The 42,733-nt window shown below is 69.6% G+C and carries 39 protein-coding genes, 1 tRNA gene and 6 pseudogenes (1 of these 46 running past the window's edge); 27 read left to right on the forward strand and 19 right to left on the reverse strand.

The genetic code is table 11. The features are described from left to right. Nucleotides 1-1,079, forward strand: partial view of a winged helix DNA-binding domain-containing protein gene (locus tag ABZ725_RS48945; protein ID WP_358808865.1) — the 3' portion only. The gene continues 61 nt to the left of window position 1, outside the view; only the last 1,079 of its 1,140 coding nucleotides appear in the window; the start codon falls outside the window, past its left edge; it ends in the stop codon at nt 1,077-1,079. 13 nt (nt 1,080-1,092) lie between these two features. On the opposite strand, the gene ABZ725_RS48950 is transcribed toward ABZ725_RS48945, so the two are convergent. After that, a complete protein-coding gene (locus ABZ725_RS48950) occupies nt 1,093-1,485 on the reverse strand; it encodes a hypothetical protein (protein ID WP_358808866.1) in 393 nt (130 codons plus the stop codon). A 29-nt stretch (nt 1,486-1,514) separates the two neighbouring features. Here ABZ725_RS48950 and ABZ725_RS48955 point away from each other — a divergent pair, with 29 nt between their 5' ends. Further along, nucleotides 1,515-1,658 (forward strand): hypothetical protein, encoded by a 144-nt coding sequence (locus ABZ725_RS48955; protein ID WP_358808867.1) that lies wholly within the window; start codon nt 1,515-1,517, stop codon nt 1,656-1,658. Between the two features lie 1,072 nt (nt 1,659-2,730). Here ABZ725_RS48955 and ABZ725_RS48960 read toward each other — a convergent pair. The 4 genes from ABZ725_RS48960 to ABZ725_RS48975 all read right to left on the reverse strand — a co-directional run bounded on the left by ABZ725_RS48960 (nt 2,731) and on the right by ABZ725_RS48975 (nt 5,807). After that, nucleotides 2,731-3,051 carry a DUF6191 domain-containing protein gene (locus ABZ725_RS48960; RefSeq protein ID WP_358808868.1) on the reverse strand — a complete coding sequence of 107 codons (321 nt, stop codon included), beginning with the start codon at nt 3,049-3,051 and terminating at the stop codon, nt 2,731-2,733. 369 nt (nt 3,052-3,420) lie between these two features. Then, a complete protein-coding gene (locus ABZ725_RS48965) occupies nt 3,421-4,212 on the reverse strand; it encodes a MerR family transcriptional regulator (protein ID WP_358808869.1) in 792 nt (263 codons plus the stop codon). 15 nt (nt 4,213-4,227) lie between these two features. Continuing rightward, entirely contained in the window at nt 4,228-4,989 is a 762-nt protein-coding gene (locus tag ABZ725_RS48970) for an ABC transporter permease (protein WP_358808870.1), read from the reverse strand. Beyond that, the gene (locus ABZ725_RS48975) at nt 4,986-5,807 is read right to left on the reverse strand and encodes an ATP-binding cassette domain-containing protein (RefSeq protein ID WP_358808871.1); all 822 of its coding nucleotides are present in this window, start codon (nt 5,805-5,807) and stop codon (nt 4,986-4,988) included. Before ABZ725_RS48975 ends, ABZ725_RS48970 begins: the two co-directional genes overlap by 4 nt. Before the next feature lie 116 nt (nt 5,808-5,923). On the opposite strand from ABZ725_RS48975, the pseudogene ABZ725_RS48980 reads away from it, so the two are divergent. After that, nucleotides 5,924-6,589: pseudogene (locus ABZ725_RS48980) on the forward strand (transposase); the annotation flags it as partial. 87 nt (nt 6,590-6,676) lie between these two features. On the opposite strand, the gene ABZ725_RS48985 reads toward ABZ725_RS48980, so the two are convergent. Both ABZ725_RS48985 and ABZ725_RS48990 read right to left on the reverse strand, forming a co-directional pair. Then, nucleotides 6,677-6,946: a hypothetical protein gene (locus ABZ725_RS48985; RefSeq protein WP_358808872.1), complete on the reverse strand. Its 270-nt coding sequence runs from the start codon at nt 6,944-6,946 to the stop codon at nt 6,677-6,679. Nucleotides 6,947-7,001: 55 nt separating this feature from the next. After that, nucleotides 7,002-7,829, reverse strand: coding sequence for a hypothetical protein (locus ABZ725_RS48990; RefSeq protein ID WP_358808900.1), 828 nt, complete (start codon nt 7,827-7,829; stop codon nt 7,002-7,004). Nucleotides 7,830-8,863: 1,034 nt separating this feature from the next. Between ABZ725_RS48990 and ABZ725_RS48995 the strand changes: the two genes are divergently transcribed. From ABZ725_RS48995 to ABZ725_RS49015, 5 genes and pseudogenes are all read left to right on the forward strand, one after another. After that, nucleotides 8,864-9,775 carry a hypothetical protein gene (locus ABZ725_RS48995; protein WP_358808873.1) on the forward strand — a complete coding sequence of 304 codons (912 nt, stop codon included), beginning with the start codon at nt 8,864-8,866 and terminating at the stop codon, nt 9,773-9,775. Between the two features lie 498 nt (nt 9,776-10,273). Further along, entirely contained in the window at nt 10,274-10,573 is a 300-nt protein-coding gene (locus ABZ725_RS49000) for a hypothetical protein (protein WP_358808874.1), read from the forward strand. A 114-nt stretch (nt 10,574-10,687) separates the two neighbouring features. Next, entirely contained in the window at nt 10,688-11,485 is a 798-nt protein-coding gene (locus tag ABZ725_RS49005) for a histidine phosphatase family protein (RefSeq protein ID WP_358808875.1), read from the forward strand. A gap of 27 nt (nt 11,486-11,512) precedes the next feature. Further along, the gene (locus ABZ725_RS49010; protein ID WP_358808876.1) at nt 11,513-11,782 is read left to right on the forward strand and encodes a hypothetical protein; all 270 of its coding nucleotides are present in this window, start codon (nt 11,513-11,515) and stop codon (nt 11,780-11,782) included. Between the two features lie 5 nt (nt 11,783-11,787). Beyond that, nucleotides 11,788-11,994, forward strand: a pseudogene (locus ABZ725_RS49015) (zeta toxin family protein); the annotation flags it as partial. Nucleotides 11,995-12,094: 100 nt separating this feature from the next. On the opposite strand, the gene ABZ725_RS49020 reads toward ABZ725_RS49015, so the two are convergent. Beyond that, nucleotides 12,095-12,640: a hypothetical protein gene (locus tag ABZ725_RS49020; protein WP_358808901.1), complete on the reverse strand. Its 546-nt coding sequence runs from the start codon at nt 12,638-12,640 to the stop codon at nt 12,095-12,097. A 202-nt stretch (nt 12,641-12,842) separates the two neighbouring features. Between ABZ725_RS49020 and ABZ725_RS49025 the strand changes: the two genes are divergently transcribed. Then, nucleotides 12,843-13,220 (forward strand): DUF6000 family protein, encoded by a 378-nt coding sequence (locus tag ABZ725_RS49025; protein WP_358808877.1) that lies wholly within the window; start codon nt 12,843-12,845, stop codon nt 13,218-13,220. A gap of 449 nt (nt 13,221-13,669) precedes the next feature. Here ABZ725_RS49025 and ABZ725_RS49030 read toward each other — a convergent pair. The 4 genes and pseudogenes from ABZ725_RS49030 to ABZ725_RS49045 form a co-directional block, all read right to left on the reverse strand. Beyond that, nucleotides 13,670-14,124: pseudogene (locus ABZ725_RS49030) on the reverse strand (transposase); the annotation flags it as partial. A gap of 52 nt (nt 14,125-14,176) precedes the next feature. After that, nucleotides 14,177-17,119, reverse strand: a complete 2,943-nt coding sequence (locus ABZ725_RS49035) for an AAA family ATPase (protein WP_358808878.1) — start codon at nt 17,117-17,119, stop codon at nt 14,177-14,179. A 120-nt stretch (nt 17,120-17,239) separates the two neighbouring features. After that, nucleotides 17,240-17,443: a hypothetical protein gene (locus tag ABZ725_RS49040; RefSeq protein ID WP_358808879.1), complete on the reverse strand. Its 204-nt coding sequence runs from the start codon at nt 17,441-17,443 to the stop codon at nt 17,240-17,242. 51 nt (nt 17,444-17,494) lie between these two features. Then, the gene (locus ABZ725_RS49045; RefSeq protein WP_358808880.1) at nt 17,495-20,377 is read right to left on the reverse strand and encodes a type 2 lanthipeptide synthetase LanM family protein; all 2,883 of its coding nucleotides are present in this window, start codon (nt 20,375-20,377) and stop codon (nt 17,495-17,497) included. A gap of 836 nt (nt 20,378-21,213) precedes the next feature. Between ABZ725_RS49045 and lanKC the strand changes: the two genes are divergently transcribed. The 4 genes and pseudogenes from lanKC to ABZ725_RS49065 form a co-directional block, all read left to right on the forward strand. Next, nucleotides 21,214-23,793, forward strand: a complete 2,580-nt coding sequence (gene lanKC, locus ABZ725_RS49050) for a class III lanthionine synthetase LanKC (protein ID WP_358808881.1) — start codon at nt 21,214-21,216, stop codon at nt 23,791-23,793. Beyond that, nucleotides 23,786-24,346, forward strand: a complete 561-nt coding sequence (locus ABZ725_RS49055; RefSeq protein WP_358808882.1) for a flavoprotein — start codon at nt 23,786-23,788, stop codon at nt 24,344-24,346. Before lanKC ends, ABZ725_RS49055 begins: the two co-directional genes overlap by 8 nt. Continuing rightward, complete coding sequence (locus ABZ725_RS49060) at nt 24,339-25,580, forward strand: MFS transporter (protein WP_358808883.1); 1,242 nt, start codon at nt 24,339-24,341, stop codon at nt 25,578-25,580. Before ABZ725_RS49055 ends, ABZ725_RS49060 begins: the two co-directional genes overlap by 8 nt. A gap of 124 nt (nt 25,581-25,704) precedes the next feature. Next, nucleotides 25,705-25,977: pseudogene (locus tag ABZ725_RS49065) on the forward strand (methyltransferase type 11); the annotation flags it as partial. 72 nt (nt 25,978-26,049) lie between these two features. Here ABZ725_RS49065 and ABZ725_RS49070 read toward each other — a convergent pair. Together ABZ725_RS49070 and ABZ725_RS49075 are read right to left on the reverse strand one after the other, a co-directional pair. After that, entirely contained in the window at nt 26,050-26,406 is a 357-nt protein-coding gene (locus ABZ725_RS49070) for a hypothetical protein (RefSeq protein ID WP_358808884.1), read from the reverse strand. Nucleotides 26,407-26,616: 210 nt separating this feature from the next. Next, the gene (locus ABZ725_RS49075; protein WP_358808902.1) at nt 26,617-27,450 is read right to left on the reverse strand and encodes a transposase; all 834 of its coding nucleotides are present in this window, start codon (nt 27,448-27,450) and stop codon (nt 26,617-26,619) included. Nucleotides 27,451-27,509: 59 nt separating this feature from the next. Here ABZ725_RS49075 and ABZ725_RS49080 point away from each other — a divergent pair. After that, nucleotides 27,510-27,815, forward strand: a pseudogene (locus ABZ725_RS49080) (transposase family protein); the annotation flags it as partial. Nucleotides 27,816-27,954: 139 nt separating this feature from the next. On the opposite strand, the gene ABZ725_RS49085 reads toward ABZ725_RS49080, so the two are convergent. Further along, nucleotides 27,955-28,944 carry a WYL domain-containing protein gene (locus ABZ725_RS49085; protein ID WP_358808885.1) on the reverse strand — a complete coding sequence of 330 codons (990 nt, stop codon included), beginning with the start codon at nt 28,942-28,944 and terminating at the stop codon, nt 27,955-27,957. 93 nt (nt 28,945-29,037) lie between these two features. Between ABZ725_RS49085 and ABZ725_RS49090 the strand changes: the two genes are divergently transcribed. From ABZ725_RS49090 to ABZ725_RS49115, 6 genes are all read left to right on the forward strand, one after another. Further along, the gene (locus tag ABZ725_RS49090; protein ID WP_358808886.1) at nt 29,038-29,436 is read left to right on the forward strand and encodes a VOC family protein; all 399 of its coding nucleotides are present in this window, start codon (nt 29,038-29,040) and stop codon (nt 29,434-29,436) included. 129 nt (nt 29,437-29,565) lie between these two features. Further along, a protein-coding gene (locus ABZ725_RS49095; protein ID WP_358808887.1) for an IS5 family transposase occupies nt 29,566-30,398 on the forward strand; the annotation gives its coding sequence in 2 pieces (ribosomal slippage) (nt 29,566-30,070 and nt 30,070-30,398; 834 coding nt in all). 179 nt (nt 30,399-30,577) lie between these two features. Then, entirely contained in the window at nt 30,578-31,489 is a 912-nt protein-coding gene (locus ABZ725_RS49100) for a MerR family transcriptional regulator (RefSeq protein WP_358808888.1), read from the forward strand. Nucleotides 31,490-31,941: 452 nt separating this feature from the next. Beyond that, a complete protein-coding gene (lexA, locus tag ABZ725_RS49105) occupies nt 31,942-32,613 on the forward strand; it encodes a transcriptional repressor LexA (protein WP_358808889.1) in 672 nt (223 codons plus the stop codon). Between the two features lie 53 nt (nt 32,614-32,666). Beyond that, a tRNA-Trp gene (locus ABZ725_RS49110) sits at nt 32,667-32,743 on the forward strand. A 647-nt stretch (nt 32,744-33,390) separates the two neighbouring features. After that, nucleotides 33,391-33,687, forward strand: a complete 297-nt coding sequence (locus tag ABZ725_RS49115; protein ID WP_358808890.1) for a hypothetical protein — start codon at nt 33,391-33,393, stop codon at nt 33,685-33,687. Between the two features lie 135 nt (nt 33,688-33,822). Here ABZ725_RS49115 and ABZ725_RS49120 read toward each other — a convergent pair whose 3' ends face one another. Next, entirely contained in the window at nt 33,823-34,011 is a 189-nt protein-coding gene (locus ABZ725_RS49120; protein ID WP_358808891.1) for a DUF6207 family protein, read from the reverse strand. A gap of 163 nt (nt 34,012-34,174) precedes the next feature. Here ABZ725_RS49120 and ABZ725_RS49125 point away from each other — a divergent pair, with 163 nt between their 5' ends. Together ABZ725_RS49125 and ABZ725_RS49130 are read left to right on the forward strand one after the other, a co-directional pair. After that, nucleotides 34,175-35,149 carry an ADP-ribosylglycohydrolase family protein gene (locus tag ABZ725_RS49125; RefSeq protein WP_358808892.1) on the forward strand — a complete coding sequence of 325 codons (975 nt, stop codon included), beginning with the start codon at nt 34,175-34,177 and terminating at the stop codon, nt 35,147-35,149. A gap of 114 nt (nt 35,150-35,263) precedes the next feature. After that, nucleotides 35,264-35,446 carry a hypothetical protein gene (locus tag ABZ725_RS49130; protein WP_358808893.1) on the forward strand — a complete coding sequence of 61 codons (183 nt, stop codon included), beginning with the start codon at nt 35,264-35,266 and terminating at the stop codon, nt 35,444-35,446. A 153-nt stretch (nt 35,447-35,599) separates the two neighbouring features. On the opposite strand, the pseudogene ABZ725_RS49135 reads toward ABZ725_RS49130, so the two are convergent. Beyond that, a pseudogene (locus ABZ725_RS49135) lies at nt 35,600-36,070 on the reverse strand (ISAs1 family transposase); the annotation flags it as partial. 446 nt (nt 36,071-36,516) lie between these two features. Next, complete coding sequence (locus ABZ725_RS49140; RefSeq protein ID WP_351912782.1) at nt 36,517-36,987, reverse strand: Lrp/AsnC family transcriptional regulator; 471 nt, start codon at nt 36,985-36,987, stop codon at nt 36,517-36,519. 95 nt (nt 36,988-37,082) lie between these two features. Here ABZ725_RS49140 and ABZ725_RS49145 point away from each other — a divergent pair, with 95 nt between their 5' ends. The 5 genes from ABZ725_RS49145 (at nt 37,083) to ABZ725_RS49165 (ending at nt 41,188) form a co-directional block, all read left to right on the forward strand. Continuing rightward, nucleotides 37,083-37,958 (forward strand): TIGR03619 family F420-dependent LLM class oxidoreductase, encoded by an 876-nt coding sequence (locus ABZ725_RS49145; RefSeq protein ID WP_358808894.1) that lies wholly within the window; start codon nt 37,083-37,085, stop codon nt 37,956-37,958. Beyond that, nucleotides 37,955-38,383 (forward strand): nucleoside deaminase, encoded by a 429-nt coding sequence (locus ABZ725_RS49150; RefSeq protein WP_358808895.1) that lies wholly within the window; start codon nt 37,955-37,957, stop codon nt 38,381-38,383. The genes ABZ725_RS49145 and ABZ725_RS49150 overlap by 4 nt, the downstream gene beginning before the upstream one ends. Before the next feature lie 338 nt (nt 38,384-38,721). Continuing rightward, a complete protein-coding gene (locus tag ABZ725_RS49155; RefSeq protein ID WP_358808896.1) occupies nt 38,722-39,081 on the forward strand; it encodes a hypothetical protein in 360 nt (119 codons plus the stop codon). 412 nt (nt 39,082-39,493) lie between these two features. Then, nucleotides 39,494-39,760, forward strand: a complete 267-nt coding sequence (locus ABZ725_RS49160) for a hypothetical protein (RefSeq protein ID WP_358808897.1) — start codon at nt 39,494-39,496, stop codon at nt 39,758-39,760. 105 nt (nt 39,761-39,865) lie between these two features. Continuing rightward, nucleotides 39,866-41,188 (forward strand): UDP-glucose/GDP-mannose dehydrogenase family protein, encoded by a 1,323-nt coding sequence (locus ABZ725_RS49165; RefSeq protein ID WP_358808898.1) that lies wholly within the window; start codon nt 39,866-39,868, stop codon nt 41,186-41,188. A gap of 128 nt (nt 41,189-41,316) precedes the next feature. Here ABZ725_RS49165 and ABZ725_RS49170 read toward each other — a convergent pair whose 3' ends face one another. After that, entirely contained in the window at nt 41,317-42,348 is a 1,032-nt protein-coding gene (locus ABZ725_RS49170; RefSeq protein ID WP_358808899.1) for a hypothetical protein, read from the reverse strand. Between the last annotated feature and the right edge of the window lie 385 nt (nt 42,349-42,733).

Genomic DNA, 42,733 nt, shown 5'->3' on the forward strand with positions numbered 1-42,733 from the left:
GCCGGCGCCTCGATGTGGCGGAGGCGGTCCGCCGTGTCTGCGCTCTGCAGGCGCAGACACCGGCGTCGCCGTACCTGGCGCTGTGGAACCGCGTGCAGGATTTCGCGCCCGAGGATCTCGACGCCGCATTCGCGGACCGCCGGATCGTGAAGGCGACCCTCATGCGGATCACGCTGCACGCCGTCCACGCCGAGGACTACGCGCCGTACCACGCCGCCATGCTGAGCACCTTGCGGGCGTCGCGGGTGTACGACCGCCGCTTCACCTCGACAGAACTGACCCACGCCGACGCGGACGCACTGCTCCCGAAGCTTGAGGAGTTCCTGGCGCAACCCCGCACCGGCGCCGAGGTGGAGGAGGAGGTCACGGGGCGGTTCGGCGAACACGCGCACCGTGTGTGGTGGGCGCTGCGGACGTACGCGCCGATACATCATGTGCCGACCAGCGGCCCGTGGTCGTTCACCCAGCCGCACGCCTACCTCGCCTCCCCGACGGCCTTCGGAGCCGCGCCGGGGGAAGCGGCAGCCGGGGTGCAGTGGCTGTTGCTCGCCTACCTACGGGCGTTCGGGCCGGCGTCGGCCCAGGACTTCGCCCGGTTCACCTTGCTGGGGCGCTCAGTGATCACCCAGGCGCTGCACGCGCTCGGAGACCAGGTGGTGCGGGTGGCAGGTCCGGGGCGCGCCGCCCTGTTCGACCTGGCAGGCGCTGCCGTGCCCGCTGAGGACACCCCGGCGCCGCCGAGGCTGCTGCCGATGTGGGACAGCACTCTGCTGGCCCATGCCGTCCCCGGGCGGGTTCTGCCCCCGGAGTACCGACCGCTGGTCGTCCGGCGCAACGGGGACATGCTGCCCTGTCTGCTCGTCGACGGGCAGGTCGCTGGAGTGTGGCGCGCGGTCGACGGCGGACTGGAACTGACCGCCTTCCGCAAGCTCGGCAAGCGTGTATGGCAGGGGCTGACCGAGGAGGCGGAGAAACTGTCGGCTCTGCTCGCCGACCGCGATCCGGCCGTCTACCGCCGCTACGGACACTGGTGGGACAAGGGGTTTCCCGGTGTCGAGAGCACGATCGTCAAGGGCTGACCGCGCCGTCACGTCACGTAGGGGACGGGTGTTGCGTGACTGTGTCGGCGAGCCGCGTGGGCGGGTTGAAGGCGACGCTGTTCCCCAGCTCGCTGGGGGTAAGCCCGTCGGGAGCGGGAGCGGGAGTGTCGGCGAGGCGTTCGACGAGTGCGGTGACAGCTTCGCAGTCGCCTTCGAGGGCTGCGCGTTCCTCGTCGGTGAGGGCGAGTTGTTCGAGCATCTGGTCGATGCCGTCCTTGACGGCCAGGAGCTGGCCGCCGCCGGAGTCCTTGGGGACGAGGCGTGGCTGCCCCTGGCCCGGCGCAGCGCCGAGCACACCCCGGGCCGGCAGAGCGCCGACGCCGTCGCCGAACGCGCCGCCGGCCGCCCACGCAGCCCCGATGCCCCGCTGCTCCTGGCCGCGCACCTGCTCACCCGCCCCGCGCCCCCGGCCCCTTGTACGACGCCGACGTCTGTCGGCACGCCCGGACCCTGCTCCAGGCCGCCGCAGCCCTGCCCGCGACCGAGCGCCCGGCCGAGGCGGAGCAGCCGCGCCGGGCGCTGATCGACGCCGGCGAGATCCAGGTCGCCCGTATGTGACGGAACCGGACCGTGGCCCGGCCCGCCGCCGAGCTGACGGGGGACGCCTCACCCGTCCGGCGGCGCTCGCCGGCTCCGGTGGTGGGGGCGCGCGGGCCGCAGGACGGAGCGGGGAGCCGGGCAGCGGGTGGCGAGCAGCAGCCGACCCTGGATGACCGGTGCGCCGGGAGTACCGGCCGGCCGGAAGGGGCACGGATCTGCGGCATCGCCCACGCGGCTGCCGCCCGCCCCCGCCCGCGGTCAGCAGCCTCGGGCGGCCTGAGCGGGCCGAGACGGAGGCGGAGGGACCTGGGCGCCTGGCAGCGCCGGGTGCGGCCCGGGCCGGTCCCTGGGGGTGCGCCGGTTCGATCCGCTGCCTGGATTTCCCGACGTGCTGGGCGTCGTGTCAAAGGCAGCGCAGCGCAGCGAGGTCAGGGGCAGGCCGCCGTCACCGGCGGCCGCGCGTTCCTTGTCCCGGTGCTCGAGGCGACCGGTGGTGCGTGTAGGGCGTCATGGAGTACACGGGTCGTGGGCCGGTCCGGCGAGCACAGCGCCCGAGCCCAGCCTGACGTCGCGCAGCGTGACGGTGCGCGGTGCGCCCTTGGTCTGCGTGCTGGGGTGCGGCGCCCGCCTCCGATTCGTAGACGTCAGGCCGCGGAGACGTCTGTGATCTGCAGGCGGGGGATCGCTCGGCCCGTGTACTGCGTTGACGGCGCTGCTGTGCGACGTGGGCTTGTAGCGGGGATCAGCCGGCAGGGCCGACCGGGCGGCGACGCCTGCGGCCGGTCCCGATGTGGGCTGACCGTCGACATCCGCCTTGTCTGTGACGGCGACTGGCTGTGACGTTGTTCAGCGGTCCCGGCATGACGGCTTCGAGCGGCCCCGGTTGGTGACGGCTCTGTGGCTTCCTGACGGTCTGGAGCGGTGCCGGGGATCGGCTTGCGCCGGGACCACTGGGGGCGTTGTGTCGGTGACTGGGTGCCTCAGCCGGCCGTTGAGTGTTGCAGTTGGTCATTCCGGCACTCGGCGATGGTCGCGTTCAGCCGGACTCTGCATGGCCCTTCGGCAGTTGAGCGTTGCCGTCAGAGGTTCGCTACTGGCCGGCTCCCGGCATCCGGACGACTGCGGTCCCGCGCTCCAGGTCCACCGTTGTCCGGTTCGGTGGCGCTCCGTCCTGTTCGTCGTCCCGCATCAGCAGGGCCGACTGCCGCTCCTTGAGTTCGTTCTGCTTCCCTGGCGAAAAGCTCGCATGCAGCTGCTCGAACCCGGTCGCGGATATCTGGCCCTGCCGGACGCTGTTGCGCCAGGGCAGCAGTCCGGCCCGCCCGGCCCGCAGAAGCAGCTGGTCTGCGAAGGCCACGATGGTCAGCACGATGACCAGTCCGGGCAGGGTCATGAAGACGGCGAATCCCATGCCCCCCTTTCCGGTGTCAGCGACCAGTTGGATCAGAACCATTTCTGCTGGCCGCCGCCGTGGTCGGCTGGTGTTCGGGGCTGGGTGGCCGCGCGGGTGGTGTGGGGGATGGCTGGTTGGGGTGTGGGTGTGGTGGCGGGTCTGTGGCATGGGGCGGGTGTCGGTGTTTTCGTCGAGGCCGGGGGAGTTGGCTTGGCGGGGGCGTCCGGGGGCTGCGGTTCGTGGTCGGTGCGGGGCGGCGTCACGGGTTCGAGTGCCTGGGGGACGGCGGCTGTTGCTCGCGCTGGATTTCCCGGGGGTGTCGGATGTGCGTCCCGAGCAGTACGGACGCCCCCGGACGAGGTCGCTCCCGCCTGGTGGCCTGCCGCTTCAGGTTGGCGGCGGTTCGGTGTCGAGTCTGTCGGCGGGCACTCGCTCGATGCGGGTCCAGCCGCTCCAGCCACGCTCCTTGAGAATCGCCAGCACCAGTTCGGCGCCGGGTGCGGACTCGAGCATGGTGGAGTCCATCAGGGCGACGAACTGATCGTCGAAGCCGTCGGCGCCCGTCTCGCCGGCCTCCACGGCGCGGATCATCAGGCGCTCCAGGATGTCGGCGATCTCGACGATCCGTGGATCGCCGGCCGGCCAGTCGGGCTCCCCGGTGAAGAAGCTGTAGAGCCTCACCATGTCGGGGTCGTCCAGCTCCTCGTGCTTCTTGGCGATCACGGAGTCGATCAGGTGCGGCACCTGCGCGGCGATCATGATCCAGGCATCCCGCTCCAGCTCGATGTACCGCTCCCCGACGTCGAGACCGCGAAGCCGGTCGAGGTAGTCCACGACGCTCTGCGGGAGCGCCAGGTGCTCTCCGGCGGCGAGGCGGGCGAGTCGGCTGCGGGTGTCCTGCAGCCGACGGATCTCGGCGCGCAGGTCTTTGTCGATCTCCTGGACGCCGCCGGCGAACTCCTGCGGGCCGGCGTCGAGGAGTTCCTGCACCCTGGCCAGCGGCACGCCGGCGTCGGCCAGGGTGTGGATCCGGATCAGTCGCACGACCGCGGCGGCATCGTAGGTCCGGTACCCGGACCGGTCGCGCTCCGGCTCGGGCAGCAGCCCGATCTTGTGGTAGTGGCGTACCGCCCGTACGGTCACCCCGGAGTACGCCGCCAGCTGGCTGATCGTGAGCATGGGTCTCAGCCTGCCTCAGGCGATCTTCCGGCGATAGGCGGTCATCGCGAAGACGTACGCCGCGACGAGGATGCCCACACACCACGCGAGCGCGATCCAGATGTCGTCGCCGACCGGCTGCCCTGTGAACAGAGCACGGATCGTGTTGACGATCGACGTCACCGGCTGGTGCTCGGCGAACCAGCGCACCGGGCCGGGCATCGTCTTCGTGGGCACGAACGCCGAGCTGACGAACGGCAGGAAGATGAGCGGGTAGGCGAACGCGCCCGCTCCCTCGACCGACGACGCGGAGAGCCCGGGGATCACGGCGAGCCAGGTCAGCGCCAGGGTGAACAAGAGCAGGATGCCGGCGACCGCGAGCCATGCCGACACGCCTGCCCCGGAGCGGAAGCCCATGAGCACGGCGACGCCCACGACGAGCACGAGCGCGATCAGGTTGGCGACCACAGAGGTGACGACATGGGCCCACAGCACACCTGACCGCGCGATCGGCATGGACTGGAATCGCTCGAAGATCCCGCTCTTCACATCGGTGAACAGCCGGTACGCGGTGTAGGAGACGCCCGATGCGATGGTCATGAGCAGGATGCCGGGCAGCATGTAGTTCACGTACGAAACCGATCCGGTGTCAATGGCGCCGCCGAACACGTAGACGAACATCAGCATCATGGCGACCGGCGTGATGACGGTCGTGATGATGGTGTCCATGCTGCGTGTGACATGGCGCAGGGTCCGCCCGGTGAGCGCGGCGGTGTCGCTGAAGAAGTACGTGGTCATCGTTGTCCCCCAGTTGTCGTGCCAGTGGCGTCGCTCTTGTCGCGGCTCTTGTCTCCGCCGCCGATGACCGCGAGGAAGATCTCCTCCAGAGTCGGCTGCTTCTCGACGTACTCGATCGTGGCGGGCGGGAAGAGCTGCTTGAGCTCGGCGAGGGTGCCGTTCACGATGATCCGACCCTGGTGGAGGATCGCGATCCGGTCGGCCAACTGCTCGGCCTCGTCCAGATGCTGTGTGGTGAGCAGCACCGTCGTTCCGTGGCCGGCGAGCTCCTTGACCGCATGCCACACCTCGATGCGCGCCTCGGGGTCGAGTCCGGCCGTCGGCTCGTCCAGGAAGATCACCGGCGAATTCCCGATGAGGCTCATCGCGATGTCCAGCCGGCGGCGCATCCCACCCGAGTACGTGGACACTCGGCGCGCGCCCGCCTCGCTCAGCGAGAAACGTCTCAGCAGGTCGTCCGCGATCGCGCCCGGGTCCTTGAGGTGGCGCAGCCTGGCGACGAGGGCGAGGTTCTCCCGACCGCTGAGGATCTCGTCGACGGCCGCGAACTGCCCGGTGAGACTGATGGACTCCCGCACGTTCGCCGGTTGCGTGGCGACGTCGAAGCCGTTGACGCTCGCCGTTCCCGCGTCGGCCTTCAGGAGTGTGGCGAGGATCCTCACGGTCGTGGTCTTGCCCGCCCCGTTGGAGCCGAGCAGGGCGAAGATGCTGCCCGGCGCCACGTCGAAGTCCACGCCGCGCAGCACTTCGAGCTTCCCGTACGACTTCTCCAGACCCTGCACGCGCATCGCCGGACCGGCGATCGTTTTGGCCGTCATGGTCATCTGCCTCCTTTGCGGGGCTGTTCCACGCGTCTGCGAGGACGCCCCTGCCGGAAGGATGGAGGGTTGACCCAGCGTCAAGGTCAAGCCGGCTCCGACCGCGGCATCCAGATCTTGTGGGGTTCGACGGCGGCCTCGCCGCCGAGGCGACCCGCGTGTCCGACCGTCTGCGGGGCCTGTTCACGCAGAACCACCCACATCTGGAACGGGTTCTGGGCCCGCGCATGCAGCACCCGGCCGTGCTCGGGCTGCTGGACCGGTTCGGCTCGCCGACCCTGATCCGCAAGGCCGGACGCCGACGGCTCATCACCTTGATCCGTCCCACGGCACCCAGGATGGCCGAGCGGCTGATCGACGACATGTCGCAAGCTGGCGGCCCACCAGATCGAGGAGTTGCTGGAGGACCACCCTCTTTCCCCGGTTCTGATGTCCATGCCCGGCATCGCCATCAGGACCGGCGACTCACCCGCCGCATCCTCATCGTTGTCGGTGACGGCGCCGCGTTCCCGTCGGCCGTCCGCCTGGCCGCCTACGCCGGCCTCGCCCCGGCGACCCGGAGCTCCGGGCCCTCCATCCGCGGCGAACAGCCTTCGCGGAGAGGGAACAAGCGGCTCGGGCGGGCCTTTTCCGTCTCGGCGTTCGCCGCGCCGGCCGACCCGGCCACCCGCACCTGCTTCGACAGGAAGATCGCCCAGGGCAGGCACCGCACCCAGGCGGCCCTGCTCTGCCTCGCCCGCCGCCGGGCCGACGCCCTGTTCGCCGTGCTCGGAGACGGCACCGTTTCACGAACTTCAGACATCCGGAGCGGGGTGAAGGCAACCGTTCCTGTCTGCGAACCAGGATCGTGCAGCGTCATGACGGAACCCCTACATCTTGTGAACCTCCACGGAGAACCCTTCTGCAAGGACGGAGTTCAGGTGCTCCGCATGCGCGCCGAGCCATTGGCGTGTGTCGGCGGACTGCGCCGTCAGTTCGACGAGCACGTACTCCTCAGAGCCATCGGTGGACCCACCACAGATGCAGCACCGCAGGCGCTGGCTCACCGCGCCCGTCCACTCCGGTCCGTTCCCGCCCACTGCCACCGTCTGATCATCGACATGCACGGGCACATCGTTCCAGACGCCCTGAAGCAGCACCCATCCACCTTGCCCCAAGAGATGGGGACACCCCCCCCGTGTGGCCCGAGTGGGTCTACTGAGCGCCGGGGGCGGACGCAGGGGGATAGTTCGGGTGCAGGGAGGACGGCAGGGGAGCCAGCGACTCGCACAGCTCGGTCGGGAAGTCCGGCTCCCTGCGCTGCACTTGACGGCAGCCGCCCGCCGAGCCCTCCAGGATCGGCTCCCACCCCTCCTTCGTTGCCCGGAAGTACCAGCGGTCGCCCAACCGCGAAGTGCAGGCTGGGTCGGTGGTGTCGCCGCACGCCGGTCCCGTGCGCCACGAGAAGTCCATGACGAGCCACTCCCCGGCGCATTTCTCCGAGTCCCGGTAGGTGTGCTGGGGCGCGCCGACCGCCTTCAACGCCTGTTCGTACGAGGCCGGGGTGCAACCGGTGGCAGGCGGTGTGCAGCCCAGTTCCCCGCACAACCGCAAGGCGGGCGGCTTGGCGCCGTCGCGGGTGAAGTGGGTGTAGTTGTCGACGATCACGTCCTGGTCGCCCAGAGGCGCGGGCAGGGTGACCTTAGCCGTGGCCGGGGTCTCCTTCGTGCATCCCGAAGCCCGGTCCCCGGACGGTGAGGCGAAGGTGATCTGCACCCGCACGGTGTTCTTCACGGGGTCGGTGAGGGCGGCCTTGAGCTCACGCACGCACGCGCATGCGCCACTGGGCACCTGCATGTCGATCAGCAGGGTGCGACCGTCCTCGCCGAGCCGGACGCCGGTGACGGTGGAGGGCTGCATGGTGGTCCATGGGAGCGGCTCACTCGCCGACGCCGACGGCACCCCGTCGTCCCCCTCACCGGCCACCTGCGTCCCACAGGCGCCGAGCCCCAGCACGGCGACAGCACCGAACCACGCGGCCACTGTCACGCGACACGCTCTACGTGAGCCCACCAGCTCTCGCCCCCCCCGCAGTCATAAGGATGTTGTCCGAGGCCACTTTAGGTCGGGGGCGGGCGGGCGCAGGGGCCCGCTGCCTCCGTGCCGCACATCGGGCGTCGTGAGCCGCGTCGGCGAGGCAGAACGTGCATGGGCGGTCACGTCGGAGTGCAGCCATGCGTCGTCTGGTCCCGTTCGGCCGAGTCCCGGCTCCTGGCCGATTCCGTCCGAGCGGTCATCCTGCGCGAGGACCGCGACTGGCCCTGGAGAGCGTTCCCGTGACTGGCCGCTGACTGGATGGTTCGCCGGCATGGTGACAGCTGTCCTGTCGTCGGCATTCGGGCAGCCGCGTGGCCTCCCGTGGGGAGCCGGGAGGCGCGGCGGGCCCCACCGCTCACGGGAGGGCAGGGCCCGGCCAGGGGGTTCTCCGCCTGAGGGGGGAGGCTCACCTGTCTGCACAGCATGCGGCACAAACCAGCCACAGCGATAGATACCGGCCTCCGCTTTGATCCGCGCGACAGCACGACGCCACGAACAGGTGGCACTCCTCCCCGGGCGTCAGTTGAGGGTTTGGAGTTCTCCGATCCGGACCCGCATCGTGCTCTGGAGTCCGTAGGTGGTCGGGCTGTGGTTGACCCGCGTCCGCGTCGGCGTCCTGGTCGGGTGTTTCCCTGCCGTTGTCGGGCTGGCGGTGTCGGGGCCGGTAAGCACGGTCCCGGCAACGGGCAGAGCAATACTTGGCGTCCCGGCGCCGGGACCCGCCGCGTAGGTCATGCGTCCGCACACCGGGCACAGCAGCCGCCGGAGCAGACGGTCATCATCGGTGGCTCTGGCCCTCATCAGCAGCCCGCCCAGTGCCCCGATCCGCACGGTGACCTGCCTGTCCCTGTACGTCTGGGCCCGGCGGTCATCACGCTGGCCCGTGCCTGCGACCGGCCCCACGGTCACCGCTGACGGTGAATCGGCGACTCCCTGCCAGCGGGGTTCCCCCGCCGACTTCCGGGCGGGATTCTGGCTCCATGAAGACTACGGGGCGGGTCATCAGGAAATGGGCGTGCGCGGCCGGCGGCGTGTGGGCGGCCTCCGAGGTCGTCGGCCCCTTACGGCTCGGCGGCACCGGGGCCGAGCGGGCGGTGGCCGTGGTCGTCGTGGCCGTCGTGTTCACCGCCGTCGTCCTGCTCGTGCCCATGCCACTGAGGCGGACGCTCGTTCGGGCCGCGGTGCGCAATCAGCGGCGCATGGCGGAGGAGCCCGATGGGGGCACCTCCGACTGGGAGTTCTTTGCGACGATGCGCCGGCACTTCTTCTACGTCGGACTGGGCATGGTGCTGTCGGCCGTCGTTCTGACGGTCGTGGGGCCCACGGCGCTGTGGGCCGGCGTGGAGCTGAGCGCCGGGCTTGGCCTGGACGTCGACCTCGGTGGTGGGCTCAAAGACCTCGTCACCGCCGGACTCGTCGTCGCCGCCGTGGAGACGGTGCTGCTGCTCGTGCTCGCCCTGCCGGTGAAGCGCCGCCGCCCCGGGGCCCTGCGTTCGCTGACCGGCTACCTCTTGTGTCTGGCGGGTCTGGCGCTCTCGGCGGTGTGGTTGGACGGGGTGGATGCGACGGGTACCCCGTGGTTGACGCTCGCCGTCGTCGCCGCCCTGTTCCATCTGCGGTTCGCGCTGACCCTGACATTGCCCGTGCCCGGGGTGGCGTCGCTGATCCTCGTCTCGGCCAACGCGCTGGTGCTCTGGCTCATCGTGTCGCTCACGGGTCTGCTGCACATCGACGGCTTCTGGCCCCTCGTCGGGACGGTCGCCCTGATGTGGGTGGCGGAATGGCCGAGCCGCCTCGCGAACGCCGCCGCGGAGGCCCGGACCAACCCGCCCCCGCCTCCCCCCGACCCCTTCTGGCCCGACCACCACATGCCGCAGTCGCCGCTGTACTGACCGGGGCCGCCGCCCCTCGGAGTCGAGGTCGACGCCATCACCCACGCCCTGGCGAAGAAGGACGCCCGACCGGACAAGATCCAGCGCTGGGCCGACCACAAGGACAGCCGCACCACGCAGCGCTACAACCGGCGCAAGGAACTGCTGGACGACAGCCCCGGCTACGCCCTCGCCACCGACGTCGCCGGCGCCCTGGCCCACAGCGAAGCGCGATGCCCAACTGGGACCGGCTTCCCCGTGCGGGGAAGCCGGTCCCAGTGAAGCGGCTGGCCGCCGAACAGCGTCGCCGCGTCACGCAGCGCCGCTCCGGCCTTCCGGTCACCTGACCGCGGCCTCGCCCTCCCTTCTGCAGAACGGGTTTCATCGGTTCTCTGTGTGGTGTCCATCACGTTCTGGCGGGCTTGCGCGGCTAACCCCTCGGTGCCGCACACTCCCGGCCCTGGCCGAGTCATCAGCCCAAGACGCAAGGGGTGAGGCACGCACATGCTCCACGCCCGCATGCGAGCGGCGCATGCCCGTATCCAGGGGGAACTCCTCGTGAACGTCACGCTCGACCTCGCCACCGTCCTCGTCGTGGGGCTGGCGCTCGCCGTCGGCTGCATGGTCCACCGCGGGATGGCACCGGCCGCGGGGACCGGCAGCACGACGTCCAAGGGGGACAGGCTCACGGCTGCGGTCGCCGCGGCGGCGGGCGTCATCGTGATCGGCTCCTTCCTCGTCGGCGGCGTCCAGATCGGTCAGCCCTCCGGGGGCCCGGCCCCCGGCCCGGCGGCCACCAGCACCGGCAGTGTCCGGTAGGGGTCGCCGGACCGAACCGGCTGCCGCCCGAAAGTCGACGGTCCGACGGCATCTCCTTGGCCGGGAAGGGAAGGCCGGGCCATGATCATGAGGGAACCGACCACGGGAGGCCGCATGTCCGCACCGCACCGCGACGCACGGGGCGAACCCGAGTCAGCCACGCCGGCGGCGGTGCCGGGCCGCGACGACCGACACGGCGAGGCCCTGCTGCCGCCGTCCGCGCTCGCCGCGCTGTGGGCGGTCCGGCACGGGCAGAGCACCGCCAACGTCGCCTTCGCCGAGGCCGAACGGACCGGCTCTGCCGATCTGCCGGTCGCGGGACCCGACAGCGACGTTCCACTGTCCGCGCTGGGACAAGCCCAGGGCCGCGCGCTGACCGGCTGGCTCGCCGGTCACGCTCCCGGCACCGGGCCGGACCTGGTGGTCTGCTCCCCCTATGCGCGGGCCCGGCAGACCTGGGACGCGATGGCCGGACCGGCGGCGGATGTGCCGGTGCTCGTCGACGAGCGGCTGCGCGACCGCGAGATGGGCGTCTTCGAGCTTCACCCGCCGAGCGCGCTGGCGGCCCGGGCGCCCGAGGAAGCCGCACGCCGGGCCATGCTGGGCGAGTGGTCCTATCGCCCACCGGGCGGCGAGGCGCTCGCCGACGTCGCCCTGCGCGTACGGGACTTCACCACCGAGCTGGCCGGGGCCGCCGCCGGGCGCCGCGTTCTTCTCGTCGCCCATGACGCGGTCGTCATCGCCCTGCGCTACGTACTGTCCGGTCTCGGCGCGCCCGTCCCCCACGATCTGCCGCCGGTCCCCAACGCCTCCGTCACGCACTGGCGAGGCGACGGACGCCATCTCCGGCTCGCCCACTGGGGCCAGACCGCCCACCTCACCGACATCGCGGTCCCGGAAGGACCCGGATGACCGACCAGCAGCCCCCCCTACGACCCCGTGCTCTCCCACGTCCAGCCGCTGCCCGGCAGCCTGTACGGCGACGAGGCCTACGAAGCCGCGCTCAGCGACCTGCGGGCAGCCGTCGCCGAGGTGTCCACCGCCCTGAACGACGCCGAAGACGCAGCCGTCACCCAAAACCTGACGCGCTACCAGGTGGACCTCAACCGTGCCCAGCTCCAGCTGCGCCCGGACGACACGGCCGCCCTGGAGCGCGCCCACGTTCTGTGCCGGACGGTGCGCCGCCACCTGACCACCGGGGCGGCGTGAGCAACATGCCGACCACTGGGGGCCGGCTGCCGCTGGAGGAGAACCGCCGTATCTTCCGGGAGCAGATCGCCCCCGTCTTCCTCGACGGCTGCGCCCCGCAGAGCGCCCCGGTCGTCGTGATCGTGTCCGGCCAGACCGGGGCGGGCAAGACGGCGGTGACGCGCATGGTCAAGGACGCCCTCGACCGCAACGGCCCGGCGGCGTGGATCAACATGGACCTCTACAACCCCCCACCATCCCGAGTACGCCCGCTGGTAGGGGGAGCGTCCTCAGGAGGCGGACGCCCTGGTCCGGGGCGGCGATCCGAGCCGGTCAGAGACCCGAGGGATGACTGGAACGCCAGTCGCCATGGCGATCGCGCATCCGGTCCCGTTCCTCGGACGTGGCAAGGAAGACGTCGGCACCACCGTCGTAGGGGTGGTGGATGCACTGCATGAGGGTGTCGGTGATGAGGATTCCCGCCACCTTGTCGTCGGCGAAGTCTCGGAGCGACTCGTCGATGCAGCCTCGCCGCCAGGGCCGGCGGGCGGCGAAGAGGTGGCAGTACGTGCGGAACTCAGGGTCAGGATCGTCCTCCACCAGCAGGCTCTGCCAATACCCCGTGACGGGTTGCGACGACGGAACCTCGGCTTCGGTCGTCCAGAGCGGAGTGATCACATACACGTCCGCACCAGCGAACAACTCATCGAGGACGGTGTTGTAACGCTCCAGGACGACGGTGTACTCGCTCTCGTCCTCCGCGTACCGCTTCGACTCCGGCAGGCTGTGAAAACGTACCCAGACATCCCGGTACGGGTCACGGAGCTTGTACCCAACCGGAGGGCAACCGGGCCAACGCTGCTGCCACAGCTCCGTCAAATCCGCCTGCCCGTCTCCAGACACCCGCCGCACTCGTCCCTCTCGCATATGAACCTACCGACGACCATGATGCCGGGGCTCACCCACGAGAGAAACCGCCTTCTCAGCATGCTGCGCATGCCAAGTCCTGAGTGCGACCGATTCATGCGAGATCTCTGCGAGGACGCGGGACCCATCACCGCGGGTGAGATCGCCACTCTGCGTGGCCCTGGCCGGTTTCGGAACGGCGCGCGACGCTGATCTGCTCGCCGCCTACCTTGATCGCTACCTCTGCCGCCCTGACCTCGCGTACGACCAGACCGTAGTCATGGGCGCTCTCCAGTTCATCGACCTGAATCTTGGAGGTGATCAAGCCGACCGTTTCCTGGGCCCGGGCGGCCTGTGGCAGCCGTGGCTCCTAGATGCGTCTCACATGCAGCCCAACACGGACCCCATCCCCTCCTTCTTGTGCGGGACAGTGCGGGGACCGTTGCTTCTCCATCGAGCGCTTCGGCAAGTAGCTTCGTGGCGAAGCAGCGGGTGCACAACTGCTCGCGGAAGATCCTTTCGCTCGTGCCGCAGTGCTGGCACGGGTAGGTGAGGTCGACTCCGGCGCAGGGTCCGCAGATGCCGGTACCCGCGTCGGTGGAACCGATGAGCGGATGTTGCTGCTTGCGCTGGGCGCAGGCGCCGGGGTGTGCGCGCACTGCCGCGTAGCAGTGTTTGCAGACCGGGCCCATCGGCCAGTAGGCGTGGACAGGACGGTCGTGGAGACAGCGTGCGCATGGGCCCGTAGGGCGGGGATAACAGCTCTGGCAGAGCGGCCGGCCCGCCACCCTGAGCGCACAGGGCCGAAGCCGGCCGCAGGTGGAGCAGGCGACCGGGGGAGCGCGATAGCAGCGGGAGCACAGATTGGGCCTGCCGTCGCCGCTGCGCCGGACGACCTTGCGGACTTCTCCGCAGCTGCTGCAGTGGCGCTGGGGTCGGTAGCAGCCCCGGCAGACCGGACCGTCCGCCGAGATCGCGGTCATGCCCCGCGGGGTGGTGTAGTCACGGCAGCTGTTTCGGTTCCGGTTGTGAGGTGATCTGTGGTTCGGGTTCGGTTGGCTGGGTGGTGAAGAGCTCGGCCATGGAGGCTTCGGAGAGGTAGCGGCGGTCGAAGACCTGCCACTCGTCGTGGAGTTCGGCCGGCACCGCGGCGGCGAGCCGGCCCAGGGCGGCGGGGTTGGGAAAGACCTGGACGACGTCGGCCCGCCGTTTGATCTCCCGGTTCAACCGCTCCAGCGGGTTGGTCGACCAGATCTTCTTCCAGTGCGCCGGAGGGAAGTCGGCGAAGCGGTGATGTCCGTCGCCGCATCCAGCAGCATCGTCTTGACCTGCGGGAACTGCCGTCCGAGCATCTCGGCGACCACGTTCAGCTGGGTGCGCACCTGCTCGCCGGCGGTCTGCGCGAAGACGGTGCGGATGGTGGCGGCGACCATCTCCCCGGAGTCCCTCTCCAATCTCCAACTGAAGGGCTGGGCATGGTTGGACCCGCAGCGGTGTCTGTTCTACCGCTCAGTCGGCCTTGCGATCGGGGGAAGCGGTGAGGTGGGCGAACTCGCACAGGGCGCGGCGGCCCGGGCTGTCTGTCTTCGCCATCAGGCTGGCGACGTGCTTCTCCGCTGTACGTGGTGAGATGAACAGGCGCTCTGCGATCTCGTTGTTGCCGTATCGCCGGGCCAGCAGGACGAGGACGTCGTACTCGCGCGCGGTGATCCCATGGCGGCGCAGTGCCTCGGGGACCCTGCCGTGGCCGGAGCGGCGCTGGGTGGCCGGCATGCCCGCCTGGCGCAGGAGAGCGCGGCAGGCACTGGCCACGGGGGCGATGTTCGCGTCGTGGAAGTACTCCTCGGCCGTGCGCAGCCATAAGCCGGGCGTGCCCCAGCCGTCGGTGATCGCGGCTTCGGAGACCAGGCGCAGACCTAGATGACGGGCGAGGGGGAACGGCGCCGAGGCAAGGATCGCCCGCTGGACGGCTTCGGCGGCCTCGTCGTTGCGGGAGTCCCCGCCGAGCAGCACCGCCCGGGTGAAGTGGACGAACTGGAGGTTCCAGCGTAGGCGCGCCGGACCTTTCCGTGCGACGGCTTCCAGTCGGTCCTGGTCGAGGTCCGCACTGACGGCCGCCACCAGGAGTTCCAGGCCGTAACAGCCAGTGAGAAAGTACGTGGCGGGGTGCTCCAGGTCCCAGGCGCGAGCAGCGGCCATGGCGTCCCGGGCGGCTGGCCGGTCCTCGTCGAGCAAGGCGGACACGGCGTGGCAGAGGCCGAGCACCACCGGTGTGTATTCGGAGTGCTCGCCGCCGCGGTCGCGGTAGTCGGCCAGATGCTTTTCCATGTCGCGGGGTCGGCCCTGGTGGGCGGCGAGGGTGGCTTGGACGACGTACACATACTGCAGGTCCCCGGTGTGGCCCAGGCGTATGAGGGCGGACGCGCAGCGTGAGAGGGTCTCCTCGGCTCGTTGGCTCTCTCCCTTGAGTACCGCGTGCATGGCGAGGGCGGACTCGGCCTGGTATGCGGATGCGATGGCGCCCATCTGCAGGAACACCCGGTGGACCTGCTCCAGTTGGTCCGGGCTGCCGGTGACCATCCCCTGGTTGGTCGCCAGTCTGCTGAGGGCTCGTGCTCGCCATAGTCCCAGGCCGTGCTTGTCGGCGATGGCGAGGATGCGGCGCAGGCAGGCATCCGCCTCGTCGAAGCCGCGCGGGCGGGCGAGCAGGGCGAGCAGTTGCAGGCCCTGGCAGGCGATGACCGGCAGACCGATGCGCTCCGCGGACTCGACGGCGCCGCGGACCAGTGTTTCCGCCTGCGTGGTGTCGAGGCCCGGCGCCTTCCGCCCACCGCGGACTTGGACGAAGCCGTCTACGACGTCGACCGGGACCCGCTGCTCGGGAGTGCAGTCGCTGCCGAGGACCGACCGGGCCGCCGCGACCCGCTCGGCGGCTTCCGGCCAACGGCCGACCATGACGGCCGTCCAGGCCAGCTGGGCGTGCAGATTCGCCCGGCGTGCGTCGTCGAGCTTCATGAGGGCCGTTTCGGCGACCGATCGCGCGAACTCGAACGCCCGCTCGATGGCTCCTGATTCCACCAGGGCATTGAGGAGTGATTCGACGCAATCGGCCCATGTGTTCTGGTCGCAATGGGGCTCGATAAATTCGAGCGACCTTTCGAGTAGATGTGCCGCGTTGGCGACAAGTCCCTCTCGGAGGGCCAGGTGGCCGGCCTCGGCGAGCAGGAGACCTGCCCGGTGGAGTTCACCGGCGGCGTGCCACAGACCGGCCGCCAGCTCAAGTCGCTTCCCCGGCAGATCCGCCTCGGCCTTCTCCAGCGCCTCCGCCGCGCTCCGGGCGAGCTGCGCCCGTTCCCCCGGTAAGAGTTGGGTCAGTAACGCCTCGACGGTGAGGGCGTGCTTGAAGACGTAAGCGTCGCCGTGCCCGTGCTCCGGCAGGATCAACTGGGCATCCACGGCGGATCGAAGGTGGATGTGCAGGCTCGGGTTGTCGAGTCCGGTGACCGTCTGGAGGAGTGGCGAGGAGAAGTGGCGGCCCAACAGCGCCGCAGTGTTGAGCGCTCGCTTCCCCTGCGGGCCGAGGCTGTCGGCACGCGTCAGGACGCTGCGGGTCAAGGTGACGGGGACGGTCGCGTCGAGGTCGCGGACCACGCGCCAGTCGCCCGCGCCGAACTGTTGCAGTGCCCCGGTCGCGATCATCCCGTTGAGCAGTTCCTCGACGATCAGTGGTGTGCCATCGGCGTCATGGAGGAGTCGTCGGGCCACCGGGGCGGGCAGCTCGTCCACCGAGATGCCCAGGCAGGAGGCCGCGAGGTGTGTCACGCCGTCCGCGGTGAGCGGCCGGAGTTCGATGACATGGCCGGCTTTGCGGCCCCTGCTCTGGTAGGCGAGGTCCAACGCCGGGCCGTCGTTGGGGCGCAGCGTGACGAACAGGGTGACGGGCAGCCCCCGAAGATTGTCGACGAGGTACTCGGTGACCGCTATCGACTCGGGGTCGGCGTCGTGCAGGTCTTCCAGGATGAGCAGACATCCCTGGTCTCTGCCGGCGGCGGCGAGCAGCCGCAGGACGGCCTCGGCGAGCACGATCAGGGATTCCGGTCGACTCGGCCCGGTGCGCTCCCGCCACTGCGGTACGAGTGCGGACAACGCCGTCCGATAGGGCCGGAGTTCGGGGTTCTGCGGGGCGGCGCTGGCCCGGTCCAGCGACAGCAGGGCCTCGGCCAATGGCCGCAGCGTTATAGGGGCGCCTATGCTGCTGCATCGTCCCTGCAACACGACGCCGTGGCTCCGGACCTGCTCTGCCGCTTGGTTGACCAGGCGGGACTTCCCCATTCCCGGGTCGCCGACGACGAAGACCACCGCGCCTTGGTGATCTCGGCCTTGTGGGACAGCCGTGTCGAGTTCCCGCAGTTCGCCGGTCCGGCCTATGACGGTCGGTGAGTGGGTATGCACCCGCGAAAACTATTCGCCGGGTATAACTGTCCGCTGAACGGTTGATAAGTGGGCAGTCGGCAGCCCTGACGTCCGGTCGGCCGACAGCGCCTGGTGCTGTCGGCCGACCGGACAGGGCTGTCAGCCGATGGACATCGTGTCGGTACTGGGAACGATGCTTATCGCCATTCCGATCGCCATTCCGGCGACCATGACCGGCCGCCATCCCACCACGCTCCTGAGCCGGCTGCCGAGCGCTCCGGCCGGATACTGCGGGACGTCCCCATCGTGGGCCGCGATGTCGTCGGGCTCCGCCTCGGCCGGTGTGCGGTCATTGTTGTTCAAGGTTCCCCCTGCGGTGATGGATGTGTTCGCGGGATGCGGACACATCGTCGGTCAACTGTTTCGCGGTGGCCGCAACGCCAAGACGGACGGAACCCGTCCGGCGGCGGCCAGTCTGAGGAGGCCGTGTCCGATGCCGGACAAGCCGTTCATGAGGTCAGGCGACTCCGCGCCGGCCGGTACGGCACACCTGGGTCCCTTGCGCCTGAGGTCGGCCAGGAACGCGGCCGCGCGGTGCGGCAGGCTCTCCAGCGCGGCTTCGATGCCCAAGCCGGACGCGAATGTCAGCAGTTCCAGCCTGCCCAGCTCGCCGCAGCCGAGGCTGTGGGCGGGCAGTATCCCGCCCCGGGCCGCGGCACGCACCGCGCGGTCGAGGTCCGGTTGAGCTCCGCTGGGGACGGCGCCCCGGGAGTCGGCCAAGGCGAACCCCACACCGGTCAGCCCGCTGCCCCAGGAATGGTCGCCGTGGTCGGCCGGCTGCGCCAGTAGAGCCGCGGCGGCGTCGTAGTAGTGAATGCTCCCGCCCTCGGCATCCGCATATCGTGCCAGGGCCCACCCGATGCCGTGGAGCCCTTCGCTGAAGCCCGCGGGGAGCTGCGGAGGATCGGCCGCCAGCAGGCGCTCGGCGCAGAGCGCCGCTGCCTTCGCGGCGCCGGGCAGGCCGGTGTGCCGGTGCACCGTAAGCATCGCGGCCAGGCATCCGGCCAGGCCTCCGGCCACCGTCGGATCAGTTGTGCGCTGCGCCGCCTCGGTCGCCAGGGCCACGGTGGGTTCGACCCATGCTGACACCTCGCCGTCCCGCAGAAGATGGGCGAGGTGGGTCAGCGCGTATGCGAGTCCGCCCAGGCCGCTGAAGGCTCCGCAGCCCACCAGGGACACATGCTCGGGCCGCTCGGAGAGTTCGCTCAGCAGGCGGGGCACCGGTGCGATGGCGCGACGGGCGGCCTCGGCGTACCGCGGGACCGAGGTGAGTTGGCCCAGCTGGGCCAGGAACAGCGCGACGCCCGTGTACCCGCCTGAGAGTCCGGCTCCGAGCGGCAGCACCGCCCAGTGCCGGTTCTCCACGAGATGGAGGCCGAGCCAATTGATCCGCTGTTCGTCGTGGAAGGCTCCGGCGAGGATCTGATCTGCGATGGTCCGGGCCGCTGCGAGGTACTGCTCGGGTGCCGCTACCGGTGCCGGGCGGGGTGTGTGAGGCACGGGACCGGGCCTTGCCGCCGGGCGGCCGACCGGGCGGACTCTGGTCGCCAGCGCCGCGCGGGTGATCCATTCCTGATCGTAGAGGTCCACTGTCCCCATCGCGTCGATCTTCGCGAGCACCTGCTCCAGGGCGGGGGTGGCGAGCACCCCGGTCAGGACCTGGCCGGAGCCGGCCACCACATCCCGGCCGGACGGGCGATGCGTGAACAGGGGAATGTCACCGGCCCACAGATCGACCAGCTCCTGGGGGACGATGCGCAGGCCGACATCCGCCTGCACTGGAAGTGCCCGCAGGATGCCGAATTCACGGTCCCGGTCGAGCGCGTCGCCGAGGACGTCGGGGTGTGTGAGCTCGTCCAGCATCGTCGTGTACAGGCGGGTGGGTCGTACGACCATCCTGACCTCGTCCGACGCGAACGCGTGCACGGGACCGCCGGGTGCCGTGAACTCCTCACGGTGGCCCGTGATCGTTTCGTACCCGGTGCGGAATCCGTCGAGCAGCGCGTCGGAGAAGTCAGTGGGGTCAACCTCGACAGCCCCCAGCCTGGGCCGGTTGTCGGTTCCGAGGTAGTGGGCCGGACGGTGGACGAGGTGCATTTCGTCCGTGCCGGGCGCGGCCCAGCCGGGGGTCTCCAGCGGAAGGGCTCCCGCCTGGCCGCCGCTGAGAGCGGAGGCGTCCCACCCGTCGTTCGGTCCGAAGACGAGAGTCGGCAACAGCGCGATACGCAGGACCGATCTGTCCAGAGCGCGCTGGGCCGGGTCACCGTCGTCGTCAGCCGGCGCCCCGGCCACCGGGTGGAAGAGCGTCTCAAGGTCGACCAGGACAGGCTGGTCGGCGCAGGCTATGAGGTTCTCGCAGTGCATGTCGGTGGCATCCAGTGCGTGCAGCACCGCCATCAGCGCGCCGAGGCGCCGGTAGAACTGATCAACCTGCGCTGTGGTGCGGCAGGGCGCGTTCTCGATGTACTCGGCCCAACCGTATGCGGAGCGGTCCAGTACGCGCGGCGTGCGCAGACCGAGCCCGGGAGCGCGGATGTTGAGCCACTCCAACAGCTGCGTGAAGTGCTGGTGCACGGCGGCGGGGCGAGGCTTGTACACGACGCGGCTTCCGTCGGCGAAACGCAGCACGGCGACGGTGCGGCCCCGGCGGTGGGTGTCGCCCCGCGGGAACACTTCCAGCAGCGGTCCGGGGTCCGGGGCGCGCAGCAGTACGCGGGCGATGTCCGCGCGGTCGCGGACAAGGCGGCCGACCAGCTCGATCTCCGCGTCCAGCGCGTATTGGCCGGCCTGCGCGAGTAACCGGGCAAGGACCGGATAGCGGGCCAGCAGGCCCGCTATGCCCTGTTTCTGAGCCGTCTGCCGGACGAACGAGACGAACCGGTCCTGCGGTTCGTCGCCGGCCAGCCTGCCCTGTTCCCGGGCCGTGTTGAGCTCGACGACAAGACAGTGGGCCGCGATTTCGACGAGCCGTTCGGTCAGCCGGTCGACGAACGCCTTCCGAAGCATGGCGGTGTCGGCGGGAAGACCGCTCGAATCGACAGCCCGGGCGAGGCGCTCGCCGGCGGGCTCGGCGAAAGGCGCGCAGATCACTCCGAGCGCGCAGTCCCACTCCAGTCCGCTGGGTACCGTCGGCGCGTACTCGGGTGCGTCGGCAAGCGCCTGCTCAGCCCAGTCCGCCCAGGCCGGGCGGGTGGTGCGGGCCGCCAGGTCCGACCCGCTCTCGGCGAGCAGAGCCATCAGGTCCTCCTCGGTGACCCCGTGTTCATCGCAACCGGCTCCGCGCTCGCTCAAGTCGTCGGCCCACAAGTCACGCTGGGCGGCCCAGCGGAGTAGGCGCTGCTGGGCCCGCGCTCGCGTCCGGCCGTCGGCAGGGCGCGCAGGGCCCTCTTCCTGATCCAGCCGTTCCGCGAGGTGAAGTCCGCGTGCCCACCAGGAGCCTCCTGGTGGGCACGCGGACTTCACCGTGTTGTCCTCGGCCCCTCGCTCGGTTTCCACCCACCGCAGATTTCCATGGTGCGCCCGGCGCGTACATGGGGGATCTGCCCCCATATTCTTGCCGTGGCCGCACATCGGCGCCGGGCCGGCACGCGCCGGGATCATGCCGTGCCGGGCCGGACCGGTCCGGAAGTACGGTGGGGAAGCCCGCGCCGCAGGCCGCTGTCCCGGCTGTCCGCTGCCACAACTGCCCCGATGCCGAACCGGAATGCCCGGGACGCATCCCCTGAACCGCGCCGTCACTGTCGGGTGCGGGTCCTGCCCCCAGCCCGGACCGCGGGCCGCCCGGAATTCTGGGGTGCCACCCCCCAGGCGCAACCGTCCGCCACTCGGCAGTCTTCTCGTCGTCGGCACTCCCGCCGGCTCCGATGAAAGGTGGACCACCATGCAGAACGTCCTGGCCCTCGTGAACCTGGTCATCGAGGACGACACCGAGCGCGGCCTGTTCGGCACCGAGGCGGTCAGCTGCGGCCAGACCAGTGCCGTCAGCGACCACTGCTGAACCATCGACCGGGGCCCGGGCCGGAGGTTCCTCCACCGGCCCGGGCCCGACTCATGACGCGCCGGAATGGAGAGCAATGCGCAGGTTCAACGAGTACTTTGCCGCGGGTCTGGCCGACCGGCGCTTCTACGAGTCGGTGGGCCGCACCGTCACCGACGACGATCTGGCCGGCGAGATGCGTGCCCGGCTGCCCGACGCGTACGCGGTCGAACGGGAAGGCCTCTGGGCCCGGGTGCTGCCGCCCGGGGCGGGCCCGCTGCCCGACCACGGGTGGAAGATCCATCTGTCGGCGGTCCCCGCGGACGCGCAGGCCGCGCTGCGGGCGGTCTGCGAGGAGTTCGCCCGTGGCCCGTTCGCCTTCAAGTGCCTGCGCTCCACCCGGTTCGTGAGGATGAGCACGGCCCGCTGGTGGGCCCCCGGCCAGATCGGCAAGGTCATCGCCGTCTACCCGCGCTCCGCACAGGAGTGCCGCGAGCTGCTGGGCCGCCTGGCTCCGGTGACCGCCGGAATCCGCGGCCCCTACGTGCTGACCGACAAACGGTACGGGCAGAGCTCGCTGTACTACCGATACGGGGAGTTCAAGGCGCTGGGGCCGCGGGACGTCGACGGCGTACGCGTCCCCCTCGTGTCCGGGCCGGACGGCCTGACGTGGGAGGACGAGCGGGTTCCGGTCTACCGGCGGCCACCATGGATACCGGAGCTGTACGAGGACGATGCCGCGGGCAGCGGGCAGAAGGGCGCTCAGATCCGGGAGTACCAGGTACTGAGCCCTTTGCACTACGCGGGCACCGGCGGCATCTATCTGGCCGAGCGGATCAGCGACGGCCTCCCGGTGGTCCTCAAGGAGGCGCGCCCGCACACCGGTTTCGCCGACGACGGCTCGGATGCGCAGGGCCGGCTGCGCCGCGAGTTCGACGCGCTGACCAGGCTCAAGGGCACCGGCGTCGCACCCGAGCCGATCGAGCTCTTCGAGGAGTGGGAGCACCTCTTCCTCGCCGAGGAGTACATCGACAGCCTGGCACTCATCAGTTTTATCGGCTCCCAGCACCCGTTGACCCGCAACGACCGCCGTCCGGAGGCGATCGAGGAGTACCGGGACGTCATAGCGGACGTGGTGGCCGGGGTGCGCCATGCGGTGACGACCTGTCATGAGATGGGTTTCACGTACGGAGACCTGTCCATCACCAACATCAAGGTGGACCCCGCCACGCGTCAGGTGCGGCTGATCGACTTCGAGTCGGTACGCCCGGTGGACGGTCCGCAGGGCATGTACCCGTACACCGCCGGATTCGCCCCGCCGCGGGATGCCGTCACTGAAGACGGCCGGGCCTTCGACCTGTTCGGTGTCGACTGCGTGGAACTCGCCATGACCATGCCCCGGAACACGCTGCGTGACCTCGACCCCGGGGCACTCGCCCGCTCAACCCGCCATGTCGCCTCGCTTCTCGGCAAACCGGTCGACGACCTGCTGGCCCGGCTGGGCCTTGCAGCCGACCCTCCGCGCACAGACCTGTCCGACCTCGGCGCCGTGGCCCGCGGCTGCGTCCGGTTCATCGAGGCGGTGATGAGCCCTGACCGTGACGACCGGCTCTTTCCCGCCGACCCCAGGGTCTTCGCCACCAACCCGTGGTCGGTCGCCTACGGAGCGGCTGGTGTGCTGCGAGCCCTGCATCGGATCACCGGAAGGATCCCGGAAGCCGCCCGGGATTGGACGCACCGTCTGATGGACACGCTGGAGCGGGCGCCGACGGGTCTGTACGTCGGCCGGTCAGGCGTGGCCTGGACCCTGTGCGATGCCGGGGAGCCCGACCGCGCCCAGGAGATCATGAGCGGGGTCATCCGGTCGAATGCGCAGGACCCACCGGAGGCAGCCGACATCGCGGCCGGCCGCGCGGGCATCGGCATGGCCGCACTGGCGGTGTGGGACGCGACCGGCGACACCACCCTGCTGACGGAGGCGGAGCGGATCGGCCGGTCCCTGCTCGCGGATGCCCGCGACACCGGGAAAGGCCTCTACTGGCCCGACCCGCGTGGCGGCAGGCAGCCCGTCGGCTACGACTACGGCTCCTCGGGGGTCGCGCTGTTTCTGCTGTACCTGCATTGCGCTACCGGCGAAGAGTCGTTCCTGAGGATCGGCCGACGGGCACTGACCCACGACCTGGCCCAGGCGATCGACCACGACGCGGGCATGCTGTCCTTTCCGCAGCGCGTCGGCGGCGGAGCAGCCACACCGTACTGGTCGCGCGGCGCCTCCGGAGTCGGTACGGCACTTGTCCGGTACTGCCTGGTGACGGGTGAGGAGCGGCTGCGGTCCGTGCTGGACCGACTGCTGCGGTCGCGAGCCGGCGGGCTCACCGTCAGCCCCGGGCTGTTCAACGGCATGGCCGGTCTGGCCAACTTCGGGCTGGACTGCGCACATCTGCTGGGGCTGCCGGAGGCACAGGCACTGGCGGCAAGCACGGGCGCGGCCATCGCGAGTCTGGCCGGCGAGCAGCCGGAGGGCATCGCCTTCGCGGGGGAGGGGTTCGTGCGATTCAGTACGGACTTCGCCACCGGAAGCGCCGGGATCGCGCTGGTGCTCGACCGGGTGAACCGCGGCGGCCCGGACTTCAACTACACGCTGGACCAGTTACTGCCAGGAGGCCCCGATGCCTGACGACGCGCTGGGAGTGATCGTCTGCGGTTCGAGCGCGGCCGTAGCGCTGCCCGGCTACCTCTCCAGGCTTCGGCGCAGTCTGCCGCACACCCCGCTGCGGGTGCTGCTGACGGCCGCCGCTGAGCGCTTCGTACGGCCTGAGGTAGTGGGCTGGTACGCCGACGTATGCGTGACGACCGCGACCGGCGGCTTCAATCCCACCGAGTTCGCATCGAGTTCAGGGGGGATCACGGTGTTGCCGGCAAGTGCCAACACTCTGGCCTGCACCGCTCTTGGACTGGCCGGAACCCCGGCGCAGACGGCGCTGCTGGTCGCGGAGCCACCGGTCCTGTTCTTCCCCAGCATGAACCGCACCATGTGGTCCCGCTCCTCGGTACTCCGTCATGTCGCTGCGCTCCGCGCCGAGGGGCACACGGTGGTGGACCCGTCGCCCGGTGAGGCCTACGAGATCTGGCAGCGGAAGATCGTCTCCACCCTGGTGATGCCCGGGCCGGAGCCCGCTGTGGAGGTGATCACCACGTGGTGGGAGGAGCGTAAGGAGCGTCATGGCTGATCGCGGCTGGGCCACCCTCCTACGGCTCGCCGACTTCCGGCTCCTGTGGATCGGATCCACACTGTCCGCGCTCGGCTCGCAGCTCACCAGCCTGGCACTACCGCTGTTCGTCCTCGACCGTACGGGATCGCCCACGTCCGCCGGCCTGGTGGCAACCGCCCGCCTGCTGGTGTTCTACGCGGCGCAACTGCCGGCCGGTGTGGCGGCCGACCGGTTCGACCGCCGCTCGGTCCTGATGGTGGCGGACGCGGGGCGGGCGGCGGCGTTGGCCGGTGTCGGCGTGGTGGCGATGACACGGCCGGCCGGGGCGCTCTGGCTGATCGTCGGGCTGATGTCGGTGGAGGGGATGCTCACCGCTGTGGCCAACCTGGCCGCGACCGCTGCCTTGCCGCAGCTCGTCCCCGAGAAGCAGCGTCCCTCGGCGCTCGCCTTGGGACACGCCCAGGGCAACGCGGTGCAGTTGGTCGGCCCGCTGCTCGGCGCCGCCCTCTACCGACTGCACCCGGCCGTACCCTTCGCCTTGGACGCCCTGTCGTACGCCGTGGGAATGAGCCTGGTGCTGTCGGTGCGGGGGCGGCTGGGCGGGGGCGGCCGGGTGTCGTCCTCCGTACGGGCTGACATCGCGCTCGGCTTGCGGTTCGTCGCCCGGTCTCGCTACCTCCTGCTCATGATCGGCTGGTCCGCGCTCATGAACTTCGCGACTGCCGGAATCGGCTTCGTCCTGATCCTGGTCGTGGGACGGCAGGACGGGGGACTGAGCCTGGGCCTATCCCTGACGGTCATGGCAGCCGCGGGACTGGCCGGAGCCGTATTCGCGCCACGTTTCCACGCCGCGAACGAAGACCGTCTGATCCGGGCCACGACGGCGCTCATCGTGGCTCTGGGCGTGGCCGGCGCGCTCTCGCCCAGTCCGGTGGTGATGACCGTCTGCACGGCCGGGATCGCGTTTCTCGCACCCATCATCGTGGTGCCGAAGAATGCGCGGCTGTACGCGCTCATCCCGGATGAGCTGATGGGACGCGCGCAGAGTTCGCTGTTCCTCATCGGCGGATCGCTGTACCCGTTCGCCGCGTTGGCGACCGGCTGGCTCGTCGAGAGGGGATCGCCAAGCCTCGCGATGGCGGCCCATGCGGGAGTGCTCGTTGCGGTGCTGGTGATCACCATGGTTCCGCAGTTCCAGCGCGGGACGCCCGTCCTGACCGTTCCGCCCGCTGTGGAGAACACAGAGCGTTGATCACCTGCTCCCCGCCGTGGACAACTCCGTTGGGAAATCCGCAAACTGGCTGGTGTGGTCCTGTTCTCAGGCGGTGGATTGGAGTCGGTCGAGGTGTGAGGTGCGGGTTCCGTCACCTCGGTGCGCGCTGCGCTCGTCAGCCCGAGCCCATCAGCGAGCCGCCGCGGCAAGCTGGGACGTCTTCCTGCCCTTCCTCCTGGCCGACCGGGTGGCCGACGTCGTGCTGGACGTGTTCGCCCCGCGCAACCCATCCGGGTTCCACCGGGTATTGCGCCCGACCGGCCGGTTGATCGTGGTACGTCCTGCCCAGCGGCACCTGGCCGTGCCACGCGGTCAACTGCCCGCGATGGTCACGATCGATCCGGCCAAGGAACAGCGCCTACACAAGGCACTGAGCCTTTTCAGTGTGACCACCGATCAGGTGACGGCTTTGGTGCCCCTGGCATCAAGCACTCGCCGAGGAGGGCAGTCAGTTGAAAGCGTCTGTCATGCAGTCCACCCGGCAGTCGGCGGCCTCGTAGCGCTGGCGGAGGGCGGCAGCTGCTTCTTCGCGCTCCACGAAGAGGTGCCCGTAGTGCTTACACGCCACCCTGGTCACGTCCTTGACCGTGACGATGGCCGGTTCGCCGCGTGCGGCCCGGCGGCGCGCTTCGGCGATCGCCACGTCTGCAGAACGCAGCAGGTTTCTGGATCGCTCCCGGATCACGGCTGCCTGGGCCCGTTTCACCGAGAGGGGGCGCAGGACACGTCCCCGCCAGACGAAGCCGGCGGCGACAAGTGCGAGACCGAGCGCTATGAACAGGAGTCCGCCGGGATCGTGACGCATCTGTCCAGTCTTCACCACTCGCGTGGTGATCGTCGTGCCCGCGCCGACGTGACGCTGCCGATTTTCGGAGCGACACGGCGTCAATGAGCCTTCCAGAAGGCCACCGATCGGGTGACGCCACCGGGATGCGCAACGCACGAGACTCCTGCGCCGTTGGGGTAGGTGTTCGAAGTCTCAACCTACGGGCACAGGAGATGCTCCTATTTCCTGTCAAGTGACCTGGGTGAGGGTGCGCTTGGAGCTATTCGTGCAGGTGAGAGCTTTGAAGACTTCGCGCGCTATGTAGCGTTTCAGGCAGCGGATGATGTCCTTCTTCTGTAGGCCTTGTGCGGTGCGGCGGGCGATGTACTCGCGTGTTCGGTGGTCTCGTTGCATGCGGACGACGGCGATGCGGTAGAGAGCGGCATTGGCGGAGCGGTTCCCTCCGCGGTTGAGCCGGTGGCGGTCCCGGCGTCCGGAGGAGGCGGGGACAGGGGCGACGCCGCACAGGTGGGCGAAGGCTGCCTCGGAACGCAGGCGTTCGGGATTGTCGCCGACAGCAGCGAGGAGCCGGGCGGCGGTTTCGGGGATTTCACGATCCGGTTCCTGACGACGGCGAGCGAGGCGGCGCAAGGTGAACTTGGCGGCAGTGGCTGGTCGGGCCAGGTCTGTGCTGGGGCGCAGTCGGGCGCAGGTAACGATGAGGTCGGCGGTCGTCAGGTCGCGGAGCCGGGCGCGCAGGGTGTCGGGGGCGGTGGTCATCACGCTGCGGATCTGGTTGATCGCCTGTGTGCGGGACTTGACCGCGGAGGCACGCGCGTTGTGCAGGACGCGGAGGGACTCAGCGGCTCCGTCGTGGGTTTTGGGGGTGATGCTTGCGCGGCCGGAGGCGGCTGCCTGTGCGGCGGCGTAGGCGTCGATCGGGTCGGACTCGCCGTGCTGGCGACGCATGCGCCGGTCGGGCCGGTTGACATCGAAGACGGTCAGGCCGGCGGCGGTGAGCACCCGTGCGAGCTGCGTGCCGTAGGAGCCGGTTCCCTGCCGCCCTCGGGCTGGCTCACTGATAGCGTGCCGCCGTCGGCCGACACCCGCGCGGTGATCAGCCTGCTCGCCGACCGTGCACCGGGCTGCTCAAGGTGCTGCGCGAGACCGATCCCGACTACGTCCTGCTCGACGGCACTCTCGCGGAGTGTGACCGCCTGGGTGACGGCCGGGCCGACTACTCCGCCAAGCACCGCCGACACGGCGTGAACGTGCAGGTGGTGACCGACCCGGAGGGCCGGCTTCTGTGGCTCTCGCCCACACTGCCCGGCCGAGCGCACGACCTGACTGCGGCCCGCACCCACCGGATCATCCGGATCTGCGAACGCCAGGGCGTCCCGGTCCTCGCCGACCGTGCCTACATGGGAGCCGGACCGTGGGTGACGACACCCCTCACCCTGGAGCAGTAACGCTGAAAGAGCTCAGTGATCCGGCTGCACGTTCGGGCCGTCCCGAGCGCTTCATGGGTGGAGGCGGTTGTCGCCTCTGGTGTTTGATGTGCCATCTCATGACATTGATTCCTGGCTGTCAGGCTTGGCGGGCGTAGGACGCGAGGCGATCGGCGAGCTCGATGACGAGGTCGCGCAGTTCAGCGGGGTGCTCGATGACGAACGGCCGGTCGAGTGAGGCGAGTAGCGGAGGCAACCAGTCGAGCCGCTCCGCCCGCAGCTCGACGCGCAGCCAGCGCTCGGTTGACCGGTCCTCGCCTGCCGCCGGCTCGTGCTCCTCCAGGCTCGCGACGCTGGCGGGAAGGTGGGCGCGGATCTGCTCGACCGTCCCGTGGATCCGCAAGGTCACCTCATGCCGGTACTCGGCCGTGGCGAAGCCTGACAGCACGCGCTGTGCCGGATCGGGACCCACGGGCGTTTCGAATGAGCCGGGCAGGGTCCGCGCGTCTGCGATGCGATCGAGCCGGAAGGTTCGGTCCTCGCCGATCCGGGTGTCCTTGCCCGTGACGTACCACCGGCCCGCATGGGCGACGATCCCGTACGCGTGCAGCGGGCGTTCGCTGCGCTGTCCGTCGCGGTCGGTGTAGCGGATCGAGACCGGTCGGCGGTGGCGCACCGCATCGGCGATGGTGAGCAGGACTCCGGCGTCCGGGGTGTCGAACTCTCCGGGCTGTTCCGTGAAGGCCAAGGATTCCAGGAGTGCGTCGAGCCGGCGGGCGATGTGCTTGGGCAGCACCCGCCGGATCTTCGCCGATGCCGTCTCGTTCGCCGTGTGCTGCGTCGTCGTCAGCCCTGCCCGGCGGCCGGCGGCCAGGCCGAGCAGCACAGCCAGCGCCTCGTCGTCGCTGAGCATGAGCGGAGGCAAGCGGTACCCGGGGGCGAGCCGGTACCCGCCGTAGCGGCCACGCACCGATTCCACGGGCACGTCGAGGTCGATCAGGTGGTCCACGTACCGCCGCACGGTGCGCCCTTCGACGCCGAGCCGCCCGGCTAGTTCGGCCACCGTCCGGGTGCCGCCGGACTGCAGCAGCTCCAGGAGTGCCAGCACGCGGCCAGTGGGTCGAGGCATGTGCACAACCTAACGTGAATACGGGACCGATTCTGTCCACTATCTCTCCTAGCCTGCGCAGTGCACGCCTTCAGCACAGCCAAGGAGATCCCCATGGACTTCGTCTCGATCCGCATCATCACCAGCGACGTAGCTCGCCTCGTCGAGTTCTACGAGCGAGCCACAGGAGAGCGGGCGACGTGGGCCACCGAGGACTTCGCCGAACTCAAGACCGCGGGCGCCACCCTCGCGATCGCCGGCACCCGCACCGTCCCGCTGTTCGCCCCGGGCTCTGCCCGCCCGGCGGACAACCACAGCGTGATCACCGAGTTCCTCGTCGACGACGTGGACCGCGTTCACCAGAACCTGACCGGCTTCGTCCCCGACTTCGTCACCGAGCCCACCACGATGCCCTGGGGCAACAGGTCGCTGCTGTTCCGCGACCCCGACGGCAACCTCGTCAACTTCTTCACCCCCGTCACCCCGGCGGCCATCGAAAAGTTCGCACGCTGACGCCACGCACAGCCGCTCACGCGGGAGCCCTGAGATCGGAGGGCTCCCGGTGAACGCGGCCGCCGAGTCCAGGAGCGCCACCAGCAGGGGACATCCCAGATCAGCCGGGTTTCTGATGGGCAGTGGTCGATGCTGGAGTCGTTGCTGCCTGCGGTGGGCATGCGTCGCAGGTGGCCTGGCTGTCGGCGGCTGGTGGACGGTGTGCGGTGGTGGGTCCGGACCGGAGTTCCTTGGCGGGACCTGCCGTTCGAATACGGACCGTGGCAGACGGTGTATGGACTGTTCCGGAGATGGCGGCGTCGGGGTGTGTGGGCCCGGCTGCTGACGTTGTTGCAGGCGAGGGCTGATGCGGCCGGGCTGATCTTCTGGGAGGTCAATGTCGATTCCACCAGCTGCCGGGCACACCGGCATGCTGCCGGTGCCCGCCGACACGGTGCTGTGCAGAAGGAACCGCCGGGCGGAGTGAGCGCCGAACCTGAAGACCATGGACTGGGCAGGTCGCGAGGCGGGTTCACCACGAAGATCCATCTGGCGTGTGAGCAGGGACAGAAGCCGTTGTCGCTGCTGATCACCGCCGGGCAGCGCGGTGACAGTCCGCACTTCGAGCCGGTCCTGAACGCGATCGGGGTGCCCGGCCTGGTGCCGGCCGGCCGAGAAGCCGCCCGCTGCGGGTGCGAGGCGATAAGGCGTACTCTTCACGCGCAAATCGCGCCTGCCTGCGCAGACGTGGCATCAGGTGCACGATTCCAGAGCCGGTCGATCAGGTCCGCAACCGCAGGCGCCGCGGACGTGGCGGTGGCCGTCCGCCCTTCTTCGACCGCGAGGACTACAAGGCCCGGCACGCGGTCGAATGCGGGATCAGCCGTCTCCAGGAGCACCGGGCCGTGGCGAACCGGTTCGACAGACTTGCGGTTCGGTTCGGGGCGACGGTTCAGGTCGCGGCGATTCATCAGTGGCTGTGAACCCTCAGTCTGCCGTCGTGCGGATGCCCCGGCAGGAAAGGACGGCCCTGCGGTCATTACGGAGGAAGGGCGCGTTTCCCGGCATTGGCGCGGAGCGGTGTGTATGGGGTTGCACCTTCCGTAGCGGCATGTGGTCCGGTGGACTTACGTCCCGATCCCTTGAGGAAAGGTCCTTGCTCATGCATTCGTCTTTCATGCCACCCCGCCAGGTCAAGATCGGTGACGCGGCGGCCTTCGCCGGCACCACGCCGCGGGCGATTCGCCATTACCACGAGATCGGCCTGCTCCCCGAGCCTGAGCGGGGCGGCGATGACCGCCGCCGCTACGGGTACGAGGACATGATCCGCCTGCTGTGGATTCGCAGGATGGCCGACGCCGGGATCGCCCTCGACGACATCCGTGACGCCTTTACCACCGGCACGGCTTCCGCCGGTGCGGACAGCGGAGACGGTATCGCGGGCATCCTGGAGCGGTTGGAGGAAACCCTCGCCGAGCAGGAGGCGGAATTGCGGCGGCAGCGGACCGCCGTGCAGCGGATGCGCACCGAAGGCAGCCGGATGGGCCTGCTCTCCGGCTTCGTCACCGAACGCCTCAAGAGCCTGCCCGAGGGCTCCCTGCGCCAGGCGGACCTGGACAGTCTGCTGGTCACTGAGCGGATCTTCGGCCCGCTCGGCGCGGCCGTCCAGGCCACCCGCTTCGTCGTCCTGGCCACGCATCCCACTCTGCGGGAGGATTCCGACCGCATCGATGACGCCGAGGAGGCACTCGATGACAGCGTCGCCGTCGATGATCCACGGGTGGTTCAAGTGGCTGTCGAGCGGCACGCCTTCGAAAGCGCCCTGCAGGCCGTCATCGAGGAGTCCGGCCTGGGGAAGGACGACGATGCCCTCTTCGACGCCTGGGACACTTTGCACCCTGCCACCGCCGATGACGGCGAGGACGGGGCCGACCTCAGCCCTGACAGGCGGGAGGCTGACTCCATGAGCGCGTTCGAAGCCACCGGCAAGATGCCCTACGACTTCTCCCCAGCCCGCCTGCGCTGTATGGAACTGGCCGAAGAACTCTCCGCCCAAGACTTACCCGCTACCTAAAACACGGCCTAGTCGCACGTGCGTGCCCTCCTTCCGTTGCCTCCCGATGGAACGTCGACGCTGTTGTGGATACGAGCCTCTAGGCCGAGAACGTTGTGAACTTGGCGCTCGAAGCGTGAGAACCCGTGATTTCGGCGTCAATGAACGAGCGAAGCACCTGCCGGTCTGTATGCGGTGTGATGCCGAGCAAGTGGGGTGAAGTGGGGTTGTTCCGTCAGGGCGGCGAATTAGACTGCTTTGCACCTCAGGGTCGGGGCCGCAGGTGCATGGATTGCCCCTTATGGGAGCGCGCGTCGTATGCCGAAGTGGGGAGCCGCGACTGCTTGACATGACGGATGCCGGCCCGCCCGGCTGAAGCAGCCTGCGGTCAGGAGGTCGAAATGGTGTTCCATTTACGCCGGATGGCGGGTTAAGGTCGCGTTCCGCGAGGATCTTGTACGGAGGTGCCCGGTATGGAGAACGCCGACCCTGCCCGCCGGGGCCGCCCCCCGGGCCCACGAGCCGTCGAGGGGCAGCTGACGAGCCGCCAGTCGGCCATCGTCCGCTACATCACGGAGTCGGTCGACCGGCAGGGCTACCCGCCGTCGATGCGGGAGATCGGCCAGGCCGTGGCACTCGCCAGCACGTCCTCGGTCGCCCACCAGTTGATGGCCCTCGAGCACAAAGGCGTTCTCTACCGCGACCCGCACCGTCCTCGCGCCTACCGGGTGAGGCCCTCCTGGTCTCCCGACTTGGGCGACAGGAGCGAGGTAGCGGTGGACGTGCCGCTCGTCGGACGGATCTCCGCCGGCGCCCCGCTGCTCGCCGAGGAGATGATCGAGGACGTCTATTTCCTGCCGCGACAGGTCGTGGGCGACGGGGACCTGTTCGCCTTGACGGTGTCCGGTGACTCCATGATCGACGCGGCGATCTGTGACGGCGACATTGTGACCGTACGGCGGCAGGACAGCGCCGATCACGGGGACATCGTCGCCGCGCTCCTGGAGGACGAGGCCACCGTCAAGGTGCTGCGCCGACAGGACGGGCAGGTGTGGCTGATGCCCCGCAACTCGTCCTACGCCCCGATCCGCGGCGACCAGGCGCAGATCCTCGGCAAGGTGGTCGGCGTCCTGCGCCTTCTCTGAGACGGAAATCCCTTGGAGACGGACCTGTTGGTCATGCCAAGCTGTACCCACCAAGGGGTGTAGCTCAGATGGCCAGAGCGCCGGCCTCCAAAGCCGGATGCCGCAGGTTCGACTCCTGCCGCCCCTGCCACCGATCAAAGAGGGGCTGCACCGCACCTTCCGGGTCGCGGATCGCCAGTACGCACGCCCCTTCGCCAGGCTCGCATCGGCCGCCACCACGTCCGTGCCGTGCTCACCGCTGTGGTACTCACGGAAAGCGTCGGCCAGCGCAGCGCCGTCCGCTCTGGGTGGTCAGCTTGAGGTCGTCCCACGGCATTGACTGCCACCTCTGCGTCGAGGGCCGGCGGGACTCATCGGTCCACGTGGCGGAGGAACGGGCCTCGGATGCGGGGACGGCGCACCGATAACCTGACCAAGGACGGGTCGAGCATCAGCGGGAAGGGAGATCGTCAGTGATGGGGGTCTGTGGCCCACAGCCATCGAACGACTGGCGCTTCAGCTCAACCGAGCCAAGGTGGCCGACGTGCGCGTGGACGAGGCGAAGAAGGCAGGCCACCCCACGAGGCCGAACCGCGACCACCTTGAGCCCGCCGAGTACCAGCGCCGGATCCGCGCGTACGTGCAGACCTCTGAATACCAGGTCGCGGACCGTGGACTTCGGGTCGCTGTGGTCCTGAGCAAGGTGCACGCCGCTGCCTTGCTGCGGGCGTCCCGCGGGCTGCTCGCCCGGCGGGCGGGCGGAAAGCAGCCGCCCTTCGCCTGCCGCAGCCGCGCATCGTGCCCGGCGGCCGCGTGCCCCAGTGGTGGATCAACACCATCGACACCACGTACGTCGACATCTGGCGGGCGATCCCGTCGCCCGGGCCGGAGCTCCGGCTCGGTGGCCCGGACGACCCGCTGGTGCAGGAAATCGCCAAGCAGGCACGTCTGCTGCAGGCCAGCCGCGTGGGCTACCGCAAACGCGGCAGCCTGTACGAGGAGTTCGACCAGCTGCACACCGACTACTTCGCCGTCCGGGACCGATCCCGCGCGTACGCGGCCGCCGTCCTCGCGCTGTTGCGGGCCCGCACCTGACGCCGCTCCATTCGGACGAAGTCGTCTTCTGATGCCGTGGCTTCGGCCGCAGAACGCGTGTGCTGGGGGACGGGTGTGGCACCGTGGACGCAGGCGTGGTCCTCCATTCCCCCCGTGGTGGCGGACCACGCCTGTCTACGTGGCCGATGGCACCGGCTCGGGTGAAGAGGCCTCCTCGAGGACCTGCCGCAGACCGGTGTACATCCGCAGCCGTACACCGGGCCGGCCGGCGTCTCGGGTGGTGCGCTCGACCCTCGAGGTTCCCCAGGTTCGGGCGACCGCGGTCTGGAAGGCGAAGACGGTGGCATCGTCGAAGCCCGCCACTTCTCTGAACTACGAGATGAGGTCGACAGCCGAGGATCGGTCGTCGGCCCCTTCAGAGCTCAGACTTCCTGCACGTCGCTTGTGCGGGCGGCGATCTGGTTCGGGGAGCCGAAGAAGGAATAGGCTCGCGCGGCCGTCCGCGCAACGCAGATAACCTGCGCGAATGAAGCGGATTCAGCGGGCCGCTGGTGCGGTCGTCGGCTCAGCAGTGGGTGACGCTCTGGGCGGCCCCTTCGAGTTCGGTCCCCAGGGAGCGTTCTCCGCGCGGTTTCCCGAGCCTGGTGCCGGTGGCGAGATGAGCGGAGGCGGTGGCTGGGACCCCGGCGAGGCCACTGACGACACGCAGATGGCCGTCCTGGTTGCGGAGTCGCTGCTGGAGCAGGGTCGACTGGATCTGCCGGACATCTTCGCCCGCTTCCAGCGGTGGGCAGCATCAGAACCGAAGGACATCGGCTTGCAGACCGAAGACGTCCTGACCAACGGCATGCCCTGGGACCTTGCCGCCGCGATCCATTTCCAGGTCAACCGGCGAGCAGCTGGAAACGGCTCCTTGATGCGGGCATCGACGTCCGCGGTCCACTTCGCGGCCGCCGGCCAAGAAGCCACCATGGACGCTGCCCGCCGCATCGCTGCCCTCACCCACGGGGACCGCGCGGCCTGGGAAGGCACCGCGATCTTCCACGAACTCATCCGCGTCACGTTCGAGGACACCGACCCCCTCACCGCGATCCCGGACACCCTGGGTCTTGTCCACCCCGACCACCGTGGCCGCTACGCCACAGTCCTCGCGCCCGACTGGCACCCCGATCAAGCGACCGAGTTCAACGGTGCCGTCTGGCCCTGCCTGGGCTCCGCCGTCTGGGCCCTGCGCACTACCACCAGCTTCGAAGACGCGATTCGCGCGGCGATCGACCTGGGCGGTGATACGGACACCGTCGCCGCAGTGACCGGAGGCCTCGCGGGGGCGTATTACGGGCTGGATGCAATCCCCGCCCACTGGACCCAGCCGCTCCATGTCCCCCTCCCAGGATTCGACGGACGAGTGGTGCACCTGACAGACCTGATCCACCTTGCACACCGCCTCGGAGAGCGCCTTTATGCGGGCTATCACATCTGTCTCATCGACAGTCCCGCATGACGCCCGGTTTGTGATCATCTGAGGCCGAGGAGTGCGAGGGGTCGGCGAGGGTCGCGGGCGTTGCGGCGGAGGCCGGCCGCGATGTTCTTCGCTCCGGCCGTGCGGAGGGCTCCGATGGCGAGGTTGCGCCAGGTGGCCATCGCGCGGGGCGCGTTGCCGGTCCGCAGCTGGGAGGCGTCCTCGGCGAAGGTGGTGTCGCGGACATGGTGCAGGGCCTCGATCTTCCAGTGGTCGCGGACGGGTTCGGCGAGCTGGGCCGCGGTGGTCTGCTCGGCGGTCAGGCTGGTGACGGCGTAGACCGTCTTGACGGTGGTCTTGGCGGTGTTGCGGTCGGTGCGCCGGCGCTTGATCTGGACCGCCTGGCGGGCTCCGGGAAAGAGGAGGCTTGTTCACGGTGGCGGCCTTGATCCGGCGGATCTCCGACCGGTCATGGCCGATGCCCCGGGTGCGTCCCTGAAGCGGGATGTCCTTCCAGGGAAGGGAGTTGAGCTGCCGGCGGAGCTTCTTCTGGTTGCGCTTGACGATCACGATGTAGTGGGCGCCGCGGTCGAGGAGGTAGTCGGCGTGCTCGCGCTGGGTGTGCATGGCGTCGCTGGTGACGACGGTTCCTGCCAGGTCGGCGACGGTGTCCGGCATCGGCTGGAAGCAGGTGATCTCCTTCGACTTCTCGCCGACGTCCGGCTGGGCCAGGACCAGGCCGGTGGTGTGCTCCAGTGCGGCGAGCAGGTGGATCTTGCGGACGTTCGCTTTGGCCGCGCCGCGCAGGCTTTTGCCGTCCACTGCGAGACCGCGCAGCCCGGTCACCTTCGGGCGACGGTAGGCGAGCCGGCGTCCGACCGCCCGATCCAGCGCGTCGCCGTCGATGCGGGCCGGCAGCCTCCTGACCGTCGTTTCCGCAGGCAGGAGCCGCTTTGGGAGCAATGGGTCGAGGCGTATGCCGAGGCGTTCCAGGATGTGCGGCGGGGCGTCGGCGATCTACTCGCTGACTGCCGGCACAGAGGTCGCCCCCGCCAGAACCGCGCACGCGGTCGGCGCGCGCACGGCAACCGGAGCGTGCCGTACGCCGCGTGGGTCCCGCGGGTCGGGCACCTTGGCCAGTCGCTCCAGCAGGCGCGGGACCTCGTCGGACACGACCTCGGGATGCTCGCGGAGCTGGTCAAGGGCAGGCGGGATCAGCAATGGGTGTAGCTCCTTTGGAGGGACGAGCTGAGCCGGTGCTTTGCCACTGGTGAATCCGCAGGTCTGTGCCGGTGGGCCCGTCCCTTCAAGAGGAGCTGGACCCGACGGCGATGGTCTTCCCGGGCGCTGGGGGCGGTCGCCGCTGCTGGGCGCCAGGCCGGGCCCCGGCGGTGGAGTGGCATCCGCGACTACCTGACGGTGTTCCCCCGAGGCACCCCCGGGCCGCGCAACGGGAGCGTCCGGCTGAGGACGAGGTTGGTGGTGGTGCTCCCGAACTCGGCCAGCTCGTCGACGATCTCCTCCAGGTGGGCCATCGACGTGGCCGCCACCTTCATGATGTAGCAGTCGTCTCCGGTGGTGCGCAGGCACTCCAGGATCTCCGGGCGCTCCTCCAGCAGCCGGCGCAGCGGCTCGTGCCGGGTTCCCGGCCCCGGGTACTTGAGCCGGACCACCGCCATCACTGGGTAACCGGTCCGCTCCGGGTTCACCTCCGCACGGTACCCCGTGATCACCTCGGCCTCCTCGAGTCGGCGCACTCGCTCCTTGGTCGCCGACGCGCTCAGGTTCACCCGCCGTGCCAGCTCGGTGAACGGGATCCGGCCGTCCCGTTGGACTTCTGTCAGGATCGCCCAGTCCGTCGCGTCGAGACTCTCGGTCATACGCCCATTTTACCGGCGGATCCACGGCTGAACCGCCTCTGAACAGGCGGGAATCCCTTCTGAGGACCCATACGTCCTGCCTAGGGTTGGGCCCTGTGAAGATCGGAGTGAACGTCCCCAATTTCGGCCCGGGCACTGACCCCGGAGTGCTGCGCAGCTGGGCCCAGACCGTAGAGGGCCTGGGCTTCGACCTACTGATGATCTCGGACCACATAGCCATCACGCCGGATGTCGCCGAGCGCTATCCGGCACCCTTCTACGAGCCCTTCACCACCTTGTCCTGGCTGGCCGGCCTCACCACCCGTATCCAGCTCGGCACGACGGTCCTCATCGCTCCCTACCGGCACCCGCTGCTCACCGCCCGAATGGCGGCCAATCTGAATGAGCTGAGCGGCGGCCGGCTGGTCCTCGGCGTGGGAGTGGGCTGGGCACGGCAGGAGTTCGCCGCCCTCGACATCCCGTTCTCACAGCGCGGACAGCTGACCGACGACCACCTGCGGGACATCCGGGCCGCCTGGAAGGACACCGCGTCCTACGGAGAGCGCCGGATCCCGGTGTGGGTCGGCGGAAACAGCGACGCGGGGCTGCGCCGGGCCGTACGACTCGGAGACGCATGGCATCCGCTGCGCCCCACCGTGCCGTGGCTGCGCGAGGCCGCGGGCAGGCTGGAGACGTACGCGGACGAGCAGCACTTGCCCGTGCCCGCCCTGGCACCCCGCATCGCTCTGCGACTCACCAGGGAACTGGTCGACGGAGCGGGACGGCTCGCCGGTGAGGGCACCATCGACCAGATCATGGACGATCTCGACCAACTGCGGCTGCTGGGCGCCAAGTCCGTCGTCCTCGACACCTACCCGGGCGACCCCCGCGCGACGTGTCACCCGCAGGCGGCCTGGCAGGCCCTCGCCACCGTGGCCGCACACTTCTACGAGCTCGGGACCCCGTCCCGCACCACGATGGAGCAGTCATGACCACACCCGACGACCACACCCTCCTCCGACAGGCCATCTCGCTCGCGGCCAAGGCACGCGCGAGCGGCAACCCGCCCTTTGGATCTCTGTTGGCAGGACCGGACGGGACGATCCTGGCCGAGGAACACAACACCACCCTCACCGACAACGACGTCACCGCACACCCGGAACTCAAATTGGCGAGGTGGGCCGCAAGAGAGCTCGACGCACAGACGGCGGCAGGCACCACGATGTACACCAGCTGCCAGCCGTGCGGGATGTGCGAGGCCGTCATCCAATGGGCAGGGCTGCGGCGAGTGGTGTTCGCCCTGTCCAACGAACAGCTCCTGGACATCAGGCCGGGCAGCAGCCGACTGCCCGTGCCGCAGGACGGCCCCGCGCTGCTCGAGGAGGTACAGGCCGCGGTCGAGCCCTACTACCGCTGACTGCCGGGCCCGGGAGCGGAGCCCGCCACCGGCGGAACGCACCTGGGTACGCTCTTCCTCCAAAGGAGCCACACCCATCAGCGATGATGCGTCGGCAGGCAGGGTCTTCCACTCGGATCATGGGGCGTTGAGAACTCCATGATCTTGGAAGCTGTGCCTGTCACATTCCGGGGCCACCGCCGAACTGACAGATCGTCACGAACCGGGCTTCACGCGACTATGCCGAGGCCCTGGGGTCCACGTCAGTCAGTTCGCGTTCGCGGACGGCCAGGTTCTGTGCAGACTCCGGATTCACCCGACCGGGCGAGTTGTCAGTGGCGGCGTCTACCGTCTCTTATATGACCAGTTCGCCGAACTCACGTGACAGCGCATGGGTGTTGGAGGCCACCATCCGGACAGCACGGGCCGCCGATCCTCAATGGCAGGAGCAACTCGACAGGCTCCGCCCGATCGCCTCGTACGACCCTGAGACCCAGACGTGGTGTGCCCGCCTCGGCGCACTCGACCTGGCAAGCCTGCAGATGCTGCAGACCCTCTTCGACACCGCGCGCGTTCACGGCACCGAGGTGCGCCTCACGCCCGTGGCGGTCCCGGCGTACTGGGACGGCCCCGCCTTCACGAGGGGGGCGGACGTGGCCGCTCTCCTGGAGGTGCAGACCGACCGCGGTCGTCCGCTCGGTCAGTTGCCTCTGGCCTGAGGAGCCTGCGTCGGGTGTCGACGACAGATCAGCCGGGTGACTTCCTCGTGCGCCGGGCTGCGAGGTCCGCGAGTTCATGCGTAATGCCGACTGCCGATGCGCACTCAAATCCGGGGCGGTGCAGGGCCCGCCCCGGAGGTCGGTCACCACCCTTACTGTGGGAGTGGACAGGTCACCCACCGCGCGATGTATCGCCGCGTCACCCCGCAGGGACCACAGGGCGCCCGCCCGTGCCGAGCAGCGACGACGTTCTCGCCGCCTTCAACCGCGGCCGCACGGCCGTACAACCAGGGGCTCCACGTGCCGTCCGGTATCACCTACACCGCCGTGCTCGATGTCCGCAGGGCAACAACGGTTTGAACATTGATCAGATGCCCTCTTAGGCGCCCGCGCCGGGTTCGAGGAGGCATTCATGCGCCGCTACGACCAGCGGATCCCGCCGGTCACCTTCCACCCCGACGCGAAGGCCCTGCTCGTGGTCGGGCTGCACGCCGACCGCCGGCACGTGGCCAAGCGGGCCCGTGCGGCCGGACTCACGGTGTTCCACACCGACCCGGAAGGGTTCCGCCGCCCGGACGGGAGCTGGTTCGCATACCCGCTGGAGGCACCGCAGACCGGTGACGTCGTCGTACGCGCGCAACGGCTGCCGAAGCGATCGGCGACCTCGAGCGACTGCTGAACAAGAGTACGAACAACGGCTGAACTGGGGGGCCGGGGAACGGCAGTAGCCTCAGGGCTCGTCCCCGGCCCCGCACGCGGGCCCCTCCCAAGGAGAGAGACACGGATGCGTATTTCAGTCATCGGCTGTGGTCACCTCGGCATCCCGCACGCGGCGGCTATGGCCGAACTCGGCCACGAGGTCATCGGCGTGGACGTCGACCAGGCCAAGGTCGACCGGCTCAACGCCGGTGAATGCCCCATCTACGAGACCGGTCTCCCCGAACTCCTCGCCCGCCACACCACGAGCGGGCGCCTGCGCTTCACCACCAGCATCCCCGAAGCCGCCGAGTTCGCCGACCTCCACTTCATCGGCGTCGGAACCCCCATCGACGCCGACGGCCGCTCCTACGACACCGGGCAGGTCTACGGCGCCATCCGTCAACTCGCCCCCCACCTCAACCGCCCCTGCACGATTGTCGGAAAGAGCACGGTCACCGTCGGCACCACCGCCCAGGTCACCGTCCTCGCCCAGCGCCTGGCCCCCGCCGGCGACCGCGTCGACGTCGTCTGGAACCCCGAGTTCCTCCGCGAGGGCCACGCCGTGGAGGACACCCTGCGCCCGGACCGCCTCATCGCCGGTGTCACCACCGCCGAGGGCGAGAAAGCGATCCGTTCCGTCTACGCCCCGATCCTGGACGCGGGCGTGCCCCTCTTCGTCACCGACCCGCAGACCGCCGAACTCGCCAAGGGCGCGGCGAACACCTTCCTCGGCCTGAAGATCTCCTACGCCAACGCCCTCGCCGACATGTGCGAGGCCGCGGGCGGCGACATCGACCAGATCGTGGAGATCCTCGGCATCGACCCCCGCATCGGCAGCGGCGGCATGCGGCCCGGCATCGGCTACGGCGGCGGCTGCCTCCCCAAGGACATCCGCGCCTTCACCGCGAGCGCCCGGCAGCTCGGTGCCGACGAGGCCGCCGAGCTCCTGCGTTCCGCCGAGAAGATCAACGAATCCCGCACCGCCGGCGCCCTGGACCTGATCACCCGTACCCTGGGCGACCGCCCCCTCAAGGGCGCCAAGGTGACCGTGTGGGGTGCCGCGTTCAAGCCGGGCACCAACGACGTCCGCGAATCCCCGGCCCTCGCCCTGGCCCGCGCCCTCCAGGAGGCCGGCGCCATCCTGATCGTTCACGACCCGCAGGCCGTCGCGACCGCGGCGATCCGCAACCCCGAACTCGACTACACCGACGATCTGCCGGCCTCCATCGACGGAGCCGACGTCGTGGTCCTGGCCACCGAGTGGCCCGAGTACCAGCAGGCCGACCCCCACACCCTCGTCGACCGGCCCGCCAACGCCCTGCTGGTCGACTGCCGTACCGCCCTCGACCCTGAGCCCTGGCGCCTGGCGGGCTGGAAGATCCGCCAGCTCGGACGCCCCGGGAAGTAGCCCGTCATGTCACGGGCGGGACACCCATGACGGTGCCGTGCCCGTTCGTACCTGGCCCCGATCCGCCATCCACGGATGGCTTCGATATTCACGAGAAACGACAGCACCCGAGCGAAGAACTCCACGACCTACTGGAGGCTCCAGCGGTGCGGGTGCTCGGGATCGATGGGGCAGGCGAAGACGTTGAGCTCGCCCGAGCGGCCAACGACGACCTTGGTTGGAGTGGCATACGGGTGCGGACGGAGACCCTGGTCTTGGACCGGTATCCAGCTACCGCTGCCGCCGTCCCACTCGGCACTGTCGATGGTCAGCAGGAGTTCCATCGGAGTCGCGCAGGTCCAGCAGTCCATGGGGTACGGGTCGGTCGCGTGCCAGGATGCGAATCCGCCGACACGCCAGCCCGGAGGGATGGACAGGTCGTACTGGTAGCCGACCAGCTCGGCCCCTTCTTCGTCCTCCGACTGCTCGGCCTCTTCTTCAAGTCCCTCCTCCCAGGCGTCGAGCCTGGCGCAAAGCTCTTCGGGAAGGAGACCGGCGAAGGGGTAGGTGACCACCTGCTCCGGGTGCAGCGCACAGGGCTCGGGCACGTACCCGTCGTAGCCGACGACCTGTGGCTGAGGCGGCGAGGCGAGCACCTCGCCGACCTCGGCGGATTTACGCCAGACCAGGTGAAGTAGCAGGCCGTGCCGGCCCACGCCGTGCGCATCGAAAGGGCACCAGAACACCTGTAGCAGGTCGCAGCCGTCCGGCCCTGCCAGCAGGTCGGGGATGTCCCGCCGGTACAGCTGCGCGAGGCCGATCAGCGGCAGCGGGTCGGCCTCGGAGGCCCCAGGAACCCGGTGCTTGCGGTGCAGCTCATCCACGAGCTGCCGTTCATCGTCTGTGAGTCCCTGGAACGGTTCACAGGCCCACGCGGTGGCCAGGACCTCTCGTTCCCGGTGAATGTCCGCGGGACGTCGGCCACGCCCGCGGCCGTGGGCCTCGCTGCACAGCGGCCACGGCTCGTCCGCCGGCCACAGCATCGGCCCGCCGACGGAACTGGCCGACACGTCCGGATTTCCCGGCCGCGGGTGCAGCCGTGTCGTCGTGCCCCGGTACGCGGCCAGTTCTGGGAAGAGCGCCTCGACATCGAGTGGGCGCGGCGGTGTGATCCTCGTCATGGAGGCGACCTTAAACACTCGACAGGTTCGGTGAGCAGCGCCCCCGACTGCCTTCTCCCCAAGCCCGAAGCCGTGACCCTGCAGGCGTTCTGGACTCAGTCCGGCAAGCACCGATGCTGTCCAAACTGTGAACAATTCGATCCGCCTGGAAGTACGTGCTGCCTCCCAAACCGGCGCACAAGTGATGTCCGTTCTGGGGCTCTGGCTCAACTTTTGTGGAGCAGTAACGCTGTGTGCTGCCGACACCCCGTTCACCCGACCCGGGTCCCAGGTGGCGTCCCTCTCGTCCTGGGATCACCGCAGGCGTATTCCGTCCCACGCCTTCAGGTGCGTGCTTGTTGCGAGAGGATGGGGTGGTGATCCGCCACGACCCTGAGATGCAGGA

This window comes from Streptomyces sp. NPDC006872 (assembly GCF_040635845.1).
Taxonomy (GTDB): domain Bacteria; phylum Actinomycetota; class Actinomycetes; order Streptomycetales; family Streptomycetaceae; genus Streptomyces.

Coding starts and splice junctions, on each gene's coding strand:
- ABZ725_RS48960 (WP_358808868.1), bottom strand. CDS start 3,051: ATGGGATTCGCCGTCTTCATGACCCTGCCCGGACTGGTCATCGTGCTG.
- ABZ725_RS48965 (WP_358808869.1), bottom strand. CDS start 4,212: ATGCTCACGATCAGCCAGCTGGCGGCGTACTCCGGGGTGACCGTACGG.
- ABZ725_RS48970 (WP_358808870.1), bottom strand. CDS start 4,989: ATGACCACGTACTTCTTCAGCGACACCGCCGCGCTCACCGGGCGGACC.
- ABZ725_RS48975 (WP_358808871.1), bottom strand. CDS start 5,807: ATGACGGCCAAAACGATCGCCGGTCCGGCGATGCGCGTGCAGGGTCTG.
- ABZ725_RS48995 (WP_358808873.1), top strand. CDS start 8,864: ATGAAGACTACGGGGCGGGTCATCAGGAAATGGGCGTGCGCGGCCGGC.
- ABZ725_RS49000 (WP_358808874.1), top strand. CDS start 10,274: ATGCGAGCGGCGCATGCCCGTATCCAGGGGGAACTCCTCGTGAACGTC.
- ABZ725_RS49005 (WP_358808875.1), top strand. CDS start 10,688: ATGTCCGCACCGCACCGCGACGCACGGGGCGAACCCGAGTCAGCCACG.
- ABZ725_RS49045 (WP_358808880.1), bottom strand. CDS start 20,377: ATGGCTCTGCTCGCCGAGAGCGGGTCGGACCTGGCGGCCCGCACCACC.
- lanKC (WP_358808881.1), top strand. CDS start 21,214: ATGCGCAGGTTCAACGAGTACTTTGCCGCGGGTCTGGCCGACCGGCGC.
- ABZ725_RS49055 (WP_358808882.1), top strand. CDS start 23,786: ATGCCTGACGACGCGCTGGGAGTGATCGTCTGCGGTTCGAGCGCGGCC.
- ABZ725_RS49060 (WP_358808883.1), top strand. CDS start 24,339: ATGGCTGATCGCGGCTGGGCCACCCTCCTACGGCTCGCCGACTTCCGG.
- ABZ725_RS49070 (WP_358808884.1), bottom strand. CDS start 26,406: ATGCGTCACGATCCCGGCGGACTCCTGTTCATAGCGCTCGGTCTCGCA.
- ABZ725_RS49085 (WP_358808885.1), bottom strand. CDS start 28,944: ATGCCTCGACCCACTGGCCGCGTGCTGGCACTCCTGGAGCTGCTGCAG.
- ABZ725_RS49090 (WP_358808886.1), top strand. CDS start 29,038: ATGGACTTCGTCTCGATCCGCATCATCACCAGCGACGTAGCTCGCCTC.
- ABZ725_RS49100 (WP_358808888.1), top strand. CDS start 30,578: ATGCATTCGTCTTTCATGCCACCCCGCCAGGTCAAGATCGGTGACGCG.
- lexA (WP_358808889.1), top strand. CDS start 31,942: ATGGAGAACGCCGACCCTGCCCGCCGGGGCCGCCCCCCGGGCCCACGA.
- ABZ725_RS49125 (WP_358808892.1), top strand. CDS start 34,175: ATGAAGCGGATTCAGCGGGCCGCTGGTGCGGTCGTCGGCTCAGCAGTG.
- ABZ725_RS49130 (WP_358808893.1), top strand. CDS start 35,264: ATGGCGAGGTTGCGCCAGGTGGCCATCGCGCGGGGCGCGTTGCCGGTC.
- ABZ725_RS49140 (WP_351912782.1), bottom strand. CDS start 36,987: ATGACCGAGAGTCTCGACGCGACGGACTGGGCGATCCTGACAGAAGTC.
- ABZ725_RS49150 (WP_358808895.1), top strand. CDS start 37,955: ATGACCACACCCGACGACCACACCCTCCTCCGACAGGCCATCTCGCTC.
- ABZ725_RS49155 (WP_358808896.1), top strand. CDS start 38,722: ATGACCAGTTCGCCGAACTCACGTGACAGCGCATGGGTGTTGGAGGCC.
- ABZ725_RS49160 (WP_358808897.1), top strand. CDS start 39,494: ATGCGCCGCTACGACCAGCGGATCCCGCCGGTCACCTTCCACCCCGAC.
- ABZ725_RS49165 (WP_358808898.1), top strand. CDS start 39,866: ATGCGTATTTCAGTCATCGGCTGTGGTCACCTCGGCATCCCGCACGCG.
- ABZ725_RS49170 (WP_358808899.1), bottom strand. CDS start 42,348: ATGACGAGGATCACACCGCCGCGCCCACTCGATGTCGAGGCGCTCTTC.